The organism is Nonomuraea diastatica, assembly GCF_004349015.1.
GTDB lineage: Bacteria > Actinomycetota > Actinomycetes > Streptosporangiales > Streptosporangiaceae > Nonomuraea > Nonomuraea diastatica.
On record NZ_SMKP01000065.1, the window covers coordinates 1 to 49,566 of the forward strand.

General features: G+C 72.0%; 47 protein-coding genes and 1 pseudogene. 17 read left to right on the top strand and 31 right to left on the bottom strand.

The window, feature by feature from the left end; translation table 11 throughout:
* Both E1294_RS22800 and E1294_RS22805 read left to right on the top strand, forming a co-directional pair.
* Nucleotides 1–673: class F sortase (locus E1294_RS22800; RefSeq protein ID WP_220447886.1), on the top strand; the 673-nt coding region annotated here is incomplete at its 5' end.
* 139 nt (nt 674–812) lie between these two features.
* Entirely contained in the window at nt 813–1,922 is a 1,110-nt protein-coding gene (locus E1294_RS22805) for a sialidase family protein (RefSeq protein WP_132511278.1), read from the top strand.
* Nucleotides 1,923–1,974: 52 nt separating this feature from the next.
* Here the strand turns inward: E1294_RS22805 and E1294_RS22810 are convergent, their stop codons facing one another.
* From E1294_RS22810 to E1294_RS22820, 3 genes are read right to left on the bottom strand one after another with little or no spacing between them, the layout of a single operon-like run.
* Nucleotides 1,975–3,681: an IucA/IucC family protein gene (locus E1294_RS22810; RefSeq protein ID WP_132511280.1), complete on the bottom strand. Its 1,707-nt coding sequence runs from the start codon at nt 3,679–3,681 to the stop codon at nt 1,975–1,977.
* A 50-nt stretch (nt 3,682–3,731) separates the two neighbouring features.
* The gene (locus tag E1294_RS22815) at nt 3,732–4,013 is read right to left on the bottom strand and encodes a hypothetical protein (protein WP_132511282.1); all 282 of its coding nucleotides are present in this window, start codon (nt 4,011–4,013) and stop codon (nt 3,732–3,734) included.
* Nucleotides 4,006–5,076, bottom strand: a complete 1,071-nt coding sequence (locus E1294_RS22820) for a glycosyltransferase family 9 protein (protein ID WP_132511284.1) — start codon at nt 5,074–5,076, stop codon at nt 4,006–4,008. Before E1294_RS22820 ends, E1294_RS22815 begins: the two co-directional genes overlap by 8 nt.
* A gap of 142 nt (nt 5,077–5,218) precedes the next feature.
* Between E1294_RS22820 and rfaE2 the strand changes: the two genes are divergently transcribed.
* Nucleotides 5,219–6,634 (top strand): D-glycero-beta-D-manno-heptose 1-phosphate adenylyltransferase, encoded by a 1,416-nt coding sequence (gene rfaE2 / locus E1294_RS22825; protein WP_132511286.1) that lies wholly within the window; start codon nt 5,219–5,221, stop codon nt 6,632–6,634.
* A gap of 36 nt (nt 6,635–6,670) precedes the next feature.
* Nucleotides 6,671–7,186: a hypothetical protein gene (locus tag E1294_RS22830; protein WP_132511288.1), complete on the top strand. Its 516-nt coding sequence runs from the start codon at nt 6,671–6,673 to the stop codon at nt 7,184–7,186.
* Here E1294_RS22830 and E1294_RS22835 read toward each other — a convergent pair.
* Both E1294_RS22835 and E1294_RS22840 read right to left on the bottom strand, forming a co-directional pair.
* Nucleotides 7,177–8,022: an alpha/beta fold hydrolase gene (locus tag E1294_RS22835; protein ID WP_132511290.1), complete on the bottom strand. Its 846-nt coding sequence runs from the start codon at nt 8,020–8,022 to the stop codon at nt 7,177–7,179. The genes E1294_RS22830 and E1294_RS22835 overlap by 10 nt on opposite strands.
* 55 nt (nt 8,023–8,077) lie before the next feature.
* A complete protein-coding gene (locus tag E1294_RS22840; RefSeq protein ID WP_246083202.1) occupies nt 8,078–9,712 on the bottom strand; it encodes an IucA/IucC family protein in 1,635 nt (544 codons plus the stop codon).
* Between the two features lie 178 nt (nt 9,713–9,890).
* Between E1294_RS22840 and E1294_RS22845 the strand changes: the two genes are divergently transcribed.
* Both E1294_RS22845 and E1294_RS22850 read left to right on the top strand, forming a co-directional pair.
* Nucleotides 9,891–10,472 carry a TetR/AcrR family transcriptional regulator gene (locus tag E1294_RS22845; protein WP_132511292.1) on the top strand — a complete coding sequence of 194 codons (582 nt, stop codon included), beginning with the start codon at nt 9,891–9,893 and terminating at the stop codon, nt 10,470–10,472.
* A gap of 19 nt (nt 10,473–10,491) precedes the next feature.
* Nucleotides 10,492–11,253, top strand: coding sequence for an SDR family NAD(P)-dependent oxidoreductase (locus E1294_RS22850; RefSeq protein ID WP_132511294.1), 762 nt, complete (start codon nt 10,492–10,494; stop codon nt 11,251–11,253).
* A 5-nt stretch (nt 11,254–11,258) separates the two neighbouring features.
* Here E1294_RS22850 and E1294_RS54655 read toward each other — a convergent pair whose 3' ends face one another.
* From E1294_RS54655 to E1294_RS22875, 6 genes are all read right to left on the bottom strand, one after another.
* On the bottom strand, nt 11,259–12,200 hold the full coding sequence (locus tag E1294_RS54655) for a D-ribose ABC transporter substrate-binding protein (protein WP_220447887.1): 942 nt from the start codon (nt 12,198–12,200) through the stop codon (nt 11,259–11,261).
* Between the two features lie 13 nt (nt 12,201–12,213).
* On the bottom strand, nt 12,214–13,176 hold the full coding sequence (locus E1294_RS54660; protein ID WP_220447888.1) for an ABC transporter permease: 963 nt from the start codon (nt 13,174–13,176) through the stop codon (nt 12,214–12,216).
* Nucleotides 13,166–14,674: a sugar ABC transporter ATP-binding protein gene (locus tag E1294_RS22860; RefSeq protein WP_220447889.1), complete on the bottom strand. Its 1,509-nt coding sequence runs from the start codon at nt 14,672–14,674 to the stop codon at nt 13,166–13,168. The genes E1294_RS54660 and E1294_RS22860 overlap by 11 nt, the downstream gene beginning before the upstream one ends.
* Before the next feature lie 64 nt (nt 14,675–14,738).
* Nucleotides 14,739–14,981, bottom strand: coding sequence for a DUF2283 domain-containing protein (locus E1294_RS22865; RefSeq protein ID WP_165977430.1), 243 nt, complete (start codon nt 14,979–14,981; stop codon nt 14,739–14,741).
* Nucleotides 14,982–14,983: 2 nt separating this feature from the next.
* Nucleotides 14,984–15,901: a DUF4258 domain-containing protein gene (locus tag E1294_RS22870; protein ID WP_132511300.1), complete on the bottom strand. Its 918-nt coding sequence runs from the start codon at nt 15,899–15,901 to the stop codon at nt 14,984–14,986.
* Entirely contained in the window at nt 15,892–16,212 is a 321-nt protein-coding gene (locus E1294_RS22875) for a hypothetical protein (protein ID WP_132511302.1), read from the bottom strand. The genes E1294_RS22870 and E1294_RS22875 overlap by 10 nt, the downstream gene beginning before the upstream one ends.
* Nucleotides 16,213–16,340: 128 nt before the next feature.
* Here E1294_RS22875 and E1294_RS22880 point away from each other — a divergent pair, with 128 nt between their 5' ends.
* Nucleotides 16,341–16,733, top strand: a complete 393-nt coding sequence (locus E1294_RS22880; RefSeq protein ID WP_132511304.1) for a YbaB/EbfC family nucleoid-associated protein — start codon at nt 16,341–16,343, stop codon at nt 16,731–16,733.
* A gap of 13 nt (nt 16,734–16,746) precedes the next feature.
* Complete coding sequence (locus E1294_RS22885; RefSeq protein WP_165977431.1) at nt 16,747–17,118, top strand: YbaB/EbfC family nucleoid-associated protein; 372 nt, start codon at nt 16,747–16,749, stop codon at nt 17,116–17,118.
* Nucleotides 17,119–17,158: 40 nt separating this feature from the next.
* Here the strand turns inward: E1294_RS22885 and E1294_RS22890 are convergent, their stop codons facing one another.
* Nucleotides 17,159–18,292, bottom strand: a complete 1,134-nt coding sequence (locus tag E1294_RS22890; protein ID WP_132511318.1) for a sensor histidine kinase — start codon at nt 18,290–18,292, stop codon at nt 17,159–17,161.
* 68 nt (nt 18,293–18,360) lie between these two features.
* Nucleotides 18,361–20,334 carry a family 10 glycosylhydrolase gene (locus E1294_RS22895; protein ID WP_132511320.1) on the bottom strand — a complete coding sequence of 658 codons (1,974 nt, stop codon included), beginning with the start codon at nt 20,332–20,334 and terminating at the stop codon, nt 18,361–18,363.
* Between the two features lie 184 nt (nt 20,335–20,518).
* Between E1294_RS22895 and E1294_RS22900 the strand changes: the two genes are divergently transcribed.
* Complete coding sequence (locus E1294_RS22900; RefSeq protein ID WP_132511322.1) at nt 20,519–22,033, top strand: golvesin C-terminal-like domain-containing protein; 1,515 nt, start codon at nt 20,519–20,521, stop codon at nt 22,031–22,033.
* A 170-nt stretch (nt 22,034–22,203) separates the two neighbouring features.
* Here E1294_RS22900 and E1294_RS22905 read toward each other — a convergent pair whose 3' ends face one another.
* Together E1294_RS22905 and E1294_RS22910 are read right to left on the bottom strand one after the other, a co-directional pair.
* Complete coding sequence (locus E1294_RS22905) at nt 22,204–23,214, bottom strand: ABC transporter substrate-binding protein (protein WP_165977432.1); 1,011 nt, start codon at nt 23,212–23,214, stop codon at nt 22,204–22,206.
* Between the two features lie 58 nt (nt 23,215–23,272).
* Nucleotides 23,273–23,434: pseudogene (locus E1294_RS22910) on the bottom strand (response regulator); the annotation flags it as partial.
* A 142-nt stretch (nt 23,435–23,576) separates the two neighbouring features.
* Here E1294_RS22910 and E1294_RS22915 point away from each other — a divergent pair.
* From E1294_RS22915 to E1294_RS22925, 3 genes are all read left to right on the top strand, one after another.
* Complete coding sequence (locus E1294_RS22915) at nt 23,577–25,106, top strand: DUF1349 domain-containing protein (RefSeq protein WP_132511326.1); 1,530 nt, start codon at nt 23,577–23,579, stop codon at nt 25,104–25,106.
* 405 nt (nt 25,107–25,511) lie between these two features.
* Nucleotides 25,512–25,730: a hypothetical protein gene (locus E1294_RS22920; RefSeq protein WP_132511328.1), complete on the top strand. Its 219-nt coding sequence runs from the start codon at nt 25,512–25,514 to the stop codon at nt 25,728–25,730.
* 410 nt (nt 25,731–26,140) lie between these two features.
* Nucleotides 26,141–27,529, top strand: a complete 1,389-nt coding sequence (locus E1294_RS22925; RefSeq protein ID WP_132511330.1) for a hypothetical protein — start codon at nt 26,141–26,143, stop codon at nt 27,527–27,529.
* 54 nt (nt 27,530–27,583) lie between these two features.
* On the opposite strand, the gene E1294_RS22930 is transcribed toward E1294_RS22925, so the two are convergent.
* The 10 genes from E1294_RS22930 to E1294_RS22975 form a co-directional block, all read right to left on the bottom strand.
* Entirely contained in the window at nt 27,584–29,005 is a 1,422-nt protein-coding gene (locus E1294_RS22930) for a pyridoxal phosphate-dependent decarboxylase family protein (RefSeq protein WP_132511332.1), read from the bottom strand.
* A gap of 23 nt (nt 29,006–29,028) precedes the next feature.
* On the bottom strand, nt 29,029–29,658 hold the full coding sequence (locus tag E1294_RS22935; RefSeq protein WP_132511334.1) for a TetR/AcrR family transcriptional regulator: 630 nt from the start codon (nt 29,656–29,658) through the stop codon (nt 29,029–29,031).
* Between the two features lie 76 nt (nt 29,659–29,734).
* A complete protein-coding gene (locus E1294_RS22940) occupies nt 29,735–30,913 on the bottom strand; it encodes an ABC transporter permease (protein ID WP_132511336.1) in 1,179 nt (392 codons plus the stop codon).
* Nucleotides 30,913–31,656 carry an ABC transporter ATP-binding protein gene (locus E1294_RS22945; protein ID WP_246083203.1) on the bottom strand — a complete coding sequence of 248 codons (744 nt, stop codon included), beginning with the start codon at nt 31,654–31,656 and terminating at the stop codon, nt 30,913–30,915. Before E1294_RS22945 ends, E1294_RS22940 begins: the two co-directional genes overlap by 1 nt.
* A complete protein-coding gene (locus E1294_RS57270) occupies nt 31,649–33,346 on the bottom strand; it encodes a peptidoglycan-binding protein (RefSeq protein WP_132511340.1) in 1,698 nt (565 codons plus the stop codon). Before E1294_RS57270 ends, E1294_RS22945 begins: the two co-directional genes overlap by 8 nt.
* A 7-nt stretch (nt 33,347–33,353) precedes the next feature.
* Nucleotides 33,354–34,253, bottom strand: a complete 900-nt coding sequence (locus tag E1294_RS22955; RefSeq protein ID WP_132511342.1) for a hypothetical protein — start codon at nt 34,251–34,253, stop codon at nt 33,354–33,356.
* Nucleotides 34,254–34,285: 32 nt separating this feature from the next.
* Nucleotides 34,286–35,197, bottom strand: coding sequence for a hypothetical protein (locus tag E1294_RS57275; RefSeq protein WP_132511344.1), 912 nt, complete (start codon nt 35,195–35,197; stop codon nt 34,286–34,288).
* A complete protein-coding gene (locus E1294_RS22965; RefSeq protein WP_132511346.1) occupies nt 35,194–35,517 on the bottom strand; it encodes a PadR family transcriptional regulator in 324 nt (107 codons plus the stop codon). Before E1294_RS22965 ends, E1294_RS57275 begins: the two co-directional genes overlap by 4 nt.
* Nucleotides 35,518–35,565: 48 nt before the next feature.
* Complete coding sequence (locus E1294_RS22970) at nt 35,566–38,103, bottom strand: glycoside hydrolase family 9 protein (protein ID WP_132511348.1); 2,538 nt, start codon at nt 38,101–38,103, stop codon at nt 35,566–35,568.
* Between the two features lie 118 nt (nt 38,104–38,221).
* Complete coding sequence (locus E1294_RS22975; protein WP_132511350.1) at nt 38,222–38,872, bottom strand: TetR/AcrR family transcriptional regulator; 651 nt, start codon at nt 38,870–38,872, stop codon at nt 38,222–38,224.
* 153 nt (nt 38,873–39,025) lie between these two features.
* Here E1294_RS22975 and E1294_RS22980 point away from each other — a divergent pair, with 153 nt between their 5' ends.
* Entirely contained in the window at nt 39,026–39,448 is a 423-nt protein-coding gene (locus E1294_RS22980) for a Dabb family protein (protein ID WP_132511352.1), read from the top strand.
* On the opposite strand, the gene E1294_RS22985 is transcribed toward E1294_RS22980, so the two are convergent.
* Nucleotides 39,403–41,208, bottom strand: coding sequence for an AfsR/SARP family transcriptional regulator (locus tag E1294_RS22985; RefSeq protein WP_132511354.1), 1,806 nt, complete (start codon nt 41,206–41,208; stop codon nt 39,403–39,405). The genes E1294_RS22980 and E1294_RS22985 overlap by 46 nt on opposite strands.
* A 170-nt stretch (nt 41,209–41,378) precedes the next feature.
* Between E1294_RS22985 and E1294_RS22990 the strand changes: the two genes are divergently transcribed.
* Complete coding sequence (locus tag E1294_RS22990) at nt 41,379–41,852, top strand: hypothetical protein (protein ID WP_132511356.1); 474 nt, start codon at nt 41,379–41,381, stop codon at nt 41,850–41,852.
* Between the two features lie 60 nt (nt 41,853–41,912).
* On the opposite strand, the gene E1294_RS22995 is transcribed toward E1294_RS22990, so the two are convergent.
* A complete protein-coding gene (locus E1294_RS22995) occupies nt 41,913–42,509 on the bottom strand; it encodes a GNAT family N-acetyltransferase (RefSeq protein WP_220447890.1) in 597 nt (198 codons plus the stop codon).
* Between the two features lie 153 nt (nt 42,510–42,662).
* On the opposite strand from E1294_RS22995, the gene E1294_RS23000 reads away from it, so the two are divergent.
* Nucleotides 42,663–43,487, top strand: a complete 825-nt coding sequence (locus E1294_RS23000) for an N-acetylmuramoyl-L-alanine amidase (protein WP_132511358.1) — start codon at nt 42,663–42,665, stop codon at nt 43,485–43,487.
* On the opposite strand, the gene E1294_RS58145 is transcribed toward E1294_RS23000, so the two are convergent.
* Nucleotides 43,468–43,659 (bottom strand): TetR/AcrR family transcriptional regulator C-terminal domain-containing protein, encoded by a 192-nt coding sequence (locus E1294_RS58145; protein ID WP_132511376.1) that lies wholly within the window; start codon nt 43,657–43,659, stop codon nt 43,468–43,470. The two genes, E1294_RS23000 and E1294_RS58145, sit on opposite strands and share 20 nt — an antisense overlap.
* A 14-nt stretch (nt 43,660–43,673) precedes the next feature.
* Between E1294_RS58145 and E1294_RS23010 the strand changes: the two genes are divergently transcribed.
* Nucleotides 43,674–44,774 (top strand): serine hydrolase domain-containing protein, encoded by a 1,101-nt coding sequence (locus E1294_RS23010; protein ID WP_132511360.1) that lies wholly within the window; start codon nt 43,674–43,676, stop codon nt 44,772–44,774.
* Nucleotides 44,775–44,785: 11 nt separating this feature from the next.
* Here E1294_RS23010 and E1294_RS23015 read toward each other — a convergent pair whose 3' ends face one another.
* Nucleotides 44,786–44,971: a hypothetical protein gene (locus E1294_RS23015; protein ID WP_132511362.1), complete on the bottom strand. Its 186-nt coding sequence runs from the start codon at nt 44,969–44,971 to the stop codon at nt 44,786–44,788.
* A gap of 289 nt (nt 44,972–45,260) precedes the next feature.
* Between E1294_RS23015 and E1294_RS23020 the strand changes: the two genes are divergently transcribed.
* Entirely contained in the window at nt 45,261–46,139 is an 879-nt protein-coding gene (locus E1294_RS23020; protein WP_281284478.1) for an SAM-dependent methyltransferase, read from the top strand.
* Here the strand turns inward: E1294_RS23020 and E1294_RS23025 are convergent.
* Entirely contained in the window at nt 46,108–47,268 is a 1,161-nt protein-coding gene (locus tag E1294_RS23025; protein ID WP_132511366.1) for an FAD-dependent monooxygenase, read from the bottom strand. The two genes, E1294_RS23020 and E1294_RS23025, sit on opposite strands and share 32 nt — an antisense overlap.
* 67 nt (nt 47,269–47,335) lie before the next feature.
* On the bottom strand, nt 47,336–49,566 hold a 2,231-nt coding region (locus E1294_RS23030), incomplete at its 5' end, for an ATP-binding protein (RefSeq protein WP_132511368.1).

Below are 49,566 nucleotides of genomic sequence, written 5' to 3' on the forward strand. Positions count from 1 at the left end.
GGCCATCCCCACCACCCTTCCCCTCACCACGTCCTCGGCCGACGACGATGACGATGACGATGACGGCGGCGCGCCGCGTGGGGGCGTGGACACGGGTCTCGGCGGGGCGGTGTCCCGCGACGACGACGACGATGATGACGGTGCTGCTCCGCGTGGCGGGGTCGACACCGGGATGGGCGGGACCGCGAAGGACGCGGCCGCCGGGCCGGCGGTGCGGGTCGCCGATTCGATCGCTGAGGCGGCCGCGCCCGTACGGTTGCGTGTCCCCGCCATCAAGCTCTCCACCAAGGTGATCCCGTTGCGGCTGGACGCCGGGGGCCGCCTGGCCGCCCCCAAGAGCTTCGACCGGGTGGGCTGGAACGAGGCCGGGCCGGAGCCGGGCGAGCGGGGCGTGGCCGTCGTCGCCGGCCACGTCGACTCCACCACCGGTCCCGCCGTGTTCTACCGCCTGCGCCACCTGCGCAAGGGCGACCGGGTGCACGTGGACCGGGCTGACGGCAGCACGGTCACGTTCGTGGTCGGCCGCGTGGCCCGCTACCCCAAGAGCCGCGTACCCGACAAGGAGGTCTATCACGGGGGTAAGGACGCCGAGCTCCGCCTGATCACGTGCGGCGGTACGTTCGACCGCGCGCGCCGCAGCTACCGGGACAACGTGATCGTGTTCGCCCGCTGACGGACGCGACGACGTGACCAGCCGGTGTGGCGCCGGGGAGCCGATTTCCCCGGCGGCACACCGGTGTCCTGGCCCGCATTCGCCTTCGCGTCCGTCTGAGGTCGGGGCCCGTTAACCCGGGGGCCGTAGCGTGCCGCGCATGGCGGAGCGTTATCCCACGTCGGTGCCCTACCGGCAGGCGACCGACGGTTACCACACGTTCAGGATCCCCGCGGTCGTGGTGACCGGGGCGGGCACGGTGCTGGCGTTCGCGGAGGGGCGGCGCGGCTCGGCCGGCGACTCCGGCCACATCGACCTGGTGCTCAGGCGGTCCGCGGACGGCGGCAGGACGTGGGGCGAGCTGGAGGTGGTGGCCGCCGAGCCGCGTCGCGGCACCGCGGGCAACCCGGCGCCGGTGGTGCTGGCCGACGGCAGGATCGTGCTGGTCTTCGTCAGGCAGGGCCCGTCGGCCACCGAGGAGAAGATCAGGCGAGGACAGGTGGAGGCGGCCGCGGGGCGGCGGGTGTTCGTCCAGGCCAGCGAGGACGACGGGGTCACGTGGTCGCAGCCGCGCGAGATCACCGACAGCGTGAAGGACCCGGAGTGGCGCTGGTACGCGACGACCCCCGGGCACGCCGTCGAGCTGCGGCACGGCCCGCACGCCGGGCGGATCGTGGTCCCCGCCAACCACTCGCTGCCGCCCGAGGGCGCCGACGTCGGAACGGAGGGCAAGTACGACGGCGGCCACTGCCTGCTGAGCGACGACGGCGGCCGGACCTGGCGCCTCGGCTACGTCGACGACAACCCGGACGGCTACGTCAACGTCAACGAGACCACCGCGGCCGAGCTGCCCGGCGGACGGCTCTACGTCAATGCCCGTACCGACTCCACCGCGCCTGGCAACCGGGCCGACGCCTACTCCTCCGACGGAGGGCAGACGCTGGAGCAGCCCTTCAAGCCTCAGGCCGGTCTCGCCGGGCCGGTGGTGGAGGGCAGCGTGTTGTGGTGCGGATCGCCGGACGTGCTCCTGTTCTCCGGGCCTGCCTCGCCGGACGCGCGGGCTTCGATGACGGTACGCGCCAGCGACGACCACGGTGTCACCTGGCGGGTCGCGCACACGGTGTCCGACCTGCCCGCGGCCTACTCGGATCTGGTCAGGCTGGACGTGGAGACGGTGGGGCTGCTGTTCGAGACCGGCGGCTCCGGCCCGTACGAGAGCATCGCCTTCCGCCGGATCCCGGTCGCCGAGTTCGCCCCCGTTCCTGCGTGAGCGATGAGTCCGGGCGGCGGAGCGTGACCCCGTCGACCGCGACGCACCTGACCTACGACGTCCTCTGACGGGCCCCCGCCAGCGGGTTGGGCAGCCTCGTCCACCGGTCGCCGGGCGGTGCGTCGTCGAGCTGCGCGAGCAGGTGGGCCTTCACCGTGATGTGCGTACCGAACACGGCGTCACGGTCGGCGTGCGCGTCCGGTGTGCCGGGCAGCTCGTCGAACGCCTTCCGCGCGGCGGCGGCCACGACGTCCCACAGCGTCGCCTCCGTGGCGCGGTCGCGCCGTCCGAGCAGCGCGACCAGGCTGCCGAACGTGGTGCCGACGAGCGAGCCGAGCAGCTTGCCGTGCAGTACGTCCAGGTCGTCGGTGAGCAGCCTGGGGCTGACGGGCGGGGTCTCGATCCCGTTGCGGGCGAGCCGGGCGGGGCTGATCCTGACGTCGGCCAGGTCCCGGTAGATCAGCCGGTACGGCAGAACGTCACGGCCGAGCGCGACCAGCAGGTTCTGGCCGTGCGCCTCCAGCGCCACGCCCAGGGCGAGCAGGCCGAGCGTGTCTTCCAGCGCCAGGCGGGCGAACGCCGCCAGCCACGTGACGGGGTCGCGGACCATCTCGCGGGTGATCGCCGCCACGGGCGACACGGTCTCCGCGCCGGCGCGCGGTGTGGGCTCCCGCAGCATGGCCGACAGGTCCGCGCTGTGCTCGCCGCCGACCCTGGCGGCGGCCCCCGCCAGGTAGCCGGCGACGGCGAGACGGCCGCCCAGCCGTCCTGACAGGGCGGCGAGCAGGCGCGACAGCGGGACACAGTCGCGTACGGAACCGGGGGAGATGTCCCTGACGCTGGAGGTCATCCGGGTGCTGAACGCCGTCTTCACGTGCGGGCCGCCGTCCACGGGGGCGAGGGTGCGTACGGACGTCAGCGGCCGGGCCGGGATCGCCCCCGTGGCGTACGGGCGCAGGCCCAGGGCGGGCAGGACATGGCGGGTCTGCCAGGGGTGCAGTGGGAGCAGGAGCCGGTCGCCGTCCATGAGCGCGGCCGGCCACGGCCCCGTGACCAGGCACGCGGCGGCGGGCAGCGCGACCAGGTCGAGGGCGACGGTGGTGCGGTGCTCCGGCATGTACGCGAGCTGCTCGGCCACGGAGACGCCGGGGCGGTTGCGGCAACCCGGGTGGTAAGGATGCCCGTCGACCACGCTCTGCTCGTAGTCCTCCGGGGTGTTCAGGCCGTCGATGCCGGAGGGGGACAGGGCCCGGGCGGTGGCCGCGGCGCGGGACAGGGCCAGCGAGGCGACGCTGTTGTCCAGGTCGTGGACCAGCCGGGTGGTGCCGGGCAGGGCGAGGGCGGCCAGGAGTTCTGCAGGGTGCGTGTACGGCCGGCCGTCCAGCCAGAGGGCCGGCTCGCCGTCGAGGTCGTACGGCAGCCGCGCCCGCCCCCGCAACCGCCGCCCGTCCACCAGCGCCACGCACACCTGCCCGTCCTGGCGGCCGTCCGGTTCCGCGAGGCCCGCGGGCCCGTCCGTGACGCCCGCGGGCCCGTCCGTGACGCCCGCAGGCCCGCCCACGAGGCCCGCAGGCCCGCCCACGAGGCCCGCGGGCTCGCCTGGTTGTGCGAGGCCGGGCAGGGGCTCGTACAGCAGGCTGCGCCACAGGCGGCCCAGCACGGCGGCTCTGGCGCCCGGCAGGGCGGCGGCGTAGCCCGCGGAGAGCTCCGGCCGCACGATGGCCAGCTCCGCCTCGAACGCGGCCTCCGCCTTCCGCACGTTTCGCATCATGTCCCGTAGCTACCCGGCGGTCGCCGGTCCGGGACCCGTTACGCGCCCGGTTCGCTAGATTCCGATCCGGCGGGCACGTCCAGGAGCCCGAGGCTGTCCTGCTCGCCCCTGCGCGTGATGACCTCGTTGATGGCCCGGGCGATCCCCTGCCTGCTGTAGTCGCCCTCGGGCAGCTCGTTGAGGTGGGTGAGCAGGTCGGCGGGCAGGTTCACGTGCTCGGACACCGCCGAGTACACCTCCCGCATCGCCACCCGGTCCCGGCCGCGGAACGCCTCGTCGATGGCCTGCTGCAGTTCGTCGCGCACGGCGTGGTCAGTCATCGGTGTCATCCCCTGTAGGTCCGGTGAGCAGATCCTCCGCCTGTTCCATCACCATCTCGACCGAGACGTCGCACACCCACGACTGGTCGTGCGGGCAACGCTCCGCGGCCGGGTCCACGCCGCTCGCGCCGCATCGCGGGCATGCCGTGGTCCAGGAGATCAGCGGGCGGTGCCGGGTCCTGCTCAGCGGCCCGGCGTTGATGAGGTTGCCGCACCAGTAGACGCCTACGGTGGGCGTGCCGACGGCGGCGGCCAGGTGGCGCGGGCCCGTGTCGTTGGACACCAGCAGGTCGCAGCGCTCGTACAGCGCGGCCAGCCCGCCGATGCCGAGCGCGCCGATGACGGCGACGGCGGGCCGCCGCATCGCCTCGACCACGCCCAGCACCAGGTCCTCTTCCTCGCGGGTGCCCGTCACCACGACCGGCCTGCCCAGCCGGTCGGCGACCTCGGCGAACCGCTCGACAGGCCAGCGCCGCCGGGGGTCGCGCGCGCCCGGATGCACGGCCACCAGCCCGGGCGGCGGCTCGCCGAACAGGCCCGTCGCCTCGGCGCGGTCGGCCGCGGTGAGCGCCAGCCGCGGCTCCAGCCCGTCCGCGACCGCGCCGACCAGCGCGGCGACCTGCAGGAAACGCAGCGTCTCGTGGTGATAGTCGGTGTACGGGACCCAGCGGTCCAGCCGCTCGGCGCCGGGGGCGCGCATCCCCGCGGTCACCCTGGCGTCCAGCCGGCGGACGAACGGGTTGGAGTAGCGGCCGCCGCCGTGGATCTGCACCGCCAGATCGAACCGGCGCCTGCGCAGCCGCTCGCACAGCTTGCCGGGCACGGTGTGCCCGAGTTCGGCCGTGGACACGCCCGAGATCGGCGGCAGCGCCACCACGTCGTCCACGGGCCCCGGCCGGCCCGCCAGGAACGCGGCGTGCCACGGGGTGCCCAGCAGCGTCAGGTGGGCGCCGGGGTAGGCCCGCTTGAGCGCCTCCAGCGCCGGCACGGCCAGCAGGAAGTCGCCGAGGGCGTTGGCCCGCAGCACCGCGATCCGTTTCACCCCGCCGACCAGCGCAGTCATCGCGCCTCCCGTACGGAGGCCGGGCGCGTGGTCTGAAGGGCGCTGCATAGCCGCCTGGCTACCCAGAGACGTCATGCCCGTAACACCCGGCCAAATACTCCATCGCGGGTTTGACCTGGCCTTTTGCTGGTATGCGCCTCTCATGGGCACAGAGCGGGTCATCAGCGCCGCGGTGGTCGGCGACGTCATGCTCGACTCGTGGCTGCACGGCTCGGCCAAGCGCCTGGCGCAGGAGGCGCCGGTGCCCGTGATGAGCCTGGAGACCACCGTGGTCGCGCCGGGCGGCGCCGCCAACACCGCCGCCAACCTGGTGGCGCTGGGCGCCCGCGTCCGGCTCGTCGGCGTCGTGGGCGACGACGAGTGCGGCGAGACGCTGGTGCGCTCGCTCCACCTGCGCGGCGTCGAGACGGACCTGCAGACGGTGCCGGGGCGGCGAACCGCGCACAAGCGGCGGCTGGTCACCAGCGGCCAGCTCACCGCGCGCTACGACGAGGAGGACCTCGACGGCATCCCCGGCCACGCGGAGCGGCAGCTGCTCGGGCGGCTGGCCGGCGCCGTGGCGGGGGCCGACGTGGTCGTCGCGTGCGACTACGGGGGCGGCGTGTTCACCCCTGCCGTGCGCCGGGCGCTCGCCGGGGTGCCCCTGCTGGTGGTGGACGCGCACGCGGTGGCGGCGTGGCGGGAGTGCGCGCCGGCCGCGGTGCTCCCGAACTTCGCCGAGGTCGTACGCCTGCTCGACGACGGTGTGGAGCCCGGCGACCGGCCGGTGTACCTGTCGGCCCGGTCGGAACGGCTGCTGGAGCTGACCAGGGCCGGGGTCGTGGTGACCACGCTGGACGGGGAGGGCACGCTGCTGCACAGGCGCGGCCTGCCGCCGTACCGGACCTACGCCAGGCCCGCGCCGCAGCACATGGCGACGGGCGCGGGCGACACCTACACCGCCGCGTTCGCGCTCTGGCTGGCGGGCGGAGCGTCACCCGAGGAGGCCGCGGAGGCGGGCCAGGCGGCGGCCGGCGTCGTCGTACGGCGCCTGGGGACGGCCGTCTGCACCCACCACGAGCTGATGCGCGCGCTGCGCCGCCACGAGGGGACGATCCAGACGGCGGAGAGCCTCGCCCAGCTGCTGGACGAGCACCGGCGCAGGGGCGAGCGGGTGGTGTTCACCAACGGCTGCTTCGACGTGCTGCACCGGGGGCACGTGAGCTACCTGGAGGAGGCGGGGCGGCTCGGCGACGTGCTCGTGGTGGCCGTCAACAGCGACGCCGGCGTGGCCAGGCTGAAGGGCCCGGGACGCCCGGTCAACCCGTGCGAGGACCGCATGTCGGTGCTGGCGGCGCTGAACGACGTCGACTACGTGACCGAGTTCGACGAGGACACGCCCGAGCGGCTGCTCAGGATGATCCGGCCCGAGATCTACGTGAAGGGCGGCGACTACACCCCCGAGATGCTCGCCGAGGCCCCGCTGGTGCGCTCGCTGGGCGGCGAGGTGCGCGTGCTCGGTTACGTCCGCGACCGGTCGTCCACCGCCATCATCGGCCGTATGCGGGCGATGCCGTGAGGTTTGGCGGGCTCGCCGTTCGGTAGACGGCACCCCATGACACAGACCCTTCCGGCCCGCCCTGATCTGCGTACGGGCGCCGAGCTCCAGCGGCCGCCCGAGCCCCGGCGCAGGCCGGTCAGGCGGGCCGCCGCGCGTGGCGCGATCGCGTCCATGGCGATGTCGGGCATCAGGCAGTTCACCACCGCGCTCGGGCTGGTTGCGAAGACGCCGCCGGAGTCGGTGATCGAGCGGACCGCGCCCCGAATGTTCCACCAGGTCCCGGTCGAGCGCCGTCCGGCCCTGGTGGAGGTGGTGCACTGGACGTACGGGGCGGCCGGCGGGGCGATCTTCGGCCTGCTGCCGCGCGCCGTGCGCTGCCGGAAGTGGGCGGGCCCCGTCTACGGGGTGCTGATCTGGGCCGCGTTCGAGACGGCCATCGCGCCCACCCTCGGCCTGCCCCGCAGGGAGGGCACCGCCGTGGAGCGGATCACGCTGATGGCCGACCACCTGTTGTACGGGACGGTGGTGGCGGCCTCACCGTGGCCGCACCGGGACGGACCTCAGACCTGAACCGAGAGCGTCCTGGCCAGCCACGGGCGCAGGATCGGCAGCACGGTCGCCGAGTGCATGGCGGACATGTGGTCGAGGCCGTCGAGCACCTGGACGTCCCAGCCGAGGGCTTCGAGGTCGGCCCTGTGGCGGGCCAGCGTGCCGCCGATGCCGACGTGCGTGCCGCCCCACCGCTCGTCGTAGCGGATCTCGTCGGCCGAGCCGGCGAAGCAGAGCCGCGGGCAGGAGAGCCGGACGGCCCGGTCGTCGAACCCCTGCAGCTCCTCGTAGAGGGTGACGAACTGCCGGGTCTGCTCCTCGGTCGTGGACACCTCGGCCGACGACCAGTCGCCCGCTTCGGCTTTGCCGCTCTTTTCGGGCTGGGGCGCCTGCCCGGTGGCCATCTCGTAGGCCGCCTTCGTCACCCGCAACATCTCCGCGTACGGCGCTCCGTACGCGGGGAAGCCGCCCATGACGAGCGCTGAGAGCCGGTCGGTCCTGATCGCCAGTTGCAACCCGCTCACCGCCAGCCACGAGTAGCCGTAGTACGCGAACCGCTCGGCTCCCGCCGCGTCGGCCACGGCCACCATGTCGGCCGCGATGGCGGCGGGCGTGAGCGTGGCGGGTTTGGGCGTGGCCATGACGTGCCCCTGGTAGTCGAAGGCGATGACCTGGAAGGCGTCGCCGAGGCCGTCGATGAGCGAGCGCCCGAGCGCCGGGTCGGCGCCCCATTTCCGCATCTCGTCGGCCTGCTCGCCCTCGGCGGGGCGCGGGTCGACGGGCAGCAGCAGGGCCGGGCCCGAGCCGTGCACCTCCACGTCGATGGTGCTTCCGTCGTGCAACGTCGCCTGGGCCATCGGGGCCTCCTCGCTGATTCGATACGCCGTAAAGTGTTGTCGCGGCGAGAATAGCTTATGGCGTAAAGAGTCTCAACGGGTTGGGGATCGGCACGCACCTCATGGCGCCGCCGTCGGCGCCCAGCCAGCGCAGCGTGAGATTGGCCTTGGCCGGCACGAACGACGCCGACAGCAGATCGCGCAGCTCCTCGGGATCGTCGTGGTCCTTGCCCGCGGCGGCGAACACGCCCCTGGCCCGCGCCCACAACTCGGCGCGCAGACCCGGATGGCGGGCCGCGACGGAGCCGGCGATCTCCCGCAGGTGGTTGGTCACCAGGCAGTACACCAGCCGCTCCCAGGCGGAGGAACGGCTCACCAGCGGCGCGTCCTGGAGCGCGGGATGCCGGTCCGCGACCAGCTTGACGCCCTCGTGGTCGCGGAAGACGGCCTGCGCGGGCATGCCCTGCCCGTCCACCGCGATCAGCACGTTCTGCAGGTGGCATTCGAGCGCCACGCCGTGGCGCAGGTACGCGTGCAGGAGCGGGGGCACCACGTGGTCGAGATAGCCGCCCCACCAGGCCATCGCCTGCTCCTCGCCCAGCCCGTCGAGCGGGTTGCCGGGGAACCCTTCGGCGATCGCCGCCGACAGCAGCGGCGTCAGCCCGGGACGAAGGTGCTCGCGCAGCCCGTCGCGGACGATCACGGCCAGCGCCTCGCCGCCGTCCGAGCCCAGCCGGGCGCTGCGGTAGCCCCGGTCGCGCAGCACGGCCGGGCGCGGCAGGTGACGGGGCAGGTCGTCGAAGGCCAGGTCCAGCGCGTCGGCCACCACGGGCAGGCGGCGCAGGTCGCGCAACCACAGCCGGCGGACGTCGTTCGTGATCCGTACGTCCAGGCTGAACTTGCAGAACAGGTCCGCCTCCGGCAGGTACACCGTGCGGATCGACGCGGTCGGCGCGGCCACGGCCGCCGTGACCCCGAGATGGCGCAGCCGCCCGCCGCGCAGGCCGCCCAGCAACTCCACCTGCCAGGGGTGAGCGGGCAATGCCACCAGCCCCCCGCGCCGGTCGGGATCGACAAGCCGGTCCTGCGCCGTCGCGAACCCGCCGGGCCGGTCAGGCCCGGTTGCGCGCCCGAGGAGGTCGAGGCCGGTGGTGTCGCCCTCCTCCACCAGGTCCTCGGCGGGGACGCCGAGCAGCGGCAGGGCGAAGCTCGCGTGCGCCTCCGGCGAGTACCGCAGCCACGCCTCCGCCCCCGACCCGCCGCGCGCCTTGGGTGCGGGATGGTAGCGGTGGCCCGCCACCAGGGCCTGCTCCGAGCGCAGGTACGGGTCCGCGGGCGGCGCCGCGGTCCGCCTGGCGGCCAGCAGCGCGGCCGTGACGTCTCGGCTGTGCAGGATCTCGGCGGGCAGCGCGTCGTTGCCGACCCCCGTGCCGGCGCGCAGCTCGGCGGAGGCCAGCGCGACCAGCTCGGCCAGCGTCAGCTCGCGCCACCCGCCGGGCGTGCGCAGGGCGGGCCTGCCGGGGTGGCGTTCGCCCCGGACCCGCAGGACGCGGCCGGTCGCGGGGAGCAGGTACGCCCCGGGCTCCGGGCCGTCGGGCCTGGCCACCTCGCGCAGCAGGCAGTTGAGCAGCGCCGTCACCGCGAGGTCGTCGGCGTCCGCGCCTGCCTCGCCGTGCCCGGCCGGCGGGAGGAGGCCGTCAGTGGTTGCCATGGCGAGCTTCTCCTACCGTCCATCCAGCATCCCCCGGGTGGGTCCCTGGAACCGGGGCCCGCCCAGGCACCTGCCCTGGCGGGCGGGGTCTCACGACCGGTTTCGTGTGCGTTCTGCGGCCGGTGACGCCGTGCCACCTATTTGGACCGATCATTCTTGAATGTGTTAGCCTGCGGGCATGGCGAGGAGCAAGGAGTTCGACCCCGACGTCGCGTTGCAGAAGGCCCTGGAGCTCTTCTGGGAGCGCGGCTATGAGGCGACGTCGATGGCCGACCTCGTCGAGCACCTCGGCGTCGCGCGGGCGAGCGTCTACGCCACGTTCGGCGGCAAGCGGGAGCTCTACCTGCGTGCGCTGGAGCGCTACCTGGCGCAGCGCGACGTCGTCGAGCCGCTGGCCCAGCCGGGGCACGCGCTGCCCGCGATCCGGGCGTTCCTCGACGCCTACGTCGCCGAATGCCTGGCCGACGGGCTGCGGAGAGGCTGCATGGTGGTGAACACGGCCGTGGAGTTCGCCGCGCGCGACGCGGCCGTGTCCGCGAAGGTGGCGGCGAGCTGGGCGGAGCTGGAGACCGCGCTCGCCGCCGCCCTCGTCAGGGCGCGGGCCCAGGGCGAGATCCCCGCGGAGAAGGACCCGCACGCGCTGGCCAGGTTCCTGCTCGTGCTGCTGCAGGGCGTCAGGGTGCTCGGCAGGGCCGACCCCGATCCGCGCCGGCGGCTGCGTGACGCGGTCGATCAGGCGATGAACGTCGTCAACATTTAAGAACGATGGGTATGAAATAATGGCGGAACGTTTCGCAGGCAAGGTCGCGCTCGTCACGGGCGCGAGCGGGGTGGTCGGCCGTGCGGCCGCGCTGGCGTACGCGAGGGAGGGCGCGGCGGTGCTGCTCGCGGGCCGCGACCCCGGGCGGCTGGCCGAGGTCGTGCGGCAGGTCGAGGCGGGTGGGGGGCGGGCCGGGGCGTTCACCGTGGACGTCACCAGGTCCGCCGAGGTCGCCGCCATGGTGGGCGCGGCCGTTACGCGGTGGGGACGGCTCGACGTGGCGTTCAACGCGGCCGGGATCTTCGGCACGCTGGCACCGGTGGCCGACTATGACGAGGACGTCTGGGACGACGTGCTGGCGGTCAATCTCAAGGGCCTGTTCCTGTCGATGAAGCACGAGATCGCGCACATGCGTGCGCACGGCGGTGGCGTCATCGTCAACGTCGCCTCCAACCTCGGCGCCCACTGGCGGCTGCCCGGGGCGGGCGCCTACATCGCGTCGAAGGCGGCCGTGAGCCACCTGACGCGCACGGCGGCCCTCGAGTACATCGCGGAGGACGTACGCATCAACGCCATCAGCCCCGGCCCGATCGACTCGCCCATGTCCACGCGGCCCGGCGAGACCCCCGAGGAGCGGGACGTCCGCATGAAGGACGCGCTGCCGATCGGCCGGGTCGCGGCGCCCGAGGAGATCGCCGCCGCGGCGTTGTGGTTGTCGTCGCCCGAGTCGTCGTTCGTCGTGGGCCACGACCACGTGATCGACGGCGGCGCCACCGCCTGACCTCCTCAGGAGGTCTGGAAGTCCGCCACGTTCTCCTTGGTCACCACCTTCACCGGCACCGCCACCGTCTTCTGCACCGTCTCGCCCTTGGCGACCTGCACGGCGGCCTCCACCGCCTGCCGGCCGAGCAGCTTGGGCTGCTGCGCCACGGTGGCGGCCATGGTGCCGGCCTGCACGGCCTTCAGCGCGTCCGGCGTCCCGTCGAAGCCGACCACCTTGACCTGCTGCCCGGCCCTGGCCCCCAGCGCCTTGATCGCGCCCAGCGCCATCTCGTCGTTCTCGGCGAACACCCCGGTGACGCCGGGATGCGACTGGATCAGGTTGGTCATGACGTCCAGCCCCTTGGTCCTGTCGAAGCCGGCCGGCTGCTTGGCGACGACCTCGGTGTTCGGGTACGCCGCGATGCCCTGGGTGAACCCCTGGCCGCGGTCGCGCGAGGCGGACGTGCCCGGCGTGCCCTGGAGCACGGCCACCTCGCCCTCCTCACCGAGCTGCTTGGCCAGCTCCTGCGCGGCCATCTTGCCGCCCGCCACGTTGTCGGAGGCCACCGTCTGCGCCACCTCGGCGCCGGTGACGCCGCGGTCGGCCGCGATGACCGGGATGTTCACCCGCTCGGCCGCCTTGACCGCCGGGGCGGCCGCGTCGGAGTCGACCGGGTTGATGATGATCGCCTTCATGTTCTGGCTGGTGAAGTTCTGGACCTGGTTCACCTGCTGGGACGCGTCGTTCTGGGCGTCGGTGACGGTGAGCGTGGCCCCGAGCCTCTTCGCCTCGGCCTGCGCGCCGTCGCGCAGCTGGACGAAGTACGGGTTGTTCAGCGTCGACACCGACATGCCGAGCTTCAGCTCGCCGACCTGAGCGTCGCCGCCGTCCCCGCCCCCGCCGGCCGAGCCGCACGCGGCCAGCCCGAGCACGGCCGCGGCCATGATGATCGCGGGACTGCGCATGATGTACCCCCTCCTAGTTGGTGCCTCTGCGCCGCAGGGTGTCGACGAGGACCGCGAGCGCGATGACCACGCCGATCACGACCTGCTGCCAGAACGCCGAAACCGACAGCAGGTTCAGTCCGTTGCGCAGCACGGCCAGGATGAGCGCCCCGACGAGCGTGCCGAGCGCCCTGCCCTTCCCGCCGGACAGACTCGCGCCGCCGATCACCACGGCCGCGATCGCGTCGAGCTCGTAGCCCGCCGCCGCCTGCGGCTGCGCCGAGGCCAGGCGGCTGGCCAGCACGATTCCGGCCACCGCGGCGAAACCCCCGGACAGCGCGTACGTGATGAGCAGCTGCCGGCCCACCTTGATCCCCGACAGCCGCGCGGCCTCCTCGTTGCCGCCGATGGCGTACATGGCGCGGCCCGGATAGGTCCTGTTGAGGATCACCGCCGCGATCACCCCCATGACCACCATCACGATCAGGGGGATCGGCAGGTAGGCCCCGATCGTGCCGCCCAGCTCCGACACGGCCTCCGGCATCGCGATCGGGCTGCCCTCCGAGACGACCAGGGCCAGGCCGCGGGCGATGCCCAGCATGGCCAGCGTGGCGATGAACGGCGGCAGTTTGCCGTACGCGATGAGAGCCGCGCTGACCAGCCCGCACGCGACGCCGACCGCGAGCGACACCAGCGTGGCCAGCGGCCACGGCAGCCCGGCCGCGGTGGCGGTCCAGGCGAGGGAGATCGCCGACAGCGCCGCGACGGACCCGACGGAAAGGTCGATGCCGCCCGTCACGATCACGAACGTCGACCCGAACGCCAGGATCGCGGTGACGGCGGCCTGGACGCCGACGTTGAGCAGGTTCGTCAGGCTCAGGAAGTCGGCCGACAACAACGACAGCGCCACGACCAGGACCACGAGCGCGACCACGGCGCCGTTCTCGGCCAGCCACGCGGCGGCCGGCGAGCGGCGCGGGAGCACGTCAGCGGACATGGGAGGCCTCCATGGTCGCGAGCGCCATCACGTCGTCCTGCGTCGCCTCGGCGGCGCGCAGCTCGCCCACGAGCCGACCCCGCGCCATGACGAGGATCCGGTCGCTCATCCCGAGCACCTCCGGCAGGTCACTGGAGATCATGAGCACCGCGTCGCCGGCGGCGGTGAGCGCGTTGACCAGCTGGTAGATCTCGACCTTGGCCCCGACGTCGACGCCGCGCGTCGGCTCGTCGAGGATGAGCACGTTCGCGTTCGCCGCCAGCCACTTGCCGATGACCACCTTCTGCTGGTTGCCGCCGGAGAGCGTGCGCACCTCCTGGCTCAGCCCGGTCATCCGGATGCCGAGCTGCTCGGCCACCCTGGCGGCGGTCCTGCGCAGGCCCGACCGGTCCACGAACCCGGCCCGCGTGGCGTCGCGCATGGTGACCAGGCCCAGGTTCTCGGCGACGTCCGCGCCCAGCACCAGGCCCTGGGCCTTGCGGTCCTCAGGGACCAGCCCGAGCCCGGCCTCCATGGCGGCGTGCACGTCGCCGGGCGGCAGCCGCCGGCCGCGTACGAACACCTGGCCCGAGTCGTAATGGTCGGCACCGAACACCGCCCGCGCCACCTCCGTGCGGCCCGCCCCCACGAGCCCCGCCATGCCGACCACCTCGCCGGCCCGCACCTCGAACGACACGTCGCCGAACACGCCCCGCCGGGTCAGCCCGCGCACCTCCAGCAGCGGCTCCGTCCGCTCGGCCGGCCGATCCGGAGCAGGGCGCGGGTACTGCTGGTCGATGGGCCGCCCGACCATGAGGCCGACCAGTTCGTCCCTCCGGGTGTTCGCCGGGACCTCGGCCACGGACCTGCCGTCACGTAGCACGGTCACCCGGTCGCCGATGTCGGCGATCTCCTCCAGGTGGTGGGTGATGAACACCACCGACACGCCCTCGTCACGCAGTTGCCTGACGATCGCGAACAGCCTGGCCACCTCGCTCGTGGTGAGCACCGCGGTCGGCTCGTCCATGATCAGCACGCGCGCGTCCAGCGCCAGCGCCTTGGCGATCTCCACCATCTGCATGCGCGCGATGCCCAGCCTGGCGGTCGGCGTGCGCGGGTCCACGTCCACGCCGACCCTTTCGAGCAGCTTCGTGGCCTGCTGCTCCATGCGCCTGACGTCGACGAACCCGAACCTGCGGGGCGGGCGGCCGAGCGCCAGGTTCTCCGCCACCGTGAGCTGCGGGACGAGGTTGAACTCCTGGTAGATGGTCGCGATGCCGTGCCGCTGCGCGTCGCCGGCCGAGCGGATGTGCACGGGCCGTCCGTCCATGAGGACCCGGCCGCCGTCCGGATGGTAGGCCCCGGACAGGATCTTGATCAGCGTGCTCTTGCCCGCGCCGTTCTCGCCCAGCAGGACGTGCACCTCACCGGTGCGCAGGCTCAGGTCGACGCCGTCGAGCGCGACCACGCCGGGGAACGTCTTCCGCAGCCCTTCGGCCCTGAGAATCTCCTGGCTCACACAGGAGCCCTTTCCGCTCAGAAGAGCGACGAACCCAGGAAGGCGAGGCGGTTGACGCGTGACCTCAGCGCACGTCCTGGCCCGTTTCGTCGTTGCGTGCGGTCGAGAGGGTCGCGGGGCGCAGGATGCGGGAGGCGCCGACGATCTCGATGCCGAGCAGGGCGCCCTCCTTGTCGAGGTCGAGGATGACGTATCCCGGTATCTCGTCGGCCTCCACCGGGATCTGGGTCGCCGACTCGCCGGCGTTGACGTGGTCGACGAGACGGACGTAGGCGACGTCGTTCTCGTCGTCGTAGTCGATCCGCAAGGCTAACCCTTCTTTCGTCTCCAGAAGGTCGTGATGACCTTGAAGCTGTCGTTGCTCCGGATCACCACCAGCCCGTCTTCCCCCTCGTACTCGGACGTGCCGGGGTTCTTGCCGGGCTTCTTGGACCCCTTCGACAGGGTCTCATTGACCTGGGCGTCGGAGATGTCGCGCTCTCCCTGGCGCTGCCGGGCGTGGCGCGAGAAGAACCCTCCGCCACCACCGCTGTTGGAGTTGCCCTTGTTCCTGCGGCCCATCTGGGCGATACCGTCCTGAACGGAGCGGGGACCGGACCGCGTGGGCAATCCCGCCGGGCGCACAGGGATGCTGCGCCCGCCCGTGCCCGCCAGGGCGGGCGTTCCGCCGGGCCCACCGGGGCGGCGGAGATCGTCCAGGACGCGGCGCATCGGTTCGGTGACCTTACGCCGCAACAACTGGCCGAGCACGTTGCCCGTGCCCTGGACGCCTTCGTGCCGGATCTTGCCGGCCGCGGTGCGGGCCGCGAGCACGCGCGCGGTGGCGTACGTCGCTCCGGCCGCGCCGCCGAAGGCCAGCAGTTTGGCGACGTCGGCCGCGGCGGCCGTGGCCTGCACGGCCGTCGCGCACTTCATCCCGGACACGACGTTGGCGGCGCCTTCCAGCCCCACGGGCGCCAGCCTCATCGCGTTGGCGGCCTGGTTGAGGTGACCGCCGTTGAGCCCGGCCTGGTCCCAGTGTGCCTGCAGGGCGGTGCCCGACTCGCCGCCGTAGTGCTGCTGGGCGCCCCGTACCGCGGTCTCCGCCCGCTGGGCGGCGGGGAGCGCCTGGGTGGTCGTGGTGCGAGCGGCGGCGCTCTCGCTGCGCATGTCGTCTTCGTTGATGGCGTAGCCCGGGCTGATCATCGACAGCATGCCCTCGGCCGCGGGGGGGACGACTACGCCCATGCGGCACCGGTGTTCTCGAAGCCCGCGGCGTTCGCGGCCTCGGTGTCAGCCGTGTTCCTGACCGCCAGATTCATGCCGTCGCCAGTCTCCTGCATCACCGTGGTCAGAGCCCGGTGCACGGCCATCGACATCTCGCGGCACTCGGCGTACAGGGCGGTGAACATGCCGAACGTGCCGTCATCCCCGAAGGAGGAGACGCCGTCCCCGCGCTGCGCGAGGGGGTTGAGCGCGGCGTGGTGCTCCTCTGCGTGGGTCCTGACCCGGGAGGCATCCTGCCCCGTTCCCCCCAGGTCCATCTCCAGTCCCGTCATACCCATTGACGATACCGGGACATAGTATGAAATGGCCTGATTCTTTATGACATGCGGCTGTGGGGTAAAGATCACGAGTCTGTTGGTTAAACTGAGCCGCTGTTCGCTCATGACCATCGGAGTGAGACATGCGCCCACCAGCACCGGAAGACGACGCGGAGTTCCTGGCCAGGTACGTCGAGAGGAGCCAGGAGATCATCCGCGGCATCAGGGCGGCCCAGGTCGCAATCGGGCAGGTGGAGAGCCGGGCCGAGAGCAGGGACGGGCTGGTCGAGGCGGCCGCCGACGGCCACGGCCGCCTGACGCGCCTGCGCATCGACCCGCGGGCGCTGCGGCAGGGCGAACGGGCGCTCGGCGGGCAGGTGGCGGCGGTGCTCCGCGCGGCGCAGGAGGAGGCCGCGCGCCAGGCACAGGAGATAGCGGACGAGGCATCGGAACGCGCAGGCGCGCTGCCCGAGCCGCTGGACGAGACGTTCGTCCGCGACCGGGTCGAGCAGGCGGCCCACGACCTTCTTTCGTGAACGGAGGCTGAACGTGTACGGCTTCGACCCGGCCCCAGGAGACGTGGGAGACCCGGACGCGCCCGCGCGGCAGGGCGAGCAGCTCGTGGCCCAGCTGGAGGCCGCGCAGGACGACCTCGCCAAGATCGTCGGCACCGGCAAGGGGCCCTCGAAACACGTCGCGGTGTCGGTCGACCACGAGGGCCGCGTCCTCGACGTCACGTTCGACGCCCGCGCCATGCGCCTGACCAGCAGAGACCTGGCCGACGAGGTGCTCGCGGCGATCGGTGAGGCGGTCACCGACGCCGAGCGGCAGACCATCGAGATGCTGCGCGAGGCCATCCCCGGTTACGACCCCGTGGCCGCTCGGGCCGAGCTGGAGCGGGCGCTGGCCGGCTGGGCCTGACAGGTCCCGCCTGCGACGTGGGGGAAGGCTGGGCCCGCGGTCACGGCCGCGACGTGGGGAAGGACGCCTCGACGCGGAAGCCGCCGTCGACGTCCTGGCCGATCTCCATGGTGCCGCCGGCCAGCTCCACGTGCCGGCACAGGTCGAGCAGGCCCATGCCTGGATCGCTGAGGGCGACCCAGGCGTCCGGCCGGCCGGGCGTGTTGCGCACGCTCAGCCGTACCGCTCCTGGCCGGTAGCTCACCTGCACCCGCACGTCCGCGCCGGGCGCGTGCTTGCGCACGTTCGTCAGGGCCTCCTGCACCAGCAGGTACGCCACCCGCCCCACCACGCCAGGCACCGGCGCGGGCGTGCCGGTCACCGCCAGCTCGACGGGCACCCCCGCGCAGGCCGACTCGGTGATCAGCGGCCGCAGGTCGGGCAGCGGAAGCCCCAGGTCGAAGCCCTCTCCTGAAGCACGCCGCAGCAGCGCCACCATGTGGCGCAGCTCGTCCAGCGCCTCGCAGCCCGTGGCCCGCAGTTCCTCGGCCGCCGCCCGCACCCGCTCGTCGGGCGCGCTCATGGCCAGCATCCCGGCCTGCAGCACCATCCGGCTCACGCGATAGGTGACCACGTCGTGCATCTCGCCCGCCAGCCGTTCGCGCTCGATCCGCTCGGCCCGTTCCGCCTGCCCGCGCTGGAGCCGGGTCCGGAGGGCGGTGTACATCCCGTACATGACCGCGAGCGCGATCACCGCCTCGGTGCGCAGGACGAGGGGCATCTGGTGGGGCAGCGCCAGCACGGCGAGCGCCAGGACGATCACCGGCAGCCACTGCGCGCCCGCGGGGTGCCGATCACCGGGCCGACTGGCCCCGTCACGGAGCCGATCGTTGGGCCGGTTTCTGGCGAACGCCATCGCGCCGTACGCGGCGAACGCGGCCGTGGGCGGCCAGAGCGGCGCGCCCACGGGCGGGACCACGGCGGGCCCCGCGAACACGAGAAGCACGGGCAGGGCGAGCGCCGTGCCCGCGCTGATCCACGCGACCGTGAGCGGGGCCCTGCGCATCCAGAGCAGCGACAGCGCCGGCGCCATCAGGAGCGCCAGCACCAGACCCTGGTAGCCGGTCGCCGCGGTCAGGCCTGCCGCGACCATGACCGCGATCGCGTCGATCGGCCGCGGGCGGGCTCCGTCCACCGGCTCATCGTACGATCGCGGGCCGGGCGTGCCCACCCTCCAGCCGCACGCTCCGTTCAGCGACGGCGTCAAGCCCTGGTGATGCGGACCGCGTCGGCGATCACGTATCCCGTGGCGGACGTCCAGCGGCTCACGCCGACCACGTTGTAGGTGCCGGCCGCCAGCGGGTACGTCCCGAGCGCCCGCCACTGCCCGCCCCCCGAGCGCTGGTCGACGACGACCGTCCGGTTACCGCCGGAGGCGGCCACGATGTACGGGGTCGCGCTGTTGTAGCCGGCGTCGGACGGATACCACACCTCCACCCGGTAGTCGCCCGCGCTGGGGATGGCCGCCCGGAACCAGGCGGGGTCGCTGGCCGATACCGGGTCGGCGAAACGGTAGTCGGTGCCGTGCCGCTGCCCGGAGAAGGCTGAGGTGCCCCAGCTCGCGCTGGCGGTGAAGCCGGAGCCGGCGTTGTCCACCACGACGCTGAACGTGCCGCCGCCCGCCTCCACGACCCGGCCCGCGCTCGGCGAACCCTCCTGGTGGGTGCGGTTGAGCGCGCTCACGTAGTACGTGTAGGCCAACCCGCCGGCGGTCGTGTCCGTGAACGTGGTCTGCCGGGTCGTCGTGACCAGGTTGCGGGCGTCGGCGAAGAAGCACGGGTCGGCCGAGGACCGCGCCCCGTCCACCCGGTACACCGCGTACGCGGTGCCCGAGCCCGTCCAGGCCAGCCGGACGCCGTCCGAGGCGCGCGCGGCCGAGGTGATCGACGGCGCGGCCGGCGCGTTGCCCGAGCCGCGCGCGGGCAACAGCGCGGGCCTGGTGTAGTGGGCGTCGACGACCCGGGTGAACGCGCCGATCCTGTCGGCCCTGACGTCCTTGGCGCTGAAGAACACGTCGCCGACCACCTCGGGATGTTTCCTGTTGTCGTGCAGGTGGTCGCTCAGCTCGGCCGGGTCCTGCCAGGCGGCGTCCTCCCCGGACGCGCCCGCCCGGTAGGCGGCCTGGCCGATGACGAGCCGCACGCCGGTGTCCCTGACCACGTCCGACCACCAGGCGGTGAGCACCTCGTACGCGGCGGTGGAGAACCCGATGTGCCAGTAGATCTGCGGCGAGATGTAGTCGACCCAGCCCTGCTTGACCCACTCGCGGCTGTCGGCGTAGATCGCGTCGTACGACTGCAGGCCCGAGGTGCGCGAGCCGAGCGGGTCGGTGCCGGCGTTGCGCCAGATGCCGAACGGGCTGATGCCGAACGACACGTGCGGCTTGGCGCCGTGGATGCGCTGGTCGAGCTCGCGTACGAGGAGGTTGACGTTGTTGCGCCGCCAGTCGCCGATGGTGGCGAACCCGGCGCCGTACCTGTCGTACGTGGCGGAGTCGGGGATGGTCTGGCCGCTCACCGGATAGGGGTAGAAGTAGTCGTCGAGGTGCACGCCGTCCACGTCGTAGCGGGAGACGGCGTCCATGATCGCGTTCTCGATGAAGGCGCGGACCTCCGGGATGCCCGGGTTGTAGTAGAGCTTGCCGCCGTAGGCGAAGCGCCAGCCGGGGTTCCTGCGCGCGGGGTGCGTGGACACCAGCCTGCTCGGGTCGTCGTGGTTGGCGATCCGGTACGGGTTGAACCAGGCGTGGAACTCCAGGTTGCGGGCGTGTGCCTCGTTCACCATGAACGCCAGCGGGTCGTAGCCGGGGTCGCGGCCCTGGGTGCCGGTCAGCCACTGCGACCACGGCTCGTGGGGCGACGGCCAGAAGGCGTCGGCCGTCGGCCTGATCTGCACGATCACGGCGTTCATGCGCTTGCGTACGGCCAGGTCCAGCCAGGCGCGGAACTCCGCCTGCTGCGCCGACACGCTCAGCCCGGTGCGGCTCGGCCAGTCGATGTTCGCGACCGAGGAGATCCACATGGCCCTGAGCTGGCGCTTCGGGGTGGCCGGGTCGGTCTCGCAGGCCGCTGACACGGAGGCCGAGTCTGAGGCGGAAGCGGAGGCGGAGGTGGGGGCCACGATGCCGACGAGTGCGGCGGTGAACGCCACCAGGACGGTACGCAGGAGCGCGGTCACGAAAGGAAGTTTCAGCGCCACTCGGTGAAAGCGCAATAGTTTTCAGGGGCCCAATCTCACGAGGCGCTCGTCTCCCGGAAAGGTGGGGCGAAAAGTTTCACTTAACCGAGAAGTAATGTCAATTATCGACATTAGTCAGGAAGGTGTCGTACCGTGCCCCCGTTACCCCCAACGAGGAGCACCCATGACTCTCGCCCGCACGCGATTAGCCGCCCTCGCCACCTCCCTCCTCGCCGTCCTGCTCATCGTCGCAGGCCAGCCCGCCGTCGCCACGGCCGAGGAGAACCCGCTCGCCGCCGCGTTCGACCGCGCGGCCACCGAACACGACGTTCCCCGCGACCTGCTCGTCGCCCTCGCCTACGCCGAGACCCACCTCGACGGCCACGGCGGCGAGCCCAGCGCCAGCGGGGGCTACGGCGTGATGCATCTGGTCAGCAACCCCACCAACCACTCGCTCGAACAGGCCGCCGAGCTCACCAAGCTCCCGGTCGACAAGCTGCGCGCCGACGACGAGGCCAACATCCTCGGCGGCGCCGCCGTCCTGCGGGTCCACGCCGACAAGCTCGGCCTCGACGAGGCGGCCAGGAAGGACATCGGCCGCTGGTACCAGGCCGTGGCCAAGTACGGCAACGCGAGCTCCCCCGAGCTCGCCCGCCTGTACGCCGACGCCGTCTACGAAGGGCTCGGTCTCGGCATCGACATCCGTGGTGTGCAGGTCAAGCCGCAGGAGGTCACCGCCGACCGCGGCGACCTGGCCAACGCCCGCGACCTCAACGCGCGGGCCGCCGCGAGCCCCGACTACCCGCCGGCCGCCTGGGTCGCGGCCAACTCCGGCAACTACACCGCCTCCAGCCGAGAATCGAGCTACAACATCGACCGGGTGATCGTCCACGTCACCCAGGGCTCGTACGCCGGCACCATCTCCTGGTTCCAGAACCCGAGCGCCAACGTCTCCGCCCACTACGTGGTCAAGTCGTCCAACGGCGCCATCACCCAGATGGTGCGCGACAAGGACGTCGCCTGGCACGCGGGCAACTGGTCCTACAACACCCGCTCGATCGGCATCGAGCACGAAGGCTGGGTCGACGACGCGTCATGGTTCACCGACGCGATGTACCGGGCCTCCGCCGCCTTGACGCGCCACCTCTGCGACAAGTACGGCATCCCCAAGACCCGGACCGGCATCATCGGGCACAATGAGGTGCCCGGCGCCACCCACACCGACCCGGGCAGGAACTGGAACTGGACCACGTACATGAACTACGTGACCGGTGGCGGCAACCCCCCGTCGTGGACGACGACCGTCGACAACGCCACCTCCGGCCAGTTCACCGCCAGCGCCAACTGGGGCACGTCCACCTTCTCCAGCCAGCGCCACGGCGCCGACTACCGCTTCGCCGACCCGGTCTCCTCCAGCGACCCGGCCTGGTACTCGGCCACCATCCCGAGCGCGGGCACGTACCACGTGGAGGTCTGGTATCCGTCTGATGCCGGGTACAACAGCTCGGCGCCGTACATCGTGGCGACATCGAGCGGCAACCGGACCGTCTACGTCGACCAGAGATCCGGCGGCGGGTCCTGGCGCAGCATCGGTTCCTTCTCGCTCAACGCCGGCACCTACAACGTCGTGGGCGTGAGCCGGTGGACCTCGGGCACCGGCTACGTCATCGCCGACGCGGTACGGATCAGCCGGAGCTGAAAGCCGTGCGGCTCGCGCCCACTCTGGCGGGGGCACGAGCCGCACCCGGGCCGGCCCGCCTGCCACGGCGGGCCGGCCCATCACGGTGGGCGCATGCGGCCGTCCGCTATTGGTCGGCGGGTGGGCTACCGCCGGTCGGCCCGCTACGGCGGGCGCATGATGTCGGCCCGCTACGGCCAGCGGGTGAGCGCGGCCCGATGCCCGATCTGAGCACCGCTGCCCGGGTCGACCCGGAAAGCCCCGAACAGCGTGGTCGTCTCCAGAGCGGTGGCAGCGGCCCACAACGCGGCGCGCCCGGCACGTCCGGCGCGTTCGGCGTGTTCGGCACGTCCGGTGCTCCCGGTCAGTGTGGCGCAATGGGTCGCGACGACGGCGGCGGCCACCGCCTGCACGGCCGGATAGTCGGGCACGGTCCCGGCCCGCTCCCGGTAGGCGGCCACGAAGTCACGCTCCGGCATCCCGACCGCCGCCTCGCCCCCGCCATCCGGGAACCACTGCCCGACCCCGTAGATCCCGTGCGGATCGCCGACCGCCTCGCCGAACGCCCGCACCCCGGCCGCCACGGCGCAGATCGCCCGCGCGCCCGCGCCCCGCCGGACCACCTCGACGTCCTCCTCGAAGGACCCGCAGCACAGCAGATTCCACGACCCGCCGACGGGCAGCGCGTCACCGGGCCGGGCCACGGTCACCGGGATGCCGCGTTCGTGCGCGGCCCATTCGGCGCCCGCCGCCACCTGCCGTCCGAAACTCCCCTTGCCGGGCACGACCCACAACCGGTCCCGCTCGCCGTCCTCGGCCAGCCGCCGGACGAACGGCTCCGCGTACGCGCTCGCCGGCGCCAGGATCGACACGAGATGTCCGGGATACGCCGCCTGCACATCGTCACCGGCCCCGCCGTGGTTCCACACCAGCCGGTTTAGGTCTGCGGCGACCCGCCCCGCCCTGCGCATGAGATGCGTGGAGTACGGCCCCAGCAGCAGGTCGCACCGGACCGCCAGCCCGCGCAGCACCCGCTCCAGCACCTCCGGATCGCTGCGATCGTCCTCGACGACCACTTCCGCACCGTCCTCGGCGGCCTGCCAGATCTCCAGCCCGAGCCTGGCCTGCTCGCCGAAGCGCGCGTACCTTCCGGACAGGGACAGCGGAACTCCGAGCCTGAGTCCGGCGATCTGCGACCTCATCTCCTCAGCATGCAACGCGGGTGCCATCCCGGAGGCGGCAGGTGGCCGGTGAGGTCAGGAGGTCGCGGTCGAGGATCACCACGTCGTAGCGGGTGGCGGCCAGGCGGTCGAGGGCGGCGGTTCCGTCCAGGACGACGTCGACGGCCATGCCCTCGCGGCGCAGCCCGGTTCCGATGGAGCGGGCGAGGACCTCGAAGTCCTCGACGACGAGGACCCTCACCGCCCCTCACCGCCGCTCATCGTGCGGCCGAACCTGCCGCCGGGTCGAGGTGCCATGCTTTGACGATGCCAGATCCCCGGTTCCAGCCGGGTCGCAGCGGCTGCGACCCGGCTGGAACCGGGTGCGGCGTACAACCGTCGGCATGAGTTCATTCACGCCCCACCGATCCCGCCAACAGGCCGGGTTCTCCGCGTTGCTGCGCGGGGAGTGGGCCACGTTCCGCTCCTCGCGCGTCTGGGTGCTCACCATGGCGGCCTCCGTGCTGGTCACCGTGTCGCTCGGACTGCTGATCGCCGGGGGTGTCCGCAGTACTTGCGTGACCGGGAAGGGGGAGGGCCCCTGCCCCGCGCCTTTGGTGGGACCTGATGGCACGGCGGTCAACGACAGGTACTACTTCGTGCACCAGCCGCTCAAGGGGGACGGCGGCATCGTCGCCCGTGTGTCGGACATGACCGGGCAGATGCGGATGCCGGACGCCGTACCGGGGGTGCGCAACGTCAAGGAGGGGGTGGTGCCGTGGGCGAAGGCCGGGCTCCTGGTCAGGCAGAGTCTTCGGCAGGGCTCACCGTACGCGGCTGTCATGCTCACCGGGGCTCATGGCGTGCGGATGCAGCACAACTTCATCCATGACGTGGCCGGTGGTCCTCACAATGGCCCTCAGTGGTTGCGGCTGACCAGGTCGGGTGACACCGTCACCGGCTATGAGTCAGATGACGGCAAGGCGTGGACCGAGGTCAGCACGGTCAAGCTGACGGGGTTGGCGGAGACGGTGGAGATCGGGTTGTTCGCCACCTCGCCAGGCGTGTTGTGGGAGGGGGCGAAAGCCTTCGCCGAGGTCACCGCCACCTTCGATCAGGTCGCGTTGCAGGGTGCGAACGGTTCGTGGCGGCGTGACGACGTCGGCGTCTCCATGGAGTCCGACGGCACGACTCCGCATCACCCGGGCGGGGTCGTCGAGTCCGGCGGCAAGCTCATCGTGACCGGGGTCGGTGACATCGGGCCCGCCCCGGTGGAGGGCGGTCTGCGCGCTGACCTCATGCTGACCGGCGGGGCCGTGGGGTTGATCCCCGTGCTCGTGGTGGCGGTCACGTTCGTCACGGCGCAACGCCGGCGCGGGCTGATCGGGACCGGCCTGCCGGGCGGGCCGCATCCGGGGCGGGTGCTGGGGGCCAAGGCCGTGGTGGTCGGCGCGGTCGCGTTCGTGGCGGGGCTGGTGACCTCGGGGGTGGTGGTTCCTGTCGGTCTGGCGATGTTGCGTGCCAACCAGAACCCGATTCAGCCGATCACCCTGGCCACCGGGCTCCGGGTGGTGGTCGGCTACGCGGCGCTGACCGCGGTCGCCGCGGTGCTGGCTCTGGGCCTCGCCGCGCTGGTCAGGCGGGCCGTGGTCGCCGTCGGGCTGGCCATCGCGCTGGTCGTCGTGCCTTACCTGGTGGCGACCGCGGGCTTGGTGCCATGGCTGCTGGTGATCACCCCTGCCGCCGGGTTCGCGATCACGCAGAGCGTTCCCACGTTCGCGCATGTGGACGTGGACCAGTCACTGCTCGGCGGCTATTACCCGCTCCCGCCGTGGGCAGGTTTGACCGTGACCTGCGGATATGCCGCCCTCGCCCTCGGGGCGGCGATGGCCGTACACCGCAGGAAAGCCTCACGTCAGGCTCCGCTCCCCTGAAGGTATGTGACAGCCCTGATCCACACGCTTCATGCACGGGGTGCCACGAGTCGGAGCCTGGCGGTGGGTCAGAAGTCGAATTCGCCGAGCTTGGCACCGCCGACGAAGGCGCGAGCTATGTGAGGGCCGCACTGGGAAGGAGTTCAAGGACGCAAGAAAGGCATTCAGACCCATGCTCAGGATTTCGAAGGGGTCAAAAAACTACACAACGGAGAGACCGGACATATCCCTTTGGAGGGGGACGACGCTGCGTCGCGGGGACCGTACCTCGTGGCAGGCGCGCCAGGCGATCGGACTGTGGCTCGCCGACGCTCCTGCCGCCGTCCGGGCCGACGCGCTCCAGATCGTCGCCGAGTTGGTGGCCAACGTCATCCAGCACGTGCCGGAAGGGCGGGGCGCGACTGGGTGAGGCTGCGGCTGTGCTTCGGCGCCGGCTTCGTCCGTCTGGAGGTGATCGACCCGGGCACCCGGACGTCGGCGCCGTGCTTCGAGCCTCCCCGGACGGCGTCCATGGAGGAGGCCGGTCGGAGCCTGGGCATCGTGGCGGGGCTCAGTGCCCGATGCGGCACGGACCTCATCAGGGGCGGTCTCCGCGTCGTGCGGGCCGACCTGGCGGTGGTGTGATGGACGGAAGGCTTCCAGGTTGGAAGATCATGGAAGGCGCTGGAGGCGGCTACATCGCGTTCCGTACCGCCCTCGTGCGCACGGACGGTGGGCTCTCCAACGTGCGGTGCGGCGCGACCCTGACCGAACTGTACGAGCATCTGCAGCAGGAGATCCGGCGACCTCCAGCAAGCGGGCCTCCGGGGCCGCCTGAATACTCCGGCATGAAATCGATGGGTATCGCATGGCAATCGCTGAAAAGGTAGTAACAATGAGACATACTTCGTGCTCCAAAATGAGGGAGAAAGGGGCTTTCCCGTGCTTAGGTAAGGAGGCTTGCCGAAGCTTTGTCGTAGGGGCCTGGCACGACTCGGGTCGCGGCAACCGCTTCAGAGCGTTATCGCCTCTCTGAACGGAGCAACACCTTCATGATGTCCAAGGGTTTAGTCCGCAGGCTGGCGGCGCTCGGCGTCGGCCTGGCCATGGCCGCGACCATGACCACCGGACTGCTGACCGCTTCCGCGGCGGCTGCGAGCACCGGGGCCGCCAAGGCCGCCACGCCGAAGGTTTCGGTGGTGACGCCGAAGGCCTCCCCCAAGGACTACGAGGGAGGATGCCCGGTCAGGGTCACCTTCTCCTCGAAGGTCAAGATCAAGCCCACGAGCAGCAGGACGCGGGTCGTCTACCGCTGGCTGCACGGCGACGGCTCCAAGAGCAAGGTGAAGTCCTACACGCTCAAGGGCACGAGCGCCAGGTGGGTCTCCTTCAAGGAGTCCGCCACCTTCAACAAGGACGTGAAGAAGAACTGGCAGGCCCTGCAGGTCCTCTCGCCTCGGAAGACGACCTCCAGGAAGGGCTACTTCTCGGTCGACTGTGAGAAGCGGATCGTGCTCAAGCCGGCACAGAGGTCCTGGGTCAAGGCCCACGTCAAGGTGGACCGCTCCACCGACTCCTGCGACTCCCGGATCGACGCGGTCGGCTCGATCCGCGTCGGCAAGCCCTCATGGGTGAAGTACCGCTGGCTGCGGAACGGTCACGTCGTGGACTCCGGCAGCGTCAAGGTCTGGGACGATCGCAGGGTCCACTACTCCTTCAAGCCCGGCGGCAGCCACAAGGGCTGGGTGGCGCTCGAGATCGTGCGTCCCGACCACACCTACTCCGGCCGGGCGTACTACGAGGTGCGGTGCGAGGCTGACGCCAAAGCGACGGCCGCGGTGAGCGCGCCCGTCGACTACCAGGGCGGCTGCCCGGTCGGCAGGAAGTTCCACGGCATCGTCGACGCCCACGGCGCGAGCACGACCGTGAAGTACCGCTGGGCCGGTCCGGGCTACCGCGGTCCCGTCGTGTCCCTGTACTTCCCCCGCCACTCCGCCGCCCAGAGCGTGAGCCACACGGTGACGGCGTCCGAGAGCGGCGGCGTCAAGCGCCGGATCGAGATCGTCGGCCCGGACCACACGTACTCCAACACCGCTTCCACCAAGGTGACGTGCAAGGACGCCGTCGTGACGGCGTCGATCTCCAACCTGCGGACCGCCCCTGACAACGCGACGTGCGGGCTGGGCTCCAGCCCCGCCGTCGATGTCTTCGCCGACATCACCGTGACGGATCCGACCACGCTGACCTACCACTGGGTCATCAACGGCGCCACCACCTCCCTCCCCACCACCGTCGAGCTCGACAGGGCGGGCGTTCACCCGGTGGCCATCGGCCTCACGCCGACCGGTCCTCCGACCATCGCGGGTGACATCCGGCTCGTGGTCACCGCCCCGAACGCCGCCGCCGAGACGAGAGCCTTCTCCTACACCTGCCCCACCGCCTGATCCAGGCCCTCGCACAGGCGCGGCGCTCGCCACGGGCGCCGCGCCTTCGCGGCCCTACGGGCCGTAGACGATCGACAGGAAGCGCACCAGCACCCCCTCCCTGCTCGACGCGGGGAGCGCGTCCAGGACGGCGTTGACCGTCGCCATCTCCGGCTGCCCCGCCCCCGGCCGCAGGTCCACGTCCACCGAGGCGGCCAGCTCCGCGAACGCGGCGTCGTCCAGCGCGTCCAGGTCCAGCCCCGCCACCAGCTCGACCAGCCCGTCGGGCAGCACGACCGGGCCGCGCAGCCGGGCGGCCTCGGCCGACTCGGCGATGACCTTCAGCATGGCCTCCACCCCTGACATCGTCGCCCCCGTGACCGTGACGTGCAGGTTGGCCGGGATGCCGGCGTAGGAGAGCTGCGGCTGCAGGAACCAGCCCCGCGCCCGGGCCTCGTCCCCCAGTACGAACACGTCGATCCCGTCCCCGGTGAACGCCAGCAGCGACGACTCCGGCTCGCCCAGCACGCGCAGCCCGGGGATCGCGGAGATCCCCTCGCGCAGCCTGGCCGTCGCCTCCAGTGCGGCCCGGCCGAGCTCGACGTACCCCTGCCTGCCGAGCGCCTGCAGGGTGGCCCACGCGCCGCCGAGCGGGCCCGCCGAGCGGGAGCTCTGCACGGTCGCGTTGATGATCGTGTAGCCGGGCCAGGCCGCCGAGGCGAAGTACGCCCGGCGCCGCATCGCCGGATCGGCGAACAGCACCACCGAGGCGCCCTTGGGGGCGTATCCGAACTTGTGCAGGTCGCAGGAGAGGGACGTGACCCCCGGCACGGACAGGTCGAACGGCGGGACCGCCGCTCCCGCCTCCCGTAACCACGGCAGCAGCCACCCGCCGACGCACGCGTCCACGTGGCACGGAACGCCCGCGCCCGCGGCCACGGCGGCGACCTCTTCGATCGGGTCGACCACCCCTTGAGGGTAGGAGGGCGCGGACGCGACCACCAGGATCGTGTCCGCGTCGATCGCGGCCCCGACGTCGCAGGCCCGCACCTTGTACGTCTCCAGGTCCACGGGCACCGGCACGACCTCGATCCCGAGGTAGTGCGCCGCCTTGTGGAAGGCGGGGTGGGCGGTGACCGGCAGCACGAGGTTCGGGCACGTGCTCCTGGCGGCGTCGCGGGCGGCCTTGACCGCCAGCATGATCGACTCGGTGCCGCCGCTGGTGAAGATGCCGTGGCCGCCGCCGAGCAGGTCCGCTACCGCGCCGACGACCTGCCGCTCCATCTCGACCACGCTGGGGAACGCGGTCGGGTCGAGGCAGTTGACCTCCAGCATCTCGGCGTACGCCCGCGCCGCCGCCTCGCCGATCTCGGCCCGCCCGGTGTCGTAGACGTACGCGGTCACCTGGCCGCCGCGCACCGGTAAGTCGTTCCCCTTGAGCCTGGAGATCTCGGTCAGCAGGTCTTCGGCCGTCCGTCCGGTCAGGGGGAGGTTCACGCGGGCTCCTTCGGGGGCGAAGCTCACCGGGGGTCGCCCGGCAGGCCGAGCATGCGGTGCAGGGTCAGGTGCAGGTGGGCGCGGAAACGGCGCAGCGCGGCCCGGTCGCCGGCTCCTCTGCGGCGGCCCTGGTCGTCGAGCACTCCGCCCTTGGCGAAGCCGTGCACGGACCAGACGACCGTCCACATCGCGTATTCGAGGTCCACTCTGGCGTCGATCAGCCCCGACTCGGCGATGGGCCGCATGGTGGCGGTGACCGCGGCGAAGAGCGGCTGCACGTAGCGGCGCTCCAGCTCGGTGATGTCGCCCGCGTCGGAGAGCCATCGGTGCATCCACAGGGCGGGCACCTCGGGGTTGTCCACGCAGAAGTCGAGGTAGTCGTCGACCAGCCGGTGGATCCCGGCCGCGGGGTCGTCGCCGCGCAGTCGGTCGAGCGCCTGCTCCAGGGCCGCCTTCTCCGCCTGGTGCGCGCGCTCCATGACGGCGAGGTAGAGCTCGCGCTTGCCGCCCACGTGGTAGTTGACGGTGGCGATGTTGAGCCCGGCCGCGTCGGCGATCTGGCGCGTCGAGGTGCCGTCGTAGCCCAGCGCGGCGAACAGCTGGGTCGCGACCTTGAGGATCAGCGCGACCTGTGCGGTCTCGGCAGGTGACATGCTGCCGAACGTAGTTCGGCCGACACGTTTCAGTCAATCACTTGATGGAGAATCTTCCCGGCAGCCGCCCTGTGCTTCACCTCAGTGCGTCCACCGGCTCCATTCTGGCCGCGCGCAGCGCCGGGTAGAGCCCGGCCAGCAGCCCCACCACGGCCCCCGCGATGGGCGCGGCGATCGCCAGGCGCACGTCCAGCAGCGGCGTCCACTGCTGGGCGGCCGAGACGGCGACCACGGTGACCACGCCCAGGCTGGCGCCGATCACGCCGCCGGTCAGCCCGATCAGCGTCGACTCCAGCAGGAACTGGGCGGCGATGTGCCGCCGGGCGGCGCCGAGCGAGCGGCGCAGGCCGATCTCCGGTACGCGTTCCATGACGGTGACGAGGGTGACGTTCGCGATGCCGACGGCCCCCACGACCAGGGACACCAGGCCGAGGATCAGGAAGAGCGCGTTGACGTCGTCCTGCGCCTGGTCACGGGCCCGGGTGGGGCTCGTCGGGGCGACCACGTGGAGCATGTCGCCGTTCCCCGGGCTGAGCGCGGCAGGCGCCTGGCCGGCGATCAGATCGGCGGCGCCCAGAGTGGTGTTGACCAGCACCCGGGTGACGTCGCGCAGCCCGAACTGCCGGCCCGCGGTGGGCGGCACGATCACCGCCGTGCTCAGGTCACGCTCGCGGCGCAGGTCGCCCATGATGCCGATGACCGTGTACGCGTGCTTGCCGATGAAGATCGCTGGTGACCGGTCGAGCCGGGTGACGCCGAGCGCCCGGGCCGCCTGGTCGCCGATCACCGCCACGCGGTCGCCCCGCCGGATGTGTCCCGTGTCGTAGAAGCGGCCCTGCACCATCCGGCCGCGCGCCGCCTGCGGCAACCCGGTCGTCGCGGACAGCACGGTCAAGGACTGCGTGGTGACCCTGGTCGGATCCACGATGTCGTTGGAGCGTACGGACAGGTTGGTGCTGTCCTTGCTCTCGGCCACCGCGGCGGCCGACTCCACGCCGCGCAGCCGGGTCAGCCGGTCGATCGCGTCCCACTCCACGAGCGGGGTGTGCTCCGACTCGGGCACCTCCACGGTGATGGCCGTGGCCACCAGCGCGTCGAAACGGCCGACGATCTGGTTGCCCGCGGTCGCGGCCACGCCGAGCGTGACGACCAGCGTGGTGATGCCGAGCACGGTGCCGAGCGTGGTGAGGGCCGAGCGCACCGGCCGGGCGAGCATGCCGGCGACGGCCTCGCCGATCAGGTCGCGTACGTGCATCAGTCCTCCTCCACCAGCACACCGTCGGTGATGCGCACCCGCCGCTCGGCCCGCGCGCCGACCTCCCGCTCGTGCGTGATGACCACGATCGTCAGCCCCTGCCCGCGCAACTCGTCGAACAGGCCGAGCACCGCCTCGGTGTTGCGGCTGTCGAGGTTGCCGGTGGGCTCGTCGCACAGCAGCAGGGACGGCTCGCCCATGAGCGCTCTGGCGATGGCCGCCCGCTGGCGTTCGCCGCCGGACAGCAGGCCGGGCAGGAAGCCGGCGCGGTGGGCGACGCCGACCCGCTCCAGCGCGGCCTTCGCCCGTGCGCGCCTGCCGCCCCGCCCCTGCTTGACCGCGCGTAAGCCCACGGCCGCGCCGCCGGAGTCCGCCGGCTTGATGCCCGCCTTCTTCCGTCCGCGGTAGACCTCGGCGAGCATGACGTTCTCCACGACGCTGCGGTGGGGCAGCAGGTGGAACGACTGGAAGACGAAGCCGATCCGGTCGCCGCGCAACCGGGTCCTGGCGCCGTCGCGCAGGGCCGTGGTCTCGGTGCCGTCCAGCCGGTAGCTGCCCGAACTGGGCCGGTCGAGCAGGCCGAGCACGTTGAGCAGGGTGGACTTGCCGGAGCCCGACGGGCCCGCGACGGCCAGGTAGTCGCCCCTGTCCACTCTGAGCGTGACGCGGTCGAGGGCGCGGACTGGCGGCTGGGCGGGGAACTCCCTGCACACCTCCGCCAGCTCGATGACCGGTTCAGCCACCGCTGACCACCACCCGGTCGCCCTCCTTGAGCGCGCCGGTGACCTCGACATTCCCGTCCGCGGTCAGGCCCGTGCGCACTTCGACGTCCTTGGTCCTGTCGGGCGCGTACTCGACGCGTACGCGGGCCCTCCCGTCCGCCGAGGTGATCACCGCGGCCACCGGAACCACCAGCACGGGCTCCTCGGTCGCCCCCACGGTGACCCGCGCCGTCACCGCCGTCCCCGCCTTGAGCCCCTTGCTCTTGGCGGGCGTGAGCAGGATCGGCACGGCGCCGTCCGCGGGCTCCTCAGCGCCCGGCACCTTGGCCCGGTCGCCGACCGCGGTGAGCGTGGCGCGGTACGTCCTGCCCGTGTCGAGCTCGACGCTCGCCTCCATGCCCTCGCGCAGCAGCTCGGACTCCGCCGCCTCGACGCTCGCGGTCACCATGAACGACGAGCTGGTCACGGTGGCGACCTCGTCCTCGATCCGCTGCCCGGCCTTCACCGACACCTTCTGCACCCGGGCGGGCAGCTTCGGCAGGAACACCACCTCGCCGGGCGGGATGGAGGTGCCGTACGTGCGAGCGTACTCGGCCAGCATCGACTTGGCTGCCGCCACGTCCTTCCTGGCGCCCGCCACCTTGAGCATGGTGGGGGAGAGCTGCCTGGCCTGGCGCAGCGCCTGCCGGGCCGTGACCAGCGTGTCCTTGGCGGTGCGCACCGCCTTGCGCAGCTCCTCCAGCCGCTTCTCCCTGGCCTGCCGCGCCTCCTCCAGGATGCGGCCGTGCGCCTCGTGGGCGGCGGCGAGGTCGGCCCTGGCGTTCTCCACCCTCATCCGCAGCACGCTCGTGTCGGCCGGTGGCTGGGTCCTGGCCGCCTCCAGTGCCTGCTCGGCCGCCGCCAGCTTCTCCTCCGCCGCGCGCACGGCCGCGTCTGCCGCCGCGAGCTTGGTCTCGTCCTCGGGCGTCAGCCGTTGCGCCTCGGCCTTCTTCAGCGCCCGTTTCGCCGACGTCATGTCCGACTCGGCGTTGTCGAGCTTGACCTTCAGCGGCAGTACGTCGCGGCCCTGGTCGAGCGCCTTCTTCTCGGTCGCGAGGGTCTCCTGCGCCGTCTGTACGGCCTTGCGCAGCGTGTCGTACGCCTGCCGGTCGGTCAGTGTCGGCTGCTGGGCTTCGTATCCCTTCCTCGTGTACATCCCGGTGACCGCGGCGATCGTGGCACGGTCGAACGCGCCCGACAGCGGGCCGCCGAAGCCCAGCCTGCGCAGCGCCCGCTGCAACTGCTCGACGTCGTCGCCCTTGCTGCCGGGGGCGATCGTGCGGTGCATCGGCACGGAGCCACGCAGCACGAACACCGGGCGGCCGTTGACCTCCATCAGCACCGCGCCCTCCTTGATCCGGCCCTTGCGCGGTGCCCGGGTCGCCCGCTGAAGTCCGGACGCGCCACCGCCGGCGTCACCCACTGGGCCGCCGACCACGCCGGCGAGGCTGATGGGCAGGGGCGAGCCGTACTCCAGGGTGCCGCTGGTCGCGACGGTGCTGACGAGCTTGCGGCGCTCGACGGAGGCGGTGACGAGCGAGGGCCGGGGCGCGGCCCTGCGGACCGCCTCGTCGGCGGGCGAGCGGAGCCGGGTGCTCAGCGCCCAGCCCACGGCGGCGATGACGACGACGCTGGCGATGACGCCGGCCAGGAGCCTGCGTGGCGACTTCATAGGGGCTTCACATGCCGAACTGGTCGCTGACCTGCTTGTTGATCGCCTGCTCGCGCGGTAGGTAGGCGAGGTAGAAGTCCTTGCCGCACTCCAGGTCGTCGAGCGCCGCCTTGATCTCCCTGTTCAGGTAGGGTCTGGCCTCCTCAGGGGTGAGGGTTGGCGCGTAGATCATCGGCACTTCGCCCTCCTTCGCCGGAGGCGCGACGTCGGGCACGTCGTCCCGCTGCGCCCGGCCCAGCCTGTCCTCCTGGGCGCGGAATTTGTCCGGGCCGCGCTCCGCCATGGCCAGCGGCGTGGTGTCGCTGATCGCGTGGCCCTTGCCCTTCAGGCAGGTGGCCATGGCGCCGGCGAGCTCGACCAGCTCGGGATCGCTGTTGACGCTGCTCTTGAGCGCGCGCCTGCGGGCCTTGTTGTGCTCGGCGTAGTAGTCGGTGCCCGGCTTCAGATTCAGGCCGAGCACCTGGCCGGCCGCCGTGGCCATGCAGGCGTCCAGGGCCTTGCTGTAGGCGCCGATCTGTGCCTTGGAGAGCGAGGACTGGATCTTCCAGTTGGGATTGATCTCAGGGTTGTCGGGCTTGACGGCTGGGTTCCCCATTTCCTTCGGATAGACGAACAGGGCGAACACCCCGAACCCGTATTTTTCGCGATATTTCCGCAACGCTTGGTAGTCGCCTGCCGCGCGCTTGCGGCTCTCGTCGGTGTCCGGCTGCTGGCTGCGCGACACGAACGGGACGTACTTGAAGCCCTTCTGCTTCATGCAGTCGGCCTTGGCCGCTTCGAGCTGGTGCTTCTTGTCGCTCGTCGCGCTGGGCGAGGGCGCGGCGGTCCCTGTGGCGCCCCCGCAGCCGCAGAGCACGGCCAGGGCTGCCATGGGCAGGATCGTGCGCACGTGGTGTTTGTACGGCATGCCGCAAACATACTCCGTTCAACGAAGTATGGTCAATCCAGGCAGTGCCGCCGTTGCCGGAAGGGCGCGCCGGCGGCCCAGAGCGCCAGCACCGCGAGCACGCCCCAATAGGCCAGATGCTGCCTGGTCAGCTCGGCGGAATGAGCGGCCAGGTCACCCGACGCCACCGCCAGATAGATCCCCGCCCCCAGCGCCCACCGGTAGTCGCGCGCCAGGTAACCGCCCCCCGCCGCCAGCCCGAACGCGGCCGCCTCCACCGCCATCCTGCTCAGGGAGAGGGAGAACGTGCTCTCCTCCGCCATCCACTGCGGGCCCGACCACGCGGCCGCCACGGCCGCCGCGCACCACCACCACGACCTGGCCTGCAGCGGCCGCCCGCGCGCGGCCAGCACCCCCAGGCCGGCCAGCGTGACCGCGTAGCCGCCCGCCACCACGTAGGGGTCGCTGTCGGCGAACAACGCCTGATCGCCGAGCGGCGACGGGTAGACGGGCAGCAGCGTGAGGCCGAAGATCTGCCGGCCGCCCGCGATCGCGACCGCCTTCATGCCGACGACCAGCGTGAGCGGGATCGCCGCCCACGCCCACCCGCGCAGGACGGTGACCAGGGCGAGCGCCGACGCCGCCGTCCACAGCGGCAGCGCCCCCGCGTACGGCAGCAGCGCCGCCAGCTGAGCCGCCGCCAGGGCCGTCACGCCCAGGTGCAGGCCGTCCTTCCAGGGGTTGCCCGTCGCCAGGTGCACGATGCGGCTGCGCACGCCGCCCGCCAGCAGGCCCCACGCCTCCCTCGGCACCGGCACGGTCCTGCCGGGGCCGGCCGACTCCAGTAACACGTCGAGCAACTCGTCACCGTGCGCCGCGCGGTAGGCGCGCGGATAGGCCCGCAACAACCTGCGGTAGCGGCGCTCCAGAGCGCTCATGGCGGACGCGGGCGGGGCGACGGTCATGTGCTGGACGGCCGAAGGACGAGGGAGGCGGCCTCCTGCATCCGCCTGGCCTCGGCCTCCACGAGCGCCTGGCCCTCGTCGGTGATCCTGAAGTAGCGGCGGTTGCGGCCGTTGACCGTCTCCTCCCGGTCGACGGTGATCACTCCGCGCTCGTTGAGCCGCTCCAGGATGCCGTAGAGGGTGCCGACCGACGGCTGCACCCTGCCTGCGGACAGCTCCTTGATCGACTTGCTGATCGCGTGTCCGTGCAGCGGGCCCGCGCGCAGGGCGGTGAGCACGAAGTACATCGGCTCGCTGACTTCAGATGTTCCCCTCGGCATGGGGCGACAGTATTCCGTTCAACGGAGCGTGTGCAACGGCCTGGCCCGTCACGCGCAGCGCTCGCCGTTCAGGTGGAAGACCTCGGGAGCCGGATCAGGGCCCGCGCCGCCGGTGCCGGCGAACCCGAACGTCACCGACCTGCCCGGCTTGATCTGGTCGTTCCAGCCCAGCCCCGTGGCCGTCACCACCGAGCCCGACTGCGCCAGCTTCACGCCCCAGCCCTCCTTGACGCGCTGGCCGCCGAGCCACGACCAGCGCAGGCTCCAGCCGTCCACGCTCTGCCTGCCGGTGTTCTCGATCACCACCTGGGCGATGAACCCGCCAGGCCACGAGCCGTGCCCCGAGTAGCGCACCCGGCAGTCGGAACGCCGGCCGCCGTCCGCCAGGAACGCCGCCACCCAGGCCAGCGGGGCGTTCCAGTTGATGGTCAGCTCGTTCGTGGCCCACGACTCGATGTCGTCGATGTAGCAGAACTGCGGCTTGCAGCCCTGCAGCAGGCGTTGCGCGACCGGGTCCTGGATGGCGGAATTGGGGCCGCCGGCCAGCGTGCCGCGCGGCGGGTTCGGCAGAGCGGGGTCGAGCTGGCGGGCGTACCAGCGGCTGTGCTGGTTCTTCGAGGCCACCTCGCCGTAGCCGGTCACGTACGACTGGTTGAGCGCGTTACGGCCCAGGAGGTAGTCCATGCCCTCGCGTACGGCCGCCCGATACGTCTCCCGCCCGGTCAGGTCGTAGGCCGTGGCCACGACGACCAGGTTGTTGAGCACCAGGTTGTTCGAGCCCCAGTCGAAGTCCGGCGGGTTGTACGGCAGCCCGTACGGGTGCGCCTTCTGGACGGCGAGATACTTGTCCGCCCCCTCGATCACCGACCTGCGCACCCGGCCCCGGTCGGGGATCGTGTTCGGCACGGTCGCCAGCTCCAGGCGGCCCAGCTGCGCGGTGTTGCCCCAGTCGAACCCGCGATCGCGCCAGACGTCGCCGGTGTGGTGCGGCGAACCCAGCACGAACTCCTCGAACTCCTTCTCGCCCGTCGTGATGAACAGCTCCGCCGCCGCCCAGTAGAACTCGTCGCTCACGTCGGCGTCGTTGTAGGCGCCGCCGCCGACGCCGTCGGCCGGGTCGGCGTACCGCTCCGGGTCGGCCTTCGCGGCCGCCCACGCCTTGCGGGCCGCCTCCAGGTTCCTGGCGGCGAACGCGGCGTCGTACGGCGTGAACAGCCGCGCCGCCTGCGCCGCCGTCGCGGCCAGGTTGAGGGTGGCGGCGGTGGACGGCGGGTGCAGCTCGCGCGGCTGCGGGTCCAGGTGCGGCAGCAGCGGCAGCCCGGTCCAGTTCTGGTCGTGGATCTTGTGGTGGGCCATCCCCGCGTCCGGCTCGCCGTCCGGCACCTGCATGCTGAGCAGGAACTCCTGCTCCCAGCGGGCCTCGTCCAGCACGTCGGGGACGCCGTTGCCGCTCTCCGGGATGTCGAGTTGCCCGTCCGCGAACGCCGCCTTGTTCCGCTCGTACGCGGACATGAGCTGGTGGACCGAGATGCCGCCGTTGACGACGTACTTGCCGTGGTCGCCGGCGTCGTACCAGCCGCCCTTGACGTTCAGCGTGTAGTCGCAGACGCCCGGCTGGCACGGCACCTCGACGTCGCCCTGGTTCGGCGCGACTCCGGCGTGACCGGCGGACCTGCCGTAGCCGGGCCTGAGAGCGTCGAGAATCTCGATGCCGCTGCGCTGCGTGTAGTAGAACTTCAGCGCGTCGACCGGCAGCCCGTCGTAGAGGTCGGCGGCGATGTCGAACGGCCGGCTGGTCTCGCCGTCCGCCGTCACCGTGTAACCTCTGCCCGGTTTGCGGTAGGAGCTGAAGTCGAGGGTGTGCACGTTCTCGCCGGAGCTGGCGTCCACGCCTCTCGGCGTGGTCCTGCCCCTGGCGACGGTCTGCTTCTCGGCGTTCCTGAGCTCCCACTCCAGTGCCGTGGTCCCGGTGGTGACCACGGTGGCCTTCTTGGGGCCCGCCGGGAGGTAGCCGACCATGTTCACGCGCACGCGCGGGCCGGTGTCCGGCTCGTACTCCTCCGGCTCGGCCCCGCCCTTGAGCGAGACGTCGTCCATGCAGAACCTCCATGGCTCGGCACTGCCGCCCAGTTGGAAGACGACCTGGGCGTTCGGCAGCGACACGGGTGCGGTGAACGTATAGGAGTGGTCGTCACCCGGGACGCTCAGCTCGGGTGCGGCCGACAGATACTGCGTCCACGGGTCCACCGGGAGCTGGATCAGCGCGCGGCCGACCTTGGCGGGGGTCGCGGAGGCGGCGAAGCGGTACGCGTACGTCTCGCCCGCCACCAGCGGGATGCCATCCTGGCCGATGATGACGTCCCACGGGTTGGCGGTGCCGCCGGGGATGTCGGCGCACAGCCGGCCCTCGTCCACGGAGAGGGTGAGGTTGGCGGTGCCCCACCAGGGAGCGGTGCCGGCGTCGAAGGTGCCGTTCACGATCTGCTCGGGTCCTTCGTCGGCGCGCGCCGCCATGGCTGGGGACGCGGCCGGGGACAGGGCGACCATGGTGAGGAGGGCCAGTAAGGCGGCCCGGCATCGGGTCATGGAGGTCCTTCGATGGGGGTGGGAGCGCTCCCAAAACGGCGCGCGACCCCGATCCTCCTTTCCCGCCGCCGCCCCGTCAACGCCTGCGCACCATCGGCCCCGGAAGACCCTGAAACTTTCAGGCGTTTCGATCGCCGGCAGCCGGCGGTCGAGCGCGGGTGCCGTTGAGGATGACGTCGGCCGTTCTCTCAAGGAACGCGTCGTCGAGTGGGCGGCCGAGCATGAGCAGGCGGAAGTAGAGCGGTCCGGAGATCACCTCCAGCAGGAAGTCGGGATCGGTGTCGGGCGGCAGCTCGCCGCGTTCGACGGCGCGCACCAGAATCGCCCCCGACGCTCGGAAGCGCGCCGGCCAGAAGGCGTCGAGGAGTTCGTACAGGTCGGAGTTCTCGGCGGTGCGTGGTCCGGTTTCGCGCAGGAGCGCGGCGACCCAGGGGGTCTGCAGGCCGAGCCGGATCTCTTTGAGCAGTTCGAGGAGGTCGCCGCGCAGGGTGCCGGTGTCGGCCGGGGGAAGGAGCTCGCCGCGGCGCTCGATGAGGGCGGTGGAGACCAGGCCGACTTTGTTGCCCCAGCGGCGGTAGATCGTGGTCTTGTTGACGCCCGCGCGTGCGGCCACCGCGTCGATGCGCAGCGCGCCGTAGCCGACCTCGGTGAGTTCGGCCAGGGTGGCGTCGATGACCGCTTCGCCGACGCGTGCCGTCCGGCCTCCGGGCCGGACGGTCGCCGCGTCGGCGTGCAGATGCCGGACGTTTTCGAGTGGATCTCCTGCCATAGGGCCAGGTTAGGACGCCGCCGGCCATAGATGCAACTTCCAGGTGCATTAGCGGCCGGATTAATGCACCAAGGGGTTGCACTAGTAACGGTGACGACCTATGGTTCATAAATGCAACAGCCGGTTGCATCAAGGTTCGCGAAGGAGAACGTCATGATCTACCACCAGGTCCGCATGGCCATGAAGCCCGATGCCCCCGCCGATCAAGTGCGGCACGCACTCGATCTGATGCGTGAGCTCGGCGAGAAGCTCGACGTCGTCGAGTTCTTCATCGTCGGCCGTGACTTCGGCGGTGAGTTCGAGCACGGCGCCCTGTACGCGCTCAAGGACATCGACGCCTACCGCACGTACATGTACGACCCGCTGCACCGGCAGATCGACGCGCTCGGCCTGCCACTGGTGGCCGACATGATCTCCCAAGACCTCACCGACGACCCCGCCCCCGACATCGGCGCCAAGATCGCCCAGGTGCACACCGACCGGTTCAGCGACCACCCCGAGCTGCGCGACCTGGTGGACGACCTCGGCTCCTACGAAGGCAGCGGAGCCCACGACGACGGTTCCAAGTCCGCGTGAGCAAGCACGGACGGGGGGCGGCCCACGCCGTCCGACCTCGAAGGGAATTTCGGATCCAGCGCCGGAACGTGCCCGACCCGGAGACCTTCCTTCTGCTCAACCGGGCGCACCAAAAGGGCGCCTGCCCGCCGCCGGGCGCGTGCAGAGACAACCTTCCTTTCGTAGTGAAGGGCGTACCGGCCTGAGGGGGTGAGGTCGATCATGCTGTGGTCCACGAGGTGGACCAGCACCTGCGAGGTGGTCCTGGCGACTTCCAGCGCCGAGCGCAGCGTGCATCCGTTGCGGAACGTCGACAACGCCGCCAGCGCCTCCTGTCCCGCCGGGTCCAGCAGGTTCCAGGACGTCTCGAAGACCGTACGCATGCAGGCGTGCCGCTCGCGGGTGGCGGGCCCGGCGGCGGACAGCAGGCCGGGGTCCACACCCAGGCGCTGGGCCAGGTCCGCGATCGGCACGGCCCGCAGCAGGCTGGCCGCCAGTTCGATGGCCAGCGGCAGCCCGCCGGTGGTGGCGCAGATCGCGGCCACGAGGGCCGCCTCGCGATCGGGATCGAACGCCGGCCGGGCCCTGAGGGCCCTGGCCGTGAACAACGTTTCGGCAGCCGGTCCCGGTAACCCTTCCACCGGTACGGTCGCCTGGCCGGGTACGTCGAGCCGCCGCCGGCTCGTCGCCAGGACCCGGACCGCGGGAGCCACGCGCAGGACCTCGCCGATGACCGCGTCGAAGGCGGGAAGGTGTTCGAGATTGTCCAGCACGAGGAGGAGCGAGCGCCGGGCGAGAGCGGACAGGAGGAGCGCCAGGGCGGGACGCGGAGGCGAGAGGTCCACGCCGAGGCGGCGGGCCAGCATCGTGACGGCCGCCTCCGCTCGCACGCCGGCGAACGACACGAAAGCCGTCTCGGGCCCGGCATCCGCGGCGGCGATGGCCAGGCGGGTCTTGCCCACGCCGCCCGGCCCGAGCAGGGTGACCAGGCGCTCGCGGGCCAGCAGCCGCCGCAGCCGCCGGACGTCGGCGTCCCGGCCGATCAGCTCCGTGCCGGGCACGGGCAGGGCCGCGCGGCGGGCGGGCCGGGACCGGGGCCCCGGCACGAGTTCCTGGCGGACGGCCAGGGTCTCGGGCGCGGGTTCGACGCCCAGCTCGGTCGCCAGCCGCCGGCGCAGCTCCTCGTAGCGGGCCAGCGCGGCGGCCCGGTTGCCCGCCCTGGCCAGCGACGCCATGAGCAGCCGATGGGCCTCCTCGTCGTACGGGTCCAGCGCTGCCACGACCTGTGCCAGGCATACGACGTCCGCGGAACCGTCAGGACCCGACCGTACGAGCAGGTTCCGCAGCAGCGTCCGCACCCGCCGCCGCTCCGACTCCAGCCAACCGGCGAAGGCCGGGGCGTCGCAGAAGGAGACGCCGTCGAGGAACTCGCCGCGCCACAACCGCAGTGCCTCGGCCACCGCCTGGGCCTCGATGAGCCGACGGTGGTCCACGAAGCAGCCGTCGTTCTCGCGGAAGCGCACGTGGTCACGGGTGATGTCCAGCCAGCGGCCCACCTCCCTGCGCAGCTCGGTGAGCGCCAGCCGCAGGCTGCCCCTGGCGTTGGCGTCGGGGCGCTCGCCCCACAGCAGCCCGGCCAGCTCCGCCCGCGAGCGTGGCCCGGGTGTGGCGGCGAGGTAGCAGAGCAGGGCACGGGACTTGGCGGAGCGGATGCCGACGGGCTCCCCTCCGATGGCCAACTCCGGCGCGCCGAGCAGCAGGAGTGTCAGCGAGTCCCCCATATCAGGCAGAGTAGGAGCAATGCGCTCGCCCGGCTGTGTCGAGCGTTACGAGGCCCGTGTGCTCTGCGCGACTGACCTGGGTTCTAACGATGCGCTCACGCCGTCTTCCGCACCCTGATGGCGCGTTTCGCGATGGTCGCGAAACGTTCTCGCATCAAGGAGCAAGCAGCATGCGCTCTCACAAGCTGATCGCCGCGCTGACCCTGGCCTTGGGTCTGGCGGCTCCCGCGGCGTTGGTCGCGAGCCCGGCCACCGCCCTGGCCTCCTCGTGCCGCGTGGAACTCCACGACATCGACGCCGACAACGTGGTCGAGAGAGACGGCCGGGACGAGCTCCGCTTCCTGGTTCAGGGCAACCTGTTCCCCAGGAACGGCGCCCACAACATGCAGAGCGGGGACGACGCGAATCCGAGCGACTTCGGCGACCCAACGGGGGCGATCAACAACGGCCAGGACGTGTTCTTCAACCTACGTGAGGTCGAGCGGCCTGTTCTCGGCCGGGGTGACAGCCTCGGTTCGGCGATCGCCGAGGCGGCCACGTGCGCCGGGCTCGACGTCAACGAGACTCACATCGACACGGACATCATCAGCGGCAGCAACCCGGACTACTCCTACACGGTCAAGCTCAAGCTGACCGGGCAGTAGCCGCCAGGGAAGAAGGCCCCGCCGCACCCGGCGGGGCCTTCGCCGCGTCTCGGAAGCGGGCTAGGGTGCGGGAGGGCGCCACATCGGCCAGAACACCGTGCCGTCCGGCAGCGCGAACGTGCCGCGCCCCTGGTAGCCGTTCCTGGCGTACAGGTCGCGGTTGCGCGGGTCGTTGGCCTCCAGGTACGCGGGCGCGCCGTCCAGCCGGGCGTGCTGGTACTGAAGCAGCGCGGTGCCGAGCCCCTGCCCCTGGCAGTCGGGGTGGACCGCGAGGAAGGCCAGATAGTCGCACGGCTCCGCCGGACGGTGCTCGGCGAACAGCCCGTCGAGCACCCGGAACCGATCGGCCCACTCGCCGGTCGCCTCGGCCAGGCGGCTGTCGTACCCGGGCGGCGGGGACGGCGGCGAGACGTGCGGGAACCAGACCGCCGCCGCGGGGCCGTCGTCGATGAGGTGCACCTGGCCGTGCTTGATCGCGTGGTCGACGAGGACGCGGTAGTGGGCGGCGATGACCTTGTGCCGCTCCCGGCGTTCCGGCACCAGATATCTCACGACCCTGAGCTCGGCGAACGCGGTCGCGATGAGCTCCGCGACCTGCCCGGCGTCGTCGGCGCCCGCGTGGCGGACGGCCGGTCTCATCGTGAACGTCTTTCCCATGGCCCAGGCTCCTCTCGTCGCGTGCGGTGTCCTGGGCGGCCCCGCGCCCCTCCCGAGGGTAGACCGCGGTCCGCCCGCGTGGGAAGACGACACGAAATCCCAGGTCATAGCCGGTATTGGGCTTGATGTCCGACGCCGGGTACGGTCGGTCTCATGGGCGCCTTCCTTGCGGGATCCGCGGTGCTGGCCACGCTGGCCGCACTGTCGGCCGCGTGCGCCGGGGCCGTGCCCGCCGTGCGTGAGGCGAAAGCGCCTGTCGCGCCGCCGGCAGCGGCGTCGGCAGGGCCGTCGGCAGGGTCGTCGCCCACCGGTCGCGGAGGGCCGCTGGCCGGGAAGGTCGTGGTGATCGACCCCGGCCACAACGGCGGCAACGCCGCGCACCGCGAGGAGATCGACCGCCTGGTCGACGTCATCACCGGCCGCAAACCCTGCAACACGATCGGCACCCGGACCCGGTCCGGCTACCCCGAGCACGCCTTCACCTGGGACGTCGCCGGCCGGCTCAAGCCCCTGCTGGAGGCGATGGGGGCCAAGGTCGTGCTCACCAGGCCCGACGACAAGGGTGTCGGCCCCTGCATCACCGAACGGGCCGCCATCGGCAACGAGGCCAGGGCGGACGCGGTCGTGTCCATCCACGGTGACGGCGCCGCCGAGAGCGGGCACGGCTTCCATGTGATCATGCCGGGGCTGGTCGCCGGGCACAACGACGCGATCGTCAGGCCGTCCCGGCGGCTGGGGCTGGCGATCCGCAAGGCGTACCGGGTGGGCACGCGCATGCCGTACGCGACCTATGCCGGGCGCGACGGCCTGCAGACCCGCACGGACCTCGGCGGGCTCAACCTGTCGAAGCGGCCGGCGGTGTTCATCGAGTGCGGCAACATGCGCAACAGCCGCGACGCCGCCAGGATGTCCAAGCCCGCCTTCCGCGAGCGCATCGCCACCTCGCTGGCGGCCGGGCTCAGGCAGTATCTGCGCTAGCGGGCCCGTAGCCGCGCAGGAACGCCGTGACGGCCGTCTCTGACAGCCGCTGGAGATCGGCCTCCGTGTAGTGGTCGTGGCCGCCCCAGAACATCACCTTGTTCAGCGGGATCCACAACAGCAGGCCGACGAAGTGCTCGGCGGCCAGCTGCGGGTCGTCGAGGCGGAGCAGGCCGCGCGTTGACGATGAGCGACCTTCAGAAGCAAGTGCAGCAGGCGGCCGACAGGCTCGTCGAGTCCGGCGAGGAGCGCGGGCTCCAGGTGGCCGTCTATCGGGACGGCGTGCAGATCGTGGACGTGGTCGCCGGCGTGGCCGACCCGGAGACCGGGCGGCCCGTCACCCCCGACACGCCCTTCTACAACTACTCGATCGGCAAGGGCGCCACCGCCACCATCGCGCACCTGCTGGTCGAGCGGGGCCTGTTCGGCTACGACACGCCTGTGGCCGAGCTGTGGCCGGAGTTCGCACGGCACGGCAAGCAGGGTGTGACCGTACGTCACGTGCTCTCGCACACCGCCGGAGTGCCCGGCGTGCCGCTCGACACCACGCCCGAGGACGCCTGCGACTGGGGGAAGATGGTCGCCGCGCTGGAGGACGCCAAGTTGTGGTGGGAGCCGGGCACCAAGGTCGGTTACCACGCCTACACGTTCGGCTACCTGGTGGGCGAGATCGTCCGGCGGGCCACCGGCAAGCCCATCTCGCAGGTGCTGCTGGAGGACGTGGCGGGGCCGCTGGGCGTGGCCGGCGAGCTCTATTTCGGGATGCCGGAGAAGGAGCACGCCCGGCTGGCCCGGCTGGAGGACGCGCCGATGGACATGTCGGCGTTCGGGGAGATGCCGGCGGACCTGCCGATGTTCAAGGCCGGGCCGATGGAGCTGATGCCGGGGGCCGAGCTGGGCAACCGGCCCGACTATCTGTCGGTCGACATCCCGGCGGGCGGCAAGACCTCGGCCAGGGCCATCGCCCGCATGTACGCGGCGCTGCTCGGAGAGGTGGACGGGGTCCGGCTGATCACGGAAGAGCGGCTGCGGGAGGCGACGGCCGTCGTGTCGAGCGGCATCGACGAGGTGTTCGGCATGCCGTCGGCCTGGGGTCTGGGTTACGGCATCGGCGGGCCCACCTCGATGGCGGAGGAGCGGCCGACGGTTTTCGGGGTGCCAGGGGCGGGCGGCAGCGCGGCGTACGCCGACAGGGCGACCGGCACCGCCTTCGCGCTGACGAAGAACCGGCTCACCACCGACTTCGCGGCGGTCGGGCTGATCGGCGACATCGTCGCCCGTGGTTGACCGTCGAGCGGTCAGCCGTCACGGCAGAGCGGCTTGCCGCCGACGACGCAGGCGATGTCGTCGAGCTGGCAGCTGAGCAGGGTGCCGTCCATGCCGAGCACGATCACCAGGTCGCGCCGCGACCGGTGAGCCAGCATGACCCTGCCGACGACGCCATTGTCCAAGATCACGGTCGGGCGGCCCGCCACGTTCTCCATACCCTGGTGACTCCTCTCAGGTGCGGAACAGGCCTCACGCCGGATCCGTCACCACCAGGATGCACAGGCTTGTGCCGTGAGCGCATCGGTCATGCGGTTGTATTTCCGGATCCACCAGGGAAGGACGGTGCCTCAGCGGTCCGTGGAAAGGCCTCGCGGAGCCGATCGGAGCAGGCCGGGAGCCCGCGTCGCGGGACCTGGCGGGGCCGCGGGCGAGAACATGTTCTGCCCAAGCTTTCCTGACGGGTTTGGGACGACATCCTCTGTCAAGACGGGGTGCCCGCGTAGTATGACGACCAAGTCCTACGAGGCAGGGAGAAGGACCCTAGTGACCGAGCTAGAACGTGTTCCGCCCGGTGTGGACCCGAATGTTCCGAGTTCTGCGCGGGTGTACGACTATTTGCTCGGTGGCAAGGACCACCTCGCGATCGACCGGGCAGTGGCGGAGAAACTCCTCGCCGTCGCGCCCGACTCCCGTCTCGTGGCCAGGGCCAACCGCCGCTTCCAGGTGGAGGCGGTGCGCCACCTGGCAGTGCAGGGCATCCGGCAGTTCATCGATCTCGGCACCGGCATCCCCACCTCGCCCAGCATCCACGAGGTCGTCCGCGAGGTGCATCCCGCCTGCCGGGTGATCTACGTCGACTACGACCCCGTGGTGCGGATGCACGCCCAGGTGCTGCTCGCCGACTCGCCCGGCGTCGAGGGCGTCCAGGCCGACCTGCGCCGCCCCGAAGAGATCCTGGCCGACCCCCACGTCACCGGGCTGATCGACTTCGACCAGCCGGTGTGCGTGCTGATGGTCGGCGTGCTGCATTTCGTCATGGACGAGGAAGACCCGGCCGGCATCGTGGCCGCCTTCAGGAAACGTATGGTGCCGGGCAGTCATCTCGTGCTCTCCCACGCCATGGCGGAGAGCGCCCCCGAGGCGATCGCCCAGCTCACGATGGCGACGGCCGGCTCGCCCGCGCAGGGCAGGTTCCGCAGCCACGACGAGGTGCTGACGTTGTTCGACGGGTTCGAGCTGATCGGACCGGGCCTCGTGCCGGTCCAGGACTGGCACATCGACGCCGACGACGCCGCGATCCCGCTGCTCGACCGCCCGCCGCAACTACGCATCGACGGCGGGGTCGGTCGGCTCAGCGCGGGCTCGCCCCCGTATAGTCCTTGAGGTCGATGTTCGTGGCGAACTTGTCGGTCAGCGTCAGCATCATCCCCAGCAGGAAGCCCGACCTGAATATCAGGTTGCGCAGCCGGATGCGCGTCCGGGTGGCGGGAGCCAGGAAAGGGCCGGCGTTGCCGTTCCTGGCCACCCTGGCATATCCGCGCAGCTGCTCCTCATACCGGGCGAAGGCCACGCGGTGGTCGCCCCTGGCCGCGGCCAGCTCGCCCGCGAGCACATACGCGCCCACCACGGCCAGGCCGGTGCCGAAGCCGCCCAGGGTGTTGCCGTACGCCGCGTCGCCGAGCAGCGCCACCCGGCCCGCACGGTAACGGCCGATCCTGACCTGGGCGATCGCGTCGAGATAGACGTCGTCCGACGTGCGCACCTGCTCCATGACGGCCGCCGTCCGCCAGCCCATGCCGGCGTAGACGCGGGCCAGGATGTCCTTCTGCTGCTGGAGGTCGTAGCGGTCGTAGTCCAGCGGCTCGGAGGCGAAGACGAAGAACGCGGGCGCCGACGACCCGCCCACCGCGACCATCCTGCCCGGCTCGTTGTACATCATCGCCTGCTCGCCGAACCCGCCGTCGATGCCGGCCAGGGCGTAGTAGTGGCCGAGGTGCCTGACAGGGCGGGACTCGGGGCCGAACACCAGGCGGCGCACGTTGGAATGGATCCCGTCCGCGCCCGCCACCAGGTGGAACGTGCGGGGCGCGGCTCGCTCGAAGGTGACGTGCACGCCGGCGGGGGTCTCGGTGAGCGAGGTGATCGAGTCGCCGAAGACGTACTCGCAGTCGGCGGACGTCCTGTCGTACAGGAGCTTGGACAGGTCGCCGCGGGCGATCTCGACGTCGCCGCCGCTGAACGTGCCGGGCATGACCGCGAGCGTCCTGCCGTTCGTGTCGACGATCAGCTGGTCGGCGCCGCCCGTCTGGAGCCGGCGCACGTCGTCCAGGACGCCCATGCGGGCCAGGACGGTGAGGTGGGCCTCGCCCTTGAAGTCGACGGCCTGGCCGCCGAGCCGCAGCGCGGGGGCCTTCTCGACGACGGTGACGGCGAAGCCATAGCGGGCGAGCCAGTGGGCGAGCGCGGGCCCGCCGACGCTCGCACCGGAGATGAGGACGCCGGTGTTCTGCATGCCCGGCAGCCTCGCGCCCGCCGCTGACAACCCGGCGACCACCCGCTGACAGGGCTGCGCGAGCCGGTCAGGAGGCGGCCGCGCGCAGCGCCTCCCGCGCCTTCTCCCCGCTCATGGACGTGCCCCTGGAGAACGCCGCCGCGAACGTCTCAGGGCCGAGGACCTCAGTGGCGGCCGCGGCGATCCTGGCGACGTCAGGCTCGCCGGCGACGGTCGTGCCCCGCAGTGCCACCGCCACCCCCAGCAACTCCGCCGCCCGCTCCGCGCCGGGCGTCCGTTCGTCCGGGCCGGGGCGACGCCCGACGAGCGCCAGGCCGGCGAGGCCCTCGGCGACGTCGGCGAGGTCGGCGGACAAAGGGGACTCCGGCATGGCGGCCAGCGCCTCCGCGTGCCTGCGGGCCGCCTCGGAGACGTCGCCGGAGGCCTCGGCGAGACGGCCGAGAGCGGTGAGTACGTGCGCCCGGGTGGCACCGGCCGGGAAGCCGCGGAACTCCACGCCGGCCAGCGCGGCGTTGAGCCGCAGGGAGGCCCCGTCGAGATCCCCTTCGAACCGGGCCAGGTTGCCCAGCCGCAGGTGCACCCACGCCATCGGCTCAGGCCTGCCCAACCGCCGATCGAGGTCGCTCACACGGTCGTAGTCGGCACGCGCGCCCGCCGCGTCGCCGGCCCGCAGGCGCGCGTCCGCCCGCCTGCCCAGCACGTCCGCCAGCTCGTCCAGCGCGCCGAGCTCTCCGAGCCGGTCGAGCGCCTGCTTCCACAACTCCATGGCGCGTGCCCAGTCGCCGCGCCAGCCCGCGATCACGGCGAGCCAGTCGAGCGCCTGCGCCGTCCCCCAGCGCTCGCCCAGCGCGCGGAAGTCGGCAAGCACCGACTCGAGTCCCCGTTCGGCCTCGACGACGGAGCCGTTGAGTAGCGCCAGCAACGTGGCCCCGAGCCGGCTGAGCGCCCTGCTCCACGGGTCGGCGTCCAGCACCCGCCGCCCCGTGGCCCCGTCCTCCGGCGGGCCGGTGAGCATACCCCAGAGCGCCACGCCGAAGCGGTGACGCATCGGCCCGTCCAGCGAGCCGACGATCGCGCGTGCACGATCCCAGTGCGGCGATCCCGCCTCCGGTACGGCGTGCAGGACGGCCAGCATGTACTCCTCCGCCAGCCCGGCCGGCGGCTCCGCGGCGGCGGAGTCGAGGAGCCTGACCGCGTGCCCGGTGGCCTGGCCGCGCCGCCCGCTCAGCCACCAGTACATGGCCAGCGCCGCCACCAGCCGCCAGGCCGTCGGCCTGTCGTGGGCCACGCTCCAGCGCAGCGCGGCCTGCAGGTTCGCGTTGTCGGCCGACAGCAGGGCCAGCCAGTGGAGCTGCTCGGACCGGCAGAGGTGGTCGTCCGCGCGGCGGGCCAGCTCCAGGAACCGGGCGGCGTGGGTCTGCCGCAGCCGGTTCTCCTCGCCCGCCTCCGCCAGCCGTTCCAGGCAGAACAGGCGGATGGTCTCGAGCATGTGGTAACGCTCGCCGTCGGTCTCGACCAGCGACTTGTCCACCAGATCGGCCAGCCGGTCGGCGCTGGGGTCGCCGCAGACCCGCTCGACCGCCTCCAGAGCGGCGCCTCCTGTGAACACCGCGAACCGCCTGGCCAGCGCCTGCTCCTCCGCGTCGAGCAGGCTCCAGCTCCACTCGACGGCCGCGTACAGCGTCTGGTGGCGGGCCGCCGCCGTCCGGTCGCCGCGCGAGAGCAGCCGGAACCTGCCGTGCTCGGCCAGCCGGGAGGCGACCTGCGCCACGGAGAACGTACGCATCCTGGCCGCAGCCAGCTCGATGGCGAGGGGCAGGCCGTCGAGCACCGCGCAGATCTGCAGGACGGCGTCCATGGTGTCCGGGGTGAGCACGAACTCCGGCCGTACGGCCGCCGCCCTGTCGGCGAACAACCTGACCGCCGGATAGCCGAGCGGATCGCCGGCCGCGGCGGCGTCGTGCGGCAGGTGGGGGGCCGTCCCCGTGCCGAGCGGTGCGGTGGGCAGGGGCGCGAGAGGGACCAGGTGCTCGCCGGTGATACCCAGCGGCTCCCTGCTGGTGGCCAGAACGGTCAGCCGGGGGCAGGCGGACAGAAGGCGGCGGACCAGCGTGGCGGCCTCGGCGATCAGGTGCTCGCAGTTGTCCAGGATGAGGAGCAGGTCCTGCTCGGCCAGCGCCGCCACGAGGCGTTCCGTGGGATCAGGTGGTGTGGTGGACAGTGCCGCGGCGGGTGGCCGGAGCGCGGGCTCTCGCAGTCCGAGGGCCCCGAGCACCACCTGTGCCACCTGCCCACCCC

Excerpts from the sequence above, each read along its gene's own strand:
- E1294_RS22980 (WP_132511352.1), top strand. The coding sequence starts at position 39,026 with ATGATCTACCACCAGGTCCGCATGGCCATGAAGCCCGATGCCCCCGCC.
- E1294_RS54660 (WP_220447888.1), bottom strand. The coding sequence starts at position 13,176 with ATGTCCGCTGACGTGCTCCCGCGCCGCTCGCCGGCCGCCGCGTGGCTG.
- E1294_RS22805 (WP_132511278.1), top strand. The coding sequence starts at position 813 with ATGGCGGAGCGTTATCCCACGTCGGTGCCCTACCGGCAGGCGACCGAC.
- E1294_RS22840 (WP_246083202.1), bottom strand. The coding sequence starts at position 9,712 with ATGGCAACCACTGACGGCCTCCTCCCGCCGGCCGGGCACGGCGAGGCA.
- E1294_RS22850 (WP_132511294.1), top strand. The coding sequence starts at position 10,492 with ATGGCGGAACGTTTCGCAGGCAAGGTCGCGCTCGTCACGGGCGCGAGC.
- E1294_RS54655 (WP_220447887.1), bottom strand. The coding sequence starts at position 12,200 with ATGCGCAGTCCCGCGATCATCATGGCCGCGGCCGTGCTCGGGCTGGCC.
- E1294_RS23000 (WP_132511358.1), top strand. The coding sequence starts at position 42,663 with ATGGGCGCCTTCCTTGCGGGATCCGCGGTGCTGGCCACGCTGGCCGCA.
- E1294_RS22875 (WP_132511302.1), bottom strand. The coding sequence starts at position 16,212 with ATGACGGGACTGGAGATGGACCTGGGGGGAACGGGGCAGGATGCCTCC.
- E1294_RS22880 (WP_132511304.1), top strand. The coding sequence starts at position 16,341 with ATGCGCCCACCAGCACCGGAAGACGACGCGGAGTTCCTGGCCAGGTAC.
- E1294_RS22830 (WP_132511288.1), top strand. The coding sequence starts at position 6,671 with ATGACACAGACCCTTCCGGCCCGCCCTGATCTGCGTACGGGCGCCGAG.
- E1294_RS22870 (WP_132511300.1), bottom strand. The coding sequence starts at position 15,901 with ATGGGCGTAGTCGTCCCCCCCGCGGCCGAGGGCATGCTGTCGATGATC.
- E1294_RS23015 (WP_132511362.1), bottom strand. The coding sequence starts at position 44,971 with ATGGAGAACGTGGCGGGCCGCCCGACCGTGATCTTGGACAATGGCGTC.
- E1294_RS23025 (WP_132511366.1), bottom strand. The coding sequence starts at position 47,268 with ATGCAGAACACCGGCGTCCTCATCTCCGGTGCGAGCGTCGGCGGGCCC.
- E1294_RS22995 (WP_220447890.1), bottom strand. The coding sequence starts at position 42,509 with ATGGGAAAGACGTTCACGATGAGACCGGCCGTCCGCCACGCGGGCGCC.
- E1294_RS22925 (WP_132511330.1), top strand. The coding sequence starts at position 26,141 with ATGTCCAAGGGTTTAGTCCGCAGGCTGGCGGCGCTCGGCGTCGGCCTG.
- E1294_RS22985 (WP_132511354.1), bottom strand. The coding sequence starts at position 41,208 with ATGGGGGACTCGCTGACACTCCTGCTGCTCGGCGCGCCGGAGTTGGCC.
- E1294_RS22815 (WP_132511282.1), bottom strand. The coding sequence starts at position 4,013 with ATGACTGACCACGCCGTGCGCGACGAACTGCAGCAGGCCATCGACGAG.
- E1294_RS22915 (WP_132511326.1), top strand. The coding sequence starts at position 23,577 with ATGAGTTCATTCACGCCCCACCGATCCCGCCAACAGGCCGGGTTCTCC.
- rfaE2 (WP_132511286.1), top strand. The coding sequence starts at position 5,219 with ATGGGCACAGAGCGGGTCATCAGCGCCGCGGTGGTCGGCGACGTCATG.
- E1294_RS22970 (WP_132511348.1), bottom strand. The coding sequence starts at position 38,103 with ATGACCCGATGCCGGGCCGCCTTACTGGCCCTCCTCACCATGGTCGCC.
- E1294_RS22935 (WP_132511334.1), bottom strand. The coding sequence starts at position 29,658 with ATGTCACCTGCCGAGACCGCACAGGTCGCGCTGATCCTCAAGGTCGCG.
- E1294_RS22965 (WP_132511346.1), bottom strand. The coding sequence starts at position 35,517 with ATGCCGAGGGGAACATCTGAAGTCAGCGAGCCGATGTACTTCGTGCTC.
- E1294_RS23020 (WP_281284478.1), top strand. The coding sequence starts at position 45,261 with ATGACGACCAAGTCCTACGAGGCAGGGAGAAGGACCCTAGTGACCGAG.
- E1294_RS22900 (WP_132511322.1), top strand. The coding sequence starts at position 20,519 with ATGACTCTCGCCCGCACGCGATTAGCCGCCCTCGCCACCTCCCTCCTC.
- E1294_RS57270 (WP_132511340.1), bottom strand. The coding sequence starts at position 33,346 with ATGAAGTCGCCACGCAGGCTCCTGGCCGGCGTCATCGCCAGCGTCGTC.
- E1294_RS57275 (WP_132511344.1), bottom strand. The coding sequence starts at position 35,197 with ATGACCGTCGCCCCGCCCGCGTCCGCCATGAGCGCTCTGGAGCGCCGC.
- E1294_RS22845 (WP_132511292.1), top strand. The coding sequence starts at position 9,891 with ATGGCGAGGAGCAAGGAGTTCGACCCCGACGTCGCGTTGCAGAAGGCC.
- E1294_RS23010 (WP_132511360.1), top strand. The coding sequence starts at position 43,674 with ATGAGCGACCTTCAGAAGCAAGTGCAGCAGGCGGCCGACAGGCTCGTC.
- E1294_RS22975 (WP_132511350.1), bottom strand. The coding sequence starts at position 38,872 with ATGGCAGGAGATCCACTCGAAAACGTCCGGCATCTGCACGCCGACGCG.
- E1294_RS22905 (WP_165977432.1), bottom strand. The coding sequence starts at position 23,214 with ATGAGGTCGCAGATCGCCGGACTCAGGCTCGGAGTTCCGCTGTCCCTG.
- E1294_RS22835 (WP_132511290.1), bottom strand. The coding sequence starts at position 8,022 with ATGGCCCAGGCGACGTTGCACGACGGAAGCACCATCGACGTGGAGGTG.
- E1294_RS22820 (WP_132511284.1), bottom strand. The coding sequence starts at position 5,076 with ATGACTGCGCTGGTCGGCGGGGTGAAACGGATCGCGGTGCTGCGGGCC.
- E1294_RS22990 (WP_132511356.1), top strand. The coding sequence starts at position 41,379 with ATGCGCTCTCACAAGCTGATCGCCGCGCTGACCCTGGCCTTGGGTCTG.
- E1294_RS22955 (WP_132511342.1), bottom strand. The coding sequence starts at position 34,253 with ATGCCGTACAAACACCACGTGCGCACGATCCTGCCCATGGCAGCCCTG.
- E1294_RS22940 (WP_132511336.1), bottom strand. The coding sequence starts at position 30,913 with ATGCACGTACGCGACCTGATCGGCGAGGCCGTCGCCGGCATGCTCGCC.